Below are 56,615 nucleotides of genomic sequence, written 5' to 3'. Positions count from 1 at the left end.
GAGAAGTCGGGTTTCTCGACGATTTCGAAGAGAAGCGGAGAATCGGAACGCGGGCGAGCCATGGTGCGGCGAGGTTCGCATCGGCTCCGATTCTCCGCAAGTCCCCTCCGGGTCGGGCGGGGCACCGGACCAGGAGGGGGCTACCGTCTGCAAGCCCGGGGACAGGACAGGCCGGACGGGATTTTTCGCCTGCTGCGGCCGCTTCAAAGCGGCTGGCGCGAGACGCTTTGTCACAGCAGCATCAACTGCTCGGTTGCCTTGGCAGCGGGGACGAACTGGTCGGTCCTGAGCGAGCGCCGTTCGGCATTGAGGCCGAGCCGTTTGGCGGCGATCTCGAAACGCCGGCCGATCTGCCAGGCATAGGGGCCGGAGCCTTTCATGCGCTTGCCCCATTCCGAATCGTAGTCCTTGCCGTCGCGCATCGAACGGATCAGCGACATGACGTGGCGATAGCGGTCGGGATAGTGGCGCAGCAGCCAGTCCTTGAAGATCGGCGCGACCTCCAGCGGCAGGCGCAGAAGCACATAGCCGGCTTCACGCGCGCCCGCTGCCTGCGCCGAATCGAGGATGCGCTCCATTTCCGGGTCGGTCAGTCCGGGGATGATCGGGGCGACCATCACCGAGGCCGGAATGCCGGCGTCCGAAAGCTGTCTGATCGCCTCCAGCCGCTTGGTCGGCGTCGACGCGCGCGGCTCCATCGTTCTGGCCAGCATCCTGTCCAATGTCGTCACCGACAGCGCCACCTTGGCCAACCCGCGCTCGGCCATGCGCGACAGAATGTCGATATCGCGGGTCACCAGCGCCGATTTGGTGACGATGCCGACCGGATGGCCGCGCGCCTCCAGCACTTCGAGGATCTCGCGCATGATCCGGTATTGCTTCTCTATCGGCTGATAGGGATCGGTGTTGGTGCCTATGGCGATGGTGCGCGGCTGGTAATTATCCCTGGACAATTCCTTGTCGAGCAACCGCGCCGCATCCGGCTTGGCAAACAGCTTCGATTCGAAATCCAGCCCCGGCGACAGGCCCATGAAGCTGTGCGTCGGCCGCGCGAAACAATAGACGCAGCCATGTTCGCAGCCGCGATAGGGATTGATCGAGCGGTCGAAGGAGATATCGGGCGATTCGTTGCGGGTGATGATGGTGCGCGGCTTCTCGACCTGTACCTCGGTCTTGAAGGGCGGCAGCTCCTCCAGCGAATTCCAGCCGTCATCGAACACATGCCGGCTGACCGGCTCGAAACGGCCGGACGGATTGATGCCCGCCGACCTGCCGCGATTGCGGTCCGGACGGACGCGCATGCCGCTCTGCTCGATCATCGCATTCGCCATCTCGGCCCTGCCAGCGCCGAAGGCGGCAATGTCGGCACGCACGATCTGTTCCATTTTGGCCCTTTCCCAGGGACTGTCCGCCCGCTGTCGAATCGCTCTGCTCATGAATGTATTCCTATCGCATCAATGAGAACAAAGCAAGAACTTTCTCGCGGCGCGCCGCAAAAACTGGCGCTGCCCAGCGCTTTCCGCTATTCGGCTAAACATGCTCAGCGTCCTGATCGAAACCCTGAATGACGAGGAGGGCCTTGCCCGCACGCTCGCCTCGCTGATCGGCGGCGCGGTCGAGGGCGTAGTGCGCGACGTTCTCGTCTGCGACACCGGCTCGACCGATCAGACGCACCGCGTCGCCGAACATGCCGGCTGCCACTATGTCAGCGGCGGCATCGCTGCGGGCATCAGGCAGGCCAAGGGCGACTGGCTGCTCTTGCTGGAGCCGGGCGCGCGGCTGGGGGAGGGCTGGATCGACGAGGTCGTCGCCCATACCGCCAGACAAACCATGGCGGCGCGATTTTCGCGGGCACGCGGCAGCCGCGCGCCCTTCCTGTCACGCGTCTTTGCCGGAAATCGCGCTCTCGCCGAAGGCTTGGTGATCAGCAAGCGTCAGGCCGCCGCGCTGTCCAAGAGCGCCCGCAGCGCCGAAGCGATCGCCCGCGGCCTGGCGACAAGAAGGCTCCACGCCGAGATCTGGGTGGCGCCGCGGAAGTGACGGCTTACCATCCCGGCCTAGGGAATGCCGCCCAAGCAAATTTTCTGGCGGGTCGTCGCTTATTGTGCATTGCACAAAATCTGGCCGGGGGTTACCATTCCCTGCGAAACGGGCGAATGGGTTTGGGGTGTGCCGGAGCGGTGACGACGATTGTCGTCGATGCTGTTCCCTCGACATTTGAGGACCCCGATGACCCTTTCAAGCCCTGACAAGTCCGGCGCTGCAAGCCTCGAGGCGATCGCACGCAACGGCGGTACGCTGCGCCGCATCGCCGCCCGCATCCCGACCTATCTTTCCGACCTTCGCGAGAATCCGGCATGGCTGCCTATGTTCATGCTGGCGCGCACCATGCCGGCACGGCGCCTGCACTGGCGCGGCGCAAAGCCCGTTCCGCCGGCGCGCAATGTCGGTGAAACGATGTTCGCCGGCGTCGACCGCGATGCCGTCGTCCGCGCGCTGCGCACGGAAGGGCTCTATTCGGGCCTGATTCTGCCGGCCGCCATCCATGAGGAGATCGCCCGCTTCGCCGAGCGCACGCCATGCTTCGGCAATTTCGACCGCCGGCTTGAATTCCTGCCCGAAAAACACGCCGATGCCGAAAAGCATTTCGGCCGCCCGCTGCTCAGCGGTCACTATTTCGAACGGGTCCTCGACTGCAACGCTGCGGTCGCCGTGCAGCGCGATCCGTTGCTTCTCGATATCGCAGCGCACTATCTCGGCAGCCAGGCCAAGCTGATCACCACCCGCATCTGGTGGAGCTTTCCGACCGGTGGCGTCTCGGACGCCGACAAGAACATGGCCTCGCTCGGCAAATACCATTTCGACCTCGATGACTGGCGCATGCTGAAGTTTTTCTTCTACCTGGTGCCGGTCGACAACGACACCGGGCCACATGTCTATGTCCGCGGCTCCCACAACCGGCGCATCCTGAAGCACCAGCTGACGCTGCTGGTCGGCCATTCGGCGGAAGAGGTGCTGGGCGTGTACGGCGAGCAGAGCCCGGTCACGCTGACCGGGCCGGCCGGCCTCGGCTTTGTCGAGGACCCGTTCGGCTTCCATATGGGCACCGTGCCGACGCGCACGCCGCGGCTGATGATGGAGGTCGGCTTCGGCGTGTCGCCGCCCTCGCGCCGCCGTTTTCACGGCGAGCCGGTCATTCGCTAAACCGAGGTCGCTTGGCTGACACCTTGGCTCGCCTCAGCCGCGCCGCAAATGCTCGTCCAGCCGCGGCATGATCTCGACGAAGTTGCAGGGCATGTGCCGATAGTCGAGTTGCGGCTTCAAGATGCCGTCCCAGGCGTCCTTGCAGGCGCCGGGCGAGCCCGGCAGCACGAAGACGAAGGTGGCGTTGACGACGCCGCCGGTTGCCCGGCTCTGGATCGTCGAAGTGCCGATCTTGTCGTAGGAGATGCGGTGGAACACTTCGGAAAAGCCGTCCATGCGCTTTTCGAAGATCGGCTCCAGCGCTTCCGGCGTCACGTCGCGGCCGGTGAAGCCGGTGCCGCCGGTGGTGATGACGACATCAATCGCTTCGTCCCTTGACCAACCCAGGACCTTGTCGCGGATCTTGTCGCGGTCGTCGGTGACGATGTCGCGGGCGGCGAGGATGTGGCCGGCCTCGGCAATACGGTCGGCCAGCGTCTGCCCGGATTTGTCGTCGGCGAGGCTGCGCGTATCGGAAACGGTCAGTACCGCGATGCGCACGGGAACGAAGGGGCGGCTCTCGTCAATCCTGGCCATGGGCCTCAGCCTCCGATGTCATGCTTCGCGTCGCTGCGACAAACCAGTCTGGATGGCGGCCGCGGATATCGACGGCCGCGCGCTTGGCCACATTGCCGGTCTCGAACAGCCCGAAGCAGGTGGCGCCGGAACCCGACATCCTGGCAAAACCGGCTCCGGCCTTGTTAAGCACAGAAAGCGCCTTGCCGATGGCGGGCCGAATTGCACGCGCCGCAGGTTCGAGATCGTTGCGGGTGATCTCCAGCCAGTTGCGGATACTGTGGAAGTCGAGGCTGTGCGGCAGCGGCGGCAGCCCCGCATTGTCGCGGCGGCCAAGCGCCTCGAACACGTCGGCCGTCGAGACGGCAGTGCCGGGATTGACGAGCACCAGACCCAGCGCCGGGAAATCCGGCACGAGTGTCAGCTCGTCGCCGACGCCGCGGGCTATCAGCGGCTTGGCAGCGAGGCACATCGGCACGTCGGCGCCGAGCGACAGGCCGATCCGCGCCAGTTCGGCATCGCCGACGTCAAGTCCCCAGGTCTGGACTAGGGCGCGAAGCACAGCCGCCGCGTCGCTCGATCCGCCTCCGACACCGGACGCGACCGGCAGGTTCTTTTCGAGCCGGATGGCGACAGCCGGCGCGTGTTGGGAACCGGCCTCGCGACGCAGTGCGTCGCGCGCTCTCACCACCAGATTATTGTCGTCGACCGGCACCGCGGAGGCGTATTTGCCGGACACGGAAAACCCATCGCCATCGGCAAGTTCTGTCTCGATGCGGTCGCCGAAGCGCGTGAACACAGCCAGGCTTTCGATCATGTGATAACCGTCGGCGCGCCGGCCGGTGACGTGCAGCGCGAGATTTATCTTGGCGTGCGCATGCAATGCCCGGATGCTGGCCTCGGCGTTCATGGGCTCGGCCGCGAGGGGGACGACGGTCAATCCTTGGCCAGACGGTATTCGCCGGTCTTCGGATCCTTGACCAGTGTTCCCATGGTGCCGTTGGCCGTCTGCTTTTCGGCCCGACGTACCTTGGCGGTCACCCGCTCGGCTTCCCTGATGAAGGAGCGGTAGCCGAAATAGGCGGCAATGCCGACGACGGCGAAGAAAATGATCTGCGGCATGTCAAACTCCTCCCTCGCAAGGCCGGCAAGGCCGCCGGTCGGGTCGGTTGATGATTTATGCTAGACGCTTTCACCGGCTTTTCAAAGCCCGAAGCGCGCCCACAGCGCGCGCTCTTCCGCCGCATCGATGACGCCGCTTGCCGCGGCGGCAGCGATGTCGGGCGCCGAAAAGCTCGAGCCGAACAGGCCGAAGCGGCCGAACAGGCCGCGCGGCGCGGTGATCAGCTTGAGCTGGGTTTTCGGCCCGAAACGGCTCTTCAGCACGCTGCGCATGTCGCCGAGCGCATCGACCAGCCCGAGTTCAAGCCCCTTCTTGGCCGTCCAGAACAGGCCAGTGAACAGGTCGGGATCGTCCTTGAGCTTGCTGCCGCGCCTGTCCTTGACGAGGTCGATGAAGGTCTCGTGGACCTCCAGTTGCAGCGCCTTCAGGCGCTCGACGTCTTCCTTCCTTTCCGGTTTGAACGGATCGAGCACCGCCTTGTTCTGGCCGGCGGTGTGGACGCGGCGTTCGACGCCGATCTTCTTCAACAGCTCGGGAAAGCCGAACGAGGCCGACACCACGCCGATCGAGCCGACGATGGAGGACGGGTCGGCAAAGATCTCGTCGCCCGCGACCGCAATCATGTAGCCGCCTGATGCCGCCACGTCCTCGACGAAAACCAGGACCTTCTTGTTCTTCTCGCTTGCCAAGTCGCGGATGCGCCTGAAGATCAGCCGCGACTGCACCGGCGAGCCGCCTGGCGAGTTGATCGAGATAGCGACCGCCGGCGCGTCGAAGGAAAACAGCTTTTCGAGAAGACCGGCGGTGGAAGCGAGCGACAGGCTCGGCCGGAACTGGCCGCCGCCGGGCATGATCGTGCCGTGCAGCCGGATGACCGGAATGGTGACGACGGCGGAGCGCCAGGATTTCGGCAGCAGGCGGTTGAAAAGGCGTTTCACGAGGGGGCGGTCTCCGGTCGATTTGCTTGAGGCATGTAGGAATTCGCCGGCCAACGGCAATGCCGTCACCCCGGCAATCAGAATGGATCAGTCTCCGAACAGCGACGCCAGCCCGTTATTGATCAGCTCTGCCCGCTCCGAAGGGCCATTGCCTGAGTAGGCATGCAGCATCAGCGGTGGCTGGATCGACAGTTTGCCGCGTGCGCCGAGTGCTGCCCGGACGACGATGCGGATCGCTGCCGCCTCGGGGCGAGGATGGACGGCCAGCATCTCGGCGTCGCCGAAGCGGCCGGCAACCGCATCGAGGATGGCGCCGAGCTGTTCCGGCCGGGCGATGACGGCCAGCCCGCCGCCCGGCCTGACCACCGCGGCCGCGCTACGGATCCAGCTGTCGAACAATCCATCCTCCGAGACATGCGCGGCCTTTCTCAGCGGATCGGGCGTCGCGCGATCCTCGGCGGCATTGAACGGCGGGTTCATGATGACGAAATCGAAGTTGTTGTCCTCGAGGCCGGCGGCCGTTCGCGCCCGGCCCGACAGCGCGACATCGGCGACGAGCACCGAGGCGCGGTCACTGAGATGCGCATTGCCGGGATGGGCAAGCGTGGTGGTGGCGAAGGCCGCCATTTCCGGGGAACGCTCGACAAGCACGGCCGCGGCAGCGGGGCAGCGCGACAGCACCGCCAGGCCGGCGGCACCGGCACCCGCGCCAAAGTCGGCCAGCCGCCCGGCAAAGGAGGACGGCACGGCAGCCGCCAGCATCATCGCATCCATGCCGGCGCGGTGGCCGGCCTTTCTCGGCTGCACCAGCCAGAAGCGACCGCGATGGAAGGCATCGACCGTGTGAGCCGGCATGTCCGGGACAAGGGCAGCGGGCGACGCGGACATTATTTTTGGCGGATCTCGTTGGCGATGCCGGCATCCGTCAGGATGCGCCGCGCCGCATCGGCCTTGTCGGCGTCCACCATGACACGGCGGGGCAGGATGCCGATCGAGCCGTCGAGCACGCTCATGTTCTGGTCGGCGACGAAACAGCCGATACCGGCATCGCGCATCAGCGATTCGACAAACGAAATGATGACGGCGTCGTTGGTGCGGATGAGCTCTATCATCGGATGAAACTCGCAGTTTGCAGCGTTGATGTAAACGTAGGCGTGATCATGTACCAGAGCCGGCGCGCCAATTCGCCTCTTGCCGCACCGGTGGGTGACACCCTAGAGTCTGTCCAGGGACCATGTTGCCGTCGTGCATATCGAGGTTGGGAGTTTTGCCGTGGGTGTCGTTCTCAACATTGAAAACGGGAAGCGCGAAGCCGCCTCGATAAAGGACCTCATCGACCTGACCGCGGCCGACATGGGGCGCGTCAACAAATTGATCCTCTCGAAGGCCGGCTCCGATGTCGAAATGATTCCGGAGATTGCCAACCATCTGATCTCATCCGGCGGCAAACGGCTGCGGCCGATGCTGACGCTCGCCGCCGCCCAGATGTTCGGCTATTCCGGCGACGGCCATGTCAAGCTCGCCACATCGGTCGAATTCATGCACACCGCGACACTTCTCCACGACGACGTTGTCGACGAAAGCGGCATGCGGCGCGGCAAGAAGACGGCGCGCATGATCTGGGGCAACCAGGCCAGTGTTCTGGTCGGCGATTTCCTGCTCGGCCAGGCCTTTCGCATGATGGTCGATGTCGCCTCGCTGGAAGCGCTCGACATCCTGTCGAGTGCGGCCTCGGTGATCGCCGAAGGCGAGGTGATGCAGCTTGCCTCCGCCAAGAACCTCGAAACCACCGAGGACGAGCACTTCGCCGTGATCAAGGCCAAGACCGCGGCGCTGTTCTCAGCTGCCGCCGAGGTCGGCCCGGTCATCGCCCAGGCGACGCGCAACGATCGCGCAGCACTCCGCTCCTATGGCATGAATCTCGGCCTTGCTTTCCAGCTGATCGACGACGCGCTGGATTATGGCGGCACCAGCAAGGATCTCGGCAAGAATGTCGGCGACGATTTCCGCGAAGGCAAGGTAACGCTGCCGGTGATCCTCGCCTATCGGCGCGGCACCAAGGCCGAGCGCAGCTTCTGGAAACGCGCCATCGAGGACAATGCCGCCGACGATGCCGGGCTGGAAAAGGCAATCGGCCTGATGCTCCGCCACGGGGCGATTGCCGACACCATCGGGCGCGCCCGCCATTTCGGCGAAATCGCCCGTGACGCGCTGGCGCCGCTCGAAGCGACGCCGCAGAAGTCTGCACTGATCGACGTCATCGATTTCTGCATCAGCCGGGTGAATTGACAGCCATCGGCGCCGCGACGCCGGGGAGGGGCCGTTCTCATCGCGCCTTTGCCGGAAGCACCATTGCTGCGAGCAGGCTGACGACGATGCCCGCCGCCGCGAACCAGAAGGCGACGCGGATGCCGTCGGCGACGGCGATTTTCAAGGCGTCGCCTGATAATTCGCCGATTTGGCTGTTCGCAATCGCGATCAGCACGGCCATGCCGATGGCGTTGCCGACATTGAGTGTCGTCGAAGCCATGCCCGAGGCGACGCCTTGCTGATCGTTGGCAACGCCGGAAGCGGCGGCAATCCACATTGCGGTCCAGACGATGCCTTGTCCGACGCCGGAGACGATCAGGCCGGGTACGAGGGACAGATAGCTGCTCTCCGCGGTTGCGCCTGATACCATCAATGCAGTGCCGACCGCGCCGACGACCATGCCGCCGACCAGCGTGCTGCGCGTGGAAAAGCGCGTCGCCAGACGCTCGCCGGCTTGCGTGCCGGCGGCGATGGCGACCGACGGCACGAGAAAGGCGAGGCCCGTCTGCAAGGCAGTGAAACCGTGCACGTTCTGCAGCAGCACGGTGAGGAAGTAGGGCAGCGCTCCGAAAGTCGCCATGTAGAGGAAGGTTATCGTCATGCCGGCGACGAGGCTGCGGTTGTAAAACAGGCGCAGCGGCATCAGCGGATCGGCGCTCTTCGCCTCGATCATCGTGAAGGCGATCAGGAAGAATGCCGGCAGTGCTGCGCTGACGATAATTGCGGTCGATCCCCAGCCATACTCAGGCCCCTGAACCAGAGTGAAGACAAGCAGCGTCGCCCCGGCGGTGACGGTCAATGCGCCCGGCAGATCGAAGCTACGGTGCTCGTGCCGCTTGCGATCGCGCGGGATGATGGCGAAAGCCGCGATGATGGCGATCCCGGCCAGCAGCACGTTGACGTAGAAGACCGACGGCCAGCCGAAGGCGCTGGTCAGAAACCCGCCGGCAAGCGAACCGAGCGTCAGGCCGCTGGCACCCGCGCCGCCCCAGACGGCGAGCGCCCGGTTGCGTTCCGGTCCTTCGGCGAACAGACGGTTGATCAGCGACAGCGTCGCCGGAAACAGGAATGCGGCGCCGATGCCTTGCACGGCGCGGGCCGCGATGATGATTTCCGGCCCCCGTGCGAGGCCACCGACAAGCGACGAAAGCGCGTAGAGCCAGAGTGCGAAGATGAAGACGCGGCGCTGGCCGATCAGGTCGGCGGCCCGGCCGCCGAACAGCAGGAAGCCGCCGGTAAAGACCGTGTAGGCGCTCACCACCCATTGCAGGGTCTGACCGGAAAATCCGAGGCCGGCGCCGATCTCCGGCAGCGCCACGAAGACGATGTTGAGGTCGAGCGAGATGATGAGCTGCGCGAAGGCGAGCAGCGCCAGCGTTGCGCCGCGCCTCACACCGGTTGTCCCTTGCGTTGCGATTGCCCCGAGCGGCGCGCCTTGATCCAGTGAACTCATGTCGGGCTCCTGTTGACAATTATTTAATGATCGACAAATAATTGGGATTTGTAATCCGAAGTCAAGCGGATTATTTGTTGATCGATAAAAATTGGAGGTCGCAATGACGGGAAGGCCAAGGGAGTTCGACCGCGACCAGGCGCTGGAGAAAGCCCGGGACGCTTTCTGGAGACGTGGCTACGAGGGCACCTCGATGGCCGATCTCGTTTCGGCGCTTGGCCTCGCATCGGCGCGCATCTATGCCGCCTTCGGCTCGAAGGAGGATCTGTTTCGCGAAGCCGTGGGACTTTACGAGGCCAATGAGGGCGGCTTTGCCACGCGTGCGCTGCACGAAGAACCAAACGTCCGGCGCGTCATCGAGCGCATGCTTCGCGACGCCGTCGAAATCTATACGCGGCCGGGGCAGCCGCAGGGCTGCATGGTGGTGACGGCCGCCACCAATTGCGCCGTCGAAAACGACGCCGTGCAGCAATGGCTGGCGGAGCACCGGCTGGCGCGTACCGCATCGATCATCGAGCGGTTGAAGCAAGCGGTGCGCGAAGGCGAATTGAAGCCGGGTACCGACGCCGAGACGTTGGGTGATTATTACGCCACGCTGATGCACGGCCTTTCGGTGCAGGCACGCGACGGCGTGCCGAAAAAGCGGCTGCACGATCTTGTCACCGTCGCCATGCAGGCGCTCGACGCAAGCCTTTCGCAAACGTCCTGAGTTCCGGGGCCGTTACGTCTGGCCCTCACTTGCCGGATTTCTCGGCGGCTTTCCTGGGAGTGACCGCCGCCGTCGGCGGCTCGGGCGGTTCGGCAGAGACAGCTTTCGGCGGTTCCGGCTCCGTTGCCGGGGCTTCGGGGCCGGCCTTGCTGAGCGCAACCGAGATACCGAACACCTTCCATTGCCGCTCGACCGGCGCAAAAAGAAGCTCGAAATTGACCTGCATCGGCACTGAGGGAAAGAAACCGGCCATATGCAGCATGCCGTTCGGCTCGATCTGCGGCAGCAGCGTCAGCTGCGGCTCCAGCACCGCGACGCCGCCGAGGTCGATGCCGTCATTGCGGTGGCCGGCGAAGATCTCAGCAAGCTTGGCGGCATTGTTGGCCTGGAAGCCCGGCGCGCCGAGGTCGCGCAGGACCGTATAGTTGCCGGTCCTGTTGGCCTGGTCGAGCGCCAGCAGCGAAGTACGCACCAGGATCAGCACGCCGTTGCGGTCGATATTGGCCGGCTTCGGCACTTGCGGCTTGGCCGATTTCTGGGTTTTTGACGTTTGCGCCAAAGCAGGCGGGACAAGCTGCGGAACGGCCGTCGTCAGCATCAAGGCTGCCAGCAACATTCTGCCCCCCGGCCGCACCGATTCCGGCAGCATCGAGCTCATGCCGGCTGCATCAGTTCAGTGTCCACGATGCGCCGACGCTGACGCCGACATCGCCGCGGTTTGTCGAGGCCGACACGGCGGCGTTGAGGCGGAAATCCAGGCTTGGGTTATAGCCGAGGCCGAGCGCCAGGCCCGATTGACCTTTGAAGTGGCCAAAGCCGCCGGCCAGCGACAATTTGCCTGGCCTGTCGTCGTAACGCAGGCCCGCCGTCGCCAGGGCAAGCGCCGTTCCGGCCCGGGCTTCCGAGCGGTTTTCGCTGACCTGCTCGCCAAGATCCTGCAACCCGCCCTCCAGCGCCCCGACGCGGCCGTCGAGCAGGGCGATGTTCGCCTCGTTGATCGTGGTGCGGCTGTCGAGGCTGAAGATTTGCGCGGTGTGCAGGTTGAGCGTGTTGGTGTTGTCGGTGATGCGCGTCTCATGGTCGGCGAGCTGCGCCGTATGGTTGCCGACCGTCGTATTGAGGGTGTTGATCTGGTTGGTATTGTTGGTGATGCGCGTCTCGTGATCGGCGAGCTGCGTCGTGTGCCCGCTGACCGTGGTGTTGAGCGAAGCGATCTGGGTGGTGTGGGCCGCCACGTCGTCCGCCAGCCCTTCGATCTCGTCGATGTTGACGGAAGCCGTCGCCAAATTGCCTGCCGCGTCGGATGTCACCAGATATTTCGTGCCGCCCTGGGCATTCTTGCTCTCAAAGCTGTTGATTCCCGCCAGAGTATAGGTGTTGACTTCCCAGCCGATGGCGACCTGACCGGCGCGGGTCGCCTTCACATTGGCCCCGATGGCGATGGAGTTGTTGAAATCGGCGTGTGCTCCCCAGCCGAGAGCTACGCTGTCGGATCCTGCCGCTTGAGAACCATTGCCGACTGCCGTGGCGATGTCCCCCGGAGCAAGGGCGACAAATCCGCATGCCATGCCTGTGGGTGACGCGCCGGCGAAGCCGCCGCCACCCCCGACCTCTTCGCATACAAAAGCAGAGGCTGGTGATGGTATCGAGCCCAGAGTCAGCCCTGCGAAAAGCGCTCCGCCTGACAAGTATCTCTTCCAAGAATGCGTCGTCAGGTGCCGCCCCTCCGGCCCGTCCGCTCTCAAAGAAAAATTACTCTTCCTGCGACCTGTCATTGCAGACCCCCTTCTTCGACGCCGCCATGCGGGCGGTATACCCAATCCTTGTTCGTCACGGCGGAGCTTTGAACGTCGCGATCAGCGCTCAAGATGGTGCGGCGGCAAGCTCCAAGATTTGCATATCATGCATGAAGACCGCGGCAGCCTGACAAGTCGGCAAATGCCTACAAGCCAGGGAAAAGACTCAGCTTTGCAGAGCTAACGACACCTGCTGTTGTCATCGTGCAACACCGGAGCTGACCGCTGCCGACCTCACGGGAACGGCCGCGCTTTTCAGCAGTGCCATCAGCTGGCTTTGACGGTTGGTTCCGGTTTTTCGGAAGATTCGATCAAGATAGATGCGAGCCGATTTGACGGCGATGCCGATTTCTACCGCGGCCTGCTGTACGGAACGGCCGGCGGCAAGCTCGATTGCGAGCCGGGCTTCTGCCGGCGTCAGGTCGAACAGGCCGGAAAGGATATTGGGCGATGGGACGGTCGTACTGATGCTGACCGCAGTCGCGGCGACGAGAATGTCGGCGCCCGAAAAAATGTCATACGCGGCGCGGCGCAATGGCAAAAGATGGACGATCAGCGCGGGCCGTCCCTTCGTGCCCGGAACAGGGATAGATCGCACGACGCGATTATCCTGGTTGTGCGCGATGGCTTGCTGGAAAAGTGTGTTTGCCGGTTCGTCGGCGAGCGCCATGCCGCCATGGGCCAAGGCGACGAACACGTCCGCCATGTCTTCCATAAGGCCGTTGGCCGTCAGCACGCGGCCCGATCCGCTCATGACTGCCGCCGGCAGCCCGATCTCGCTTAGAACTGACACGGCGGTCCTGGCCCGCTCCAGGCCGAGGCGCCCGGCGACAAGACCGGCCCGCGCAAAATGCGGCCTCAGTCCGTTCAGCAGGTCGATCGCGATCTGATCATGCTTCTCGCCCTTTAGCCAGCGCGGGAAGGCGAGCAGGACAAGCTCTCCGCTGGGCATGGGAATCGGCGCGAAGGCAGGCGATGTGACGCCGAATCTTCTTGCTGAGGCATCCACCGGATCGCGCTCGATCTCTTCGCCGGTCATGAGATCGTCCATCCGCACAAAACTTGCAGGCTGAGTGCTGAAGACGCGCTGTACGGACTGGGACAGATTCCAGTTGCCCTCGGCCATGATCGCGTCGAGCATCGGCTGGAGATGAGCATTGCCAAGCGCGCGAAGCGGTGAATGATCGCTGACCACGAAAATCGCACCGCCCGCCGAGCGAGTGAGCGCGCTGATCGCCTCCAGCGTCTGCGGCCATAGCTCGGCCGCGAACGCGGCTTCGTAGATCCGATCTACGATGGTGAAGGCTTCTTCATTGTGCGGCAGTTCCGGCATCGGCGCCCCCATGGCTGGCGAAGCAAGAATTGAGGACACATCTTGCCACGCATAATTGTGTCGCGGAAGCTTTCAGCCCCGGCTTTACGGATCGCTTACGGGCGTCCCCAACGGCGCTGCGCAGGGCAATACAGAAGGGCGCCTTGCGATCGAGCGTCGCGGTTGAGGCTCTTTCGGCATGGTTTATGAATTGCTTGACCCGATTGTGAATTCGGGCCGGGTTGAAGCGTGACCCCAAAAAGGCCATGCTTTACCTGTAAAGATCGAGTCTACGGCGATCCCGCTGACGCGGAGATGGCGTTTGGCTGAAAGGGATATGATGCGGCAAGGATATGCGCGCTGGCTGACGGGGCTGGCAATCGCGACGGGCATGGCGATCTCGGCTTTGCCGGCGCATGCCAGACAGACCGCCGAGCCGGTCAGGATCACATCCTTCTCGGGAGCCTATCTCGCCGCGCGGATCGCCGAAGGCGATAACGACCTCGACAGCGCCATTTCCTATTACAAGCAGGCGCTTGCGTTCGATCCGAACGATACTGGACTGCAGCAGAGCCTGATGCTGTCGCTGATCGCGCAGGGTCGCTTCGACGAGTCCCTGGTCTATGCCGACAAGCTCAAGGCGGTTCCCGACGTCGAGCGCTTCTCGCGCCTGGCGCTGGCCATCGATTCCTTCCACAAGAAGGATTTCTCCAAGGCCGAATACTGGCTCAAGCTGTCGCTCGAATCCGATCTCGACCGGCTGATCTCCGGCGTCATGACCGGCTGGGCCAAGCAAGGTGAGGGCGACGCCGGCGAGGCCATGGCTTCTATCGACAAGCTGCAGGGCCCCGACTGGTTCAGCCCGTTCAAGTCGTTCCACCGTGCCTTGATTGCCGACGTCTCGGGCCTGCCCGACAGGGCGGATGCGCTCTACACCGCCACCCTGCAAGACACGGCCGCTGGCGGTGCGGCCCCCGAAACCTGGATGCGCAACGCGCAGGCCTACGCCTCTTTCCTCGCCCGCAAAGGCGACAAGGCCAAGGCGCTGTCGGTGCTCGACAAGGCCGAGGCGTTTGCGCCCGGCAAGGTCGAGATTGCAGCGCTTCGCGACAAGATCAACAAGGGCGAAAAGATCGAACCATTCGTTGCCGGTCCCTCGGACGGCGCCTCGGAGATCCTGCTCGATCTCGCCACCGCGCTCAACCGCGGCGGCGGCGAGCCGTTCGTGCGGCTCTATCTGCGATATGCCCTGGCGCTGCGGCCCGGCAACGACGCGGCGCTCGTTCAGCTTGCCGCCGTTGCCGAGCAGTTGAAAGACGGCGAGGGCGCCATCGCGCTCTATCGCCGCATTCCCGCCGGCTCGCCGCTGAAGGAGCTTTCGGACCTGCAGCTTGGCCTCAATCTTGCCGATCTTGACCGCAATGACGAGGCGATCGCTCACCTCAAGGCCATCGTCGATGCGCATCCAGACGACATGCGCGCCTATCTGGCGCTCGGCGGCGTCTATTCCGCGAAGGAGGATTTCCGCTCCGCCGCCAATCTTTACGACAAGGCAGTCGAGGTGCTGAAGACGCCGACCGCCGCCAACTGGAACATTTTCTACCAGCGCGGCATCGCCTATGAGCGGCTGAAGGAATGGCCGAAGGCCGAGCCGAATTTCCGCAAGGCGCTGGAGCTCTACCCCGACCAGCCGCAGGTCCTGAACTATCTCGGCTATTCCTGGGTCGACAAGAACATGAACCTCAAGGAAGGCCTCGCGATGATCCAGAAGGCCGTCGACCTGAGGCCGAGCGACGGCTACATCGTCGACTCGCTGGGCTGGGCCTATTACCGCCTTGGCCAGTTCGACGACGCGGTGCGCGAAATGGAACGCGCCGTTTCGTTGAAGCCGGAGGATCCGGTGCTCAACGATCACCTCGGCGACGCCTACTGGCGCGTCGGCCGCAAGCTGGAAGCCACCTTCCAGTGGAACCAGGCCCGCGACCTGAAGCCGGACCCGGATGTGCTGTCCGCCTTGCAGCAAAAGCTGATGAAGGGCCTGCCGCCGATCGAATCCAACACGGCGCAGGAAACCCCCAAGGTGAAGCCCGAGCCGGCGCCCGCCCCGAAGGGGTGACCCCTTTGCCTTGACGGTCGCGGAGCGGCACTCTACGAGGTGCCGCATCCCGCCGGAGGCCGCCGTGACCATTGATATCCCTGCCCACATGCATCCCAGCCGCTCGTTCCAGGGGCTGATCCTGACTTTGCATAATTACTGGGCGGACTATGGCTGCGTCGTCCTCCAGCCTTACGACATGGAAGTCGGCGCCGGCACATTCCATCCGGCCACGACATTGCGCGCGCTCGGCCCAAAACGCTGGAACGCGGCCTATGTCCAGCCGTCGCGCCGCCCCAAGGACGGCCGCTATGGCGAGAACCCGAACCGGCTGCAGCACTATTACCAATACCAGGTGATCCTGAAGCCCAATCCGCCCAATCTGCAGGAGCTTTACCTCGGCTCGCTGGCCGCGATCGGCATCGATCCGCTGCTGCACGACATCCGCTTCGTCGAGGACGACTGGGAAAGCCCGACGCTGGGCGCCTGGGGGCTGGGCTGGGAGTGCTGGTGCGACGGCATGGAGGTGTCGCAGTTCACCTATTTCCAGCAGGTCTGCGGCATCGAATGCGCACCGGTAGCGGGCGAGCTCACTTACGGGCTGGAGCGGCTGGCCATGTATGTGCAGGGCGTCGACAATGTCTACGACCTCAATTTCAACGGCCGCGAAGGCGCCGACAAGGTGACCTACGGCGACGTCTTCCTGCAGGCCGAGCAGGAATATTCGCGCCACAATTTCGAATTCGCCAACACCGCGATGCTGCTGCGTCATTTCGAAGACGCCGAAGCCGAGTGCAAGGCGCTGCTACAAGCCGGCGCGCCGGCGTCGAACGACAATGTGGCGATGCACAGGATGGTCTTCCCAGCCTACGACCAGTGCATCAAGGCCAGCCACGTCTTCAACCTGCTCGACGCACGCGGCGTCATTTCCGTCACCGAGCGCCAGAGTTACATCTTGCGGGTGCGCAATCTGGCCAAGGCCTGCGGCGAGGCGTTTCTGCTGACCCAGGCGGGCGGAATGGCGGCTTAAAGCGCGTCGCGTTCGACCGGCCTCATGCGACGCGCTTTAGATTCTCATTTTCATGCATGTCGTTATCGCAAAACCGCTGCACACTTTTGCGCGACATGCACATTAGCTCCAGGCGATTTCGACAGGAGCGCTGATTGGCAACGTGCCTCGGCCGCTGGAACCGGCCATTGTCCGCAGCGCTTGCCTGACGCCGGGCATCGAGAACGTGCCATGCACCTGTGCTGTAAAACAGGCGCTGAGCGCGAGGATCTGCAGGAATGTCGATGCCGTTTTCATGGTCGTCCAGCCAATAGCTCTCTGCCTGAGCGTTGGTCGCTTCAGCGCTGCGTTCGGTTCATGGAAATCTTTGATCCAAGGACGGGCGGACCGGTGCGTGTCCGACAGGCGGCTGAATTTTTTCGGAAATCGCCGTTGGACGCCTGATCGTGCTGGCCCGATCTTGCTGGGAAGGGTGACAGCAGCCGACCGAGTTGCTATGCCCCGCTTACCTCCGCCTCGATGGGGGAGGACGCCGCGAAGCGGCGGCTGTTTTTGTCGCGTGAGCTCTTTCAATGCCTGACCTGCTTCTAGAACTTCGTTCCGAGGAAATCCCCGCGCGCATGCAGCGCAAGGCGGCCGGCGACCTGAAGAAGCTTTTGACCGACGGTCTGGTCGAGGCCGGGCTAACCTATGAGGCGGCGCGCGAATATTGGACGCCGCGCCGGTTGGCGCTCGACATCCGCGGCCTGACCGCGCGCTCGAAAGACATCAGCGAGGAGATCAAGGGCCCCTCGACCAAGGCGCCCGAGCAGGCGGTGCAAGGTTTTCTACGCAAGGCCGGCCTTGCCTCGATTGCCGACGCGCATGTTCATTCCGATCCGAAGAAGGGCGACTTCTACGTCGCCCATATTGCCAGGCCGGGCAGGCCGGCGGAGCAGATCATCGCCGAGCTGGTGCCGGGCATCATCCGCAACTTCCCCTGGCCGAAATCGATGCGCTGGGGGCCGGCTTCGGCCAAGCCCGGTTCGTTGCGCTGGGTGCGGCCGCTGCAATCGATCCTGTGCACCTTCGGCCCCGAAACCGCGGAGCCGGTGGTGGTCGAGTTCGAGATCGACGGCATCCGTTCAGGCAATGTCACCTACGGCCACCGTTTCCATGCGCCGGGCGCCATCACGGTGCGCCGCTTCGATGATTATGTCGCCAAGCTTGAGGCGGCCAAGGTCGTGCTCGATGCCGACCGGCGCAAGGAGATCATTCTTGCCGATGCCAGGAACCTCGCCTTCGCCAGCGGGCTCGACCTCGTCGAGGACGAGGGGTTGCTGGAGGAAGTGTCGGGCCTGGTCGAATGGCCTGTCGTGCTGATGGGCGAATTCGAGCAGGATTTTCTGACCATTCCGGCCGAGGTGATCAGGCTCACCATCCGCGCCAACCAGAAGTGTTTCGTGACGATGCGCCAAATCTCCCCCTCAAGGGGGGAGATCAGCCAGTCGCCGCTCTCCAACCGCTTTATCCTGACCGCCAACATCGAGGCCAAGGACGGCGGCAAGGAGATCGCCCACGGCAACGGCAAGGTGGTGCGCGCGCGCCTGTCCGACGCGCTCTATTTCTGGAAGACCGACCAGGGCGACCTGCCGGATCTCGACCAGTTGCAGGCATCGGCGGAAAAGTTCGGGCTCGATCTGAACAAACCGCTCGACCAGCGCATGGCCCGCCTCGACCATCTCGGCGTCACCTTCCACGCCAAGCTCGGCACGCAGGGCGAGCGGGTGGAGCGCATCAAGCGGCTGGCGGAAGAACTGGCGCCGGTCGTGGCGAGTTCAATCTCCCCCCTTGAGGGGGAGATGGCCGGCAGGCCAGAGGGGGTCGCTTCGGCTGGCGCGACGCGATCTGGCCTTTCGAAGAAAGAGGAAGTCGGCGCTCCACGCGAGCCGACCCCCTCTGTCGCCTTCGGCGACATCTCCCCCTCAAGGGGGGAGATTACCGCGCTGGCGCGTCGCGCTGCCGTTCTGGCCAAGGCCGATCTCACCACCGAAGTCGTCGGCGAATTCCCCGAGTTGCAGGGTCTCATGGGCCGCAAATACGCACTGCTGCAAGGCGAGCATCCCTCCGTCGCCGCCGCGATTGAGGAACACTACAAGCCGCAGGGACCGTCCGATCGCGTACCGACCGATCCGGTTTCGATCGCCGTCGCGCTGGCCGACAAGCTTGATACGCTGGTCGGGTTCTGGGCCATTGATGAAAAGCCGACGGGATCGAAGGACCCCTATGCGCTGCGGAGAGCGGCGCTGGGCGTGATCAGGATTTTGGTCGAGAATGGGATTCAGTACCGACTTTTGCGGTTACCTGTCTACGAGGTCATGGAGCCTACCTATCAACCACGTGCCTCCGTTCTCGATGATCTTACTTCCGATGATTTTTACCGAATTGATTTCGACAATATGATCGACTCAATCGAGGAAGATCAGGTCGACCAAGTCGATCGCGACTTGCTGGAAAAAACAGTCAGATTCGCGCGCCGGAAATTTGATCTTGAGAAGTTCGAAGATTCAAAATCTGAAGAAGATGGTTCGCGGTATCACGTTGAGATCAAAGGTCCGGTTTTCGATTTTGCCAACCCTCACCGCGACCTCCTCGCCTTCTTCCACGATCGCCTAAAGGTCTATCTCCGCGACCAGGGCGCGCGGCATGATCTGATCGACGCGGTGCTGGCGGCAGGTTCGCGCCCAATCTCCCCCCTAGAGGGGGAGATGTCGGCGAAGCCGACAGAGGGGGGCGCTGTCCCGCCAGCCTCTCATTCTGTCGCGCCCCCCTCTGCCCTGCCGGGCATCTCCCCCGCAAGGGGGGAGATTGGCCTATCGCAAAACGACGACCTCCTGCAGATCGTCCGCCGTGTCGAGGCGCTCGGCTCCTTCCTCGACACCGAGGACGGCAAAAACCTGCTTGCCGGCACCAAGCGCGCGGCCAACATTGTGGCTGCCGAAGAGAAGAAGGGGACGGCGATCGCAAGCAGCGTTGAGCCGGCTCTGTTCCGGGAGAACGCCGAAAAAACCTTGTTTGCGGCGGTCAATCAGGCCGAGAGGCAAGCCGGCGAAGCAATTGAAAACGAAGACTTTTCCGCCGCCATGCTGGCGCTTAGCGTGTTGCGCGAGCCAGTTGATTCATTCTTTGAGAAAGTCCTGGTAAACGATGAGGACCAGGCGGTGCGCGCCAATCGCCTGGCATTGCTCGCCCGCATCCGCGCGGCGACGGACCGGGTCGCCGATTTCTCGAAAATAGCCGGCTGACATCCGCGAAAAAATCATCGCTTGTGCTTCAGGCCCTATTTGGGCTGGTCGGGAGCTGCTAGCGGCGCAGGCTGCGGCGCGGCCGGCTCAGGGGTTTTGCTGGCGACCTTTGGATCGGCCTTGCTGTTCGCGGCGGGCGCGGCAGCGGTGGCCGGCGCGGCTTTGGGCGCGGGCGTTGCAAAGGCATCGCCGACGATACCGCCGCGAATGATCATCGGGCTTCCGTTGAAGCCATGACTCGGCTGGCTCGGGATTGCCGCGACCTTTTCATCGGTGACGTTTTCATTAATGTCAGGCAACGGCGCGCCGAGCGCGACGATCGACGGTGTTTTCGCCCGTTCGAGCGCGCCGACACTTACCACCGACGGCGTTGCAGTCGTCTGCCCGACAAAAACCAGCGATGAAGCCTGCGCCGTGCCGGCCATAACCCCCAGGCCAAGCGCACCAACGATACGCATCGAAAACATGATAGGTCCCCTTGTCCAAGAAGACGGCACCCTAGCCGAGGGCAATTGATGCCGGCTTGCGAGGAAGCATAGCATTTTAGCGATTTGCGATTCGCCAACGCCTGGGCTTGCCCGCCCGGCGTCGCCGTATTAGGCACCCGCATCCGTGAGGTGACGACAGTGGCTGAAATTCGTGCCGTCGACGAGGCGATGGAAAGGGCGTTGGCGCTGCTCGAGAGCGGCGATGTCGTCGCCATCCCGACCGAGACCGTCTATGGGCTGGCCGGCGACGCGACCAACGGCGTTGCCGTGGCTCGTATCTTCGAAGCCAAGGGCCGACCTCGCTTCAACCCGCTGATCGCCCATATTGCCGATCCGGCGATGGCCGAGCGCATCGCGCTGTTCGATCCGCTGTCGGAAAGATTGGCGCAGGCATTCTGGCCGGGGCCGCTGACACTCGTGCTGCCGCAACGGCCCGGCAACGGCATTCATCCGCTGGTCACCGCAGGGCTGGACACCATCGCGCTGCGCATGCCGAAAGGCTTTGGCGGCGAGCTGATCGCCAGGTTCGGTCGCGCGCTGGCGGCGCCCAGCGCCAATTCCTCAGGCAGGATCAGCGCCACGACGGCGGAAGCCGTGGCCGCCGACCTCGGCCCCAGGATCAAGCTGGTGGTCGATGGCGGCGCGACGCCGGTCGGGCTGGAATCGACCATCCTCAAGGTCGAAACTGGAAAGCTGCGGCTGTTGCGGCCGGGCGGTATTGCCGCCGGAGAGATCGAAGCGGTCGCTGGGATGAAGTTGCTGCGCGGCGCTTCGGGCATCGAGGCGCCCGGCATGCTCGCCTCGCACTATGCACCAGGTGCGGCGGTGCGGCTCAATGCTGCGGAGGTCACACCGGGCGAAGCCTTGCTGGCCTTCGGCCGCAGCCGTGCCGAAGGCTGGCGCGATGCAGCCGCACTGCGCAATTTGTCGGAGACCGGCGACCTGCGCGAGGCAGCGAGCAATCTCTTCGCCCATCTGCAGAATCTCGATCGCAGCGGCGCCAGAACCATCGCCGTCGAGCCGATCCCGTTCGACGGCTTGGGCGAGGCGATCAACGACAGGCTTTCGCGCGCCGCCGCCCCGCGTGACAAGATCGCCCCTCGTGACAAGATGGATTGGGCACCATAGTTTCCACCCATGAACGACATTTCCCCCGACCTCGACCCCGCCGTCGTCGCGCGCTTTGCGGCAATCGTCGGCGACAAATATGCGCTGCGTGATCAGCAGGACATCGCACCGTACCTCGCCGAGCGGCGCGGACTTTGGCACGGCAGGACGGCGCTGGTGCTGAGGCCGGGGACCGTCGAGGAGGTCAGCCGCATCATGCGGCTGGCGACCGAAACCGGCACGCCCATCGTGCCGCAAAGCGGCAACACCGGGCTGGTCGGTGCCCAGGTGCCCGACGCATCCGGCCGCGAGATCGTGCTGTCGCTGTCGCGGCTGAACCGCATCCGCGAAATCGATACGCTGTCCAACACGGTGACGGTCGAAACCGGCGTCATCCTGCAGACGCTGCAGGAAGCGGCCGATGCCGCCGACCGGCTGTTTCCGCTGTCGCTTGCCGCGCAAGGTTCCTGCCAGATCGGCGGCAATCTCTCCTCCAACGCCGGCGGCACCGGCGTGCTTGCCTACGGCAATGCGCGCGAGCTGTGCCTCGGCGTCGAAGTGGTGCTGCCGACCGGCGAAGTGTTCGACGACCTGCGCAAGCTGAAAAAGGACAATACCGGTTACGATTTGAAGAACCTGTTCGTCGGCGCGGAAGGCACGCTCGGCATCATCACCGCCGCCGTGCTCAAGCTTTTCCCCAAGCCCAAGGGGCGCGAGGTGGCGTTTGCCGGCCTGTTATCGCCGGAGGCGGCACTGTCGCTGTTCAGCCTGGCGATGGATCGTGCCGGGGCAGCGCTCACCGCCTTCGAGCTGATCGGCCAGAGGCCCTACGACTTCACGCTTGCCCACGCGCAAGGCGTGGTGCGGCCGCTGGCCGGCGATTGGCCGTGGTATGTGCTGATGCAGATCTCGTCGGGCCGTTCGGCCGACGATGCCAGGGCCCTGATCGAGGAGGTGCTGGAGGCAGGCCTCGAGCAAGGGATCGTCGGCGATGCGGTGATCGCGGCAAGCATGGCCCAGGGCGACGCGTTCTGGAATTTCCGCGAGGTGCTGCCCGAGGCGCAGAAACCGGAAGGTGCCTCGATCAAGCACGACATCTCGGTGCCGGTGGCGTCAATTCCGCCCTTCATCGAAAAGGCCGCCGGCGCCGTGCAGTCGGTCAGTCCCGGCGCACGGGTAGTCTGCTTCGGCCACATGGGCGACGGCAATCTGCACTACAACATCTCCCGGCCGGTCGACGGCGATGACGAGGCGTTTCTCGGCCTTTACCACGTCATGAACAAGGCCGTGCACGACGTCGTGCGCTCGTTTCATGGCTCCATCTCAGCCGAGCACGGCATCGGCCAGTTGAAGCGGGACGAATTGATCGCGACGGCACCGCCGATGACGATCGAGCTGATGCGCAGGGTGAAAGCCGCGTTCGACCCGGCCGGCATCATGAATCCCGGTAAGGTTATCTGATCCTTTCGCCGGCCTGCGCCGGTTCGCAATCCGATAACCATCCGCCCCGGATCAGCAAAATTTAACCGACTTTCTTAAGCGCGAGGATAAGAAGCTCGCGCTAATGTTTCTCCACAACGAGGCTGGGAAAACCGGCCCGGAGAACCGGAAACACCGGCTCTCAGGAGAAACAGGAAAGGCACGACATGAACACTGGACTGAAGCCAGTCTGGGCCGGGCGCAATATGCGCCTTGATCCATTCCGCCTGCCGCAGGTGGTGAGCTACGCGACGCGTGACGACTATGGCGACGTTACCTTCACCATCGACCAGCGCGGCGCGGTTATCCGCCGCACGCTGGAGATGAGCGGCGTGCCGGCGATCATCGCTCTGCCCGCCAACGCGTTTCGCGGCGTCGCCGCCCGCGCCATGGAGGATCCGGATGGCAATGTCACAGTGACGCTCGAGCTTCTGCACAACGACCCGATGCTGTCGGTGCCGCTGCTGGTCGCCGACGATCTCGACGATGTCGCCGCCGACTGGCGCGCCTGGGCCGACGCCTACCGCCTGCCGATGCTGCTGATCGAGGCCGACGGCATTGCCCGCACGCTGGAAGAATCGCTTGGCGCCGCCATCAAAGCGCTGCCGGCGCAGGACCGCCGCAAGGGTCGCGTCTCGACCATGCGCCGCCCGCGCTTCCTCGCCCGCCGCCGCGCCGGCGATCTCGGCCTCAGGCTGGTCATCGGCGGCGAGGAGCTTATTTCGCGGGAGTAGCTAAACCAACGGCTTCAGCGCCACCCAGGCCGCGCCGCCGATCAGGCCGAGGAAGATCAGCCAGCCGACCTGGTTGTTCGATCTGAACAGCCTCAGGCACTGGTCCGGATCGTCGATGTCGAGCACGGCGATCTGCCGCGCCATATGCGCGCCGGCGGCGATCAGCCCGGCGAGCGCCGGCACCGGTGCCTGCGCCGAGGCAAAGGCAATGGCGAAGCAGACCAGCGCTCCGCCATAAAGCCCGGCCAGCCAGGCTTTGGTGTTATCGCCGAACAGGCGCGCCGTCGAGCGCACGCCGACGATGGCGTCGTCTTCCTTGTCCTGATGCGCATAGATCGTGTCGTAGCCGATCACCCACAGAATCGAGCCGATGTAGAGCATGATTGCCGGCCCATCGAGATCGCCGAACTCGACCGCCCATCCCATCAGCGCTCCCCAGGAAAAGGCAAGGCCGAGAACCAGTTGCGGCCAATTGGTATATCGCTTCATGAACGGATAGATGGCGACGATGACCAGCGAGCCGATGCCGAGCGAGATGGCAAAGCTGTTGAACTGCAAAAGCACGGCGAGGCCGACCAGTGCCTGCAGGACAACAAACATCCAGGCCTGTCGGCGCGTGACCTTGCCGGCCGGCAGCGGCCGCGAGCGCGTGCGTTCCACCTGGTTGTCGATGTCCTCGTCGACCAGGTCGTTGTAGGTGCAGCCGGCGCCACGCATGGCGAACGCACCGAGAAAAAACAGCAGCAGGTACCACGGCGACGGCAGCAGCGAGAGCAGCGGATCCGTCGGACGCGGATAGGCGCTCGCGGCAAGTGCAGCCGACCACCAGCATGGCCACAGCAGCAATTGCCAGCCGATCGGCCGGTCCCACCGGGCAAGCTGCGCATAGGGCCACAACCCCCGCGGCAGCGCGCGATAAACCCAGTGGCCGCTCGGCGCATCGGCGACGCGGCCTTGGGCCGCTTTCGACTGGACGGTTTCCATTTTGCTGAAGTGGCAGCAGAGGCGAATGCCGTCAAGCGTCAAGCAGCCCCGCACGCTCGCCACGCGCAATCGGCGCTTCGGCAGCCAAATGTCTTGACCCGTCGGGCGCGGCGCAATAGCGCAGTCCTGGTCTTGGAATGACGAGGAATCTGGGCATGCGTGTTTTACTGATCGGCTCCGGCGGACGAGAACATGCGCTGGCCTGGAAGATGGCGGCGTCACCGCTGCTGACCAAACTCTATGCGGTGCCTGGCAATCCGGGGATCGGCCGCGAAGCCGAACTGGTGAGGCTCGATATTGCGGATCACAAGGCGGTGGCCCGGTTTTGCCGCGAGAATGAAATAGACCTCGTCGTGGTCGGGCCGGAAGGGCCGCTGGTCGCCGGCATTGCCGACGACCTGTGCGCCGAGGGCATCCGCGTCTTCGGCCCGTCAAAGGCGGCGGCACGGCTGGAAGGATCAAAGGGTTTCACGAAAGACCTCTGCGCCAAATACGGCGTCCCGACCGCCGCCTATGGCCGCTTCGGCGATCTGGCTTCGGCCAGGGCGTATGTCGAGAAGACGGGTGCGCCGATCGTCATCAAGGCCGACGGCCTAGCTGCCGGCAAGGGCGTCACCGTCGCCATGACGCTTGACGAGGCGCGGACCGCGCTCGACGCCTGTTTTGATGGCTCCTTCGGCCAAGCCGGCACGGAAGTGGTGGTAGAGGAGTTTCTCGTCGGTGAAGAAGCAAGTTTCTTCTGCCTGTGCGACGGCACCACCGCGCTGCCCTTCGGCACGGCGCAGGACCATAAGCGCCTCAGTGACGGCGACACCGGCCCGAACACCGGCGGCATGGGCGCCTATTCGCCCGCGCCGGTGATGACGCCGGAGATGATCGACCGAACCATGCGCGAGATCGTCGAGCCGACCATGCGCGGCATGGCTGAAACAGGCGCTCCGTTTTCCGGCGTGCTGTTCGCCGGGCTGATGATTACTGACAAGGGGCCGAAGCTGATCGAATACAACACCCGTTTCGGCGACCCGGAATGCCAGGTGCTGATGATGCGGCTGAAGGACGATCTGCTCGTCCTGCTCAACGCCGCCGCTGACGGCCAACTGGCGCACACCTCGGTGCGCTGGCGCGACGACGCGGCGCTCACCGTGGTGATGGCGGCCAGGGGTTATCCCGGAGCGCCGGAAAAGGGCTCGGTCATCCGCGGCGTCGAGGCGGCGGCGGGCGAGGGCGTCGAGATATTTCATGCCGGCACCGCGATAAACGGCGGCGCACTCGTCGCCAATGGCGGTCGCGTGCTCAACATCACGGCGACCGGCCGCACCGTCGGCGAGGCGCAGAAGAGGGCTTACGCCGCGCTCGACAGGATCGACTGGCCGCAAGGCTTTTGCCGCCGCGACATTGGCTGGCTGGCACTGGCGCGCGAGCAGTCGAACTGACGCTTCAGGCGGCCTCCGGCTTCAGTGCAGGCCGCTGTAGAATTCGGTCGAGACGGTGCTGACCGCACCGGCGGCGGAGACAATTCCAGGGTCCGATGCCGCACGCTTTTCGTTTCGCATCCAGGCAACATATTCGGCAATCCCGCGGGGAAGGCTCGGCGCCGTCTTGGCCGTAGGCATTTGAAAACCGCTGCTGAATTTGGCCAAGCGCGTTCTAAATACCGCGACCAGTTGCTCGAGGCTCGGGGGTGCTGCCACGGTGGCGTAGGTCATGGCAGCGCCGGCGAGCCCCGCCTCGCGTGAGAGCGGCACCGGTATCAAGGCGAGATAATCCGGCTGCACGTCGATCAGGCCGCCGAATGGCCACTGCGCGCGCAATTCCGTCGCGTTCATCGGCGCGACGCTGACGTCGATATCGTTGGGTGTGCCCGCGACCCGGTAGGGACAGCGGAATCGGCCGCAATTTGCTCGCGCCGAAAACTGCCAGAGCGCATAGCCCTGCCAGTTGCCCATCGGAAAATGCAGGCCGATGTCTGGCTTGTAGCGCGCATACCACAGCGGCAGCCGGGACAGGAGCGGGTATTTATACTTGTTGTCGGCGATATGCCGGGCTGTCGTGCCGTTGGTGTAGAGCACCGGAAAGCGGCCAACCCGACGATGCACATGGCGCACGAATTCCTCGGCATCCTCGAGCGACATCCATTGGGTGGGATCATCGTCCTCGATATCGAGGGCAAGCAGGTCATCCGGCCCGGGTTTCACGAAATTGATGAAATTATTGGCCTGTCCCACGGGGTTGCCGGGGCGGGCGAGATGATAGGCACCCCATTTCAGGCCCAGTGCCTTGGCCACCACCTTGCGCGTCTGGAACAGTTCCTGTGCCATCGCATGGCGTTTCCAGAGCGTCTTGCACAGCCGCAGCTCGGTCTCGTCGCCGAAACAGAAATAGGGTGGCGGCATTCCGTCCGATGCCTTGTTGATGAAGCCGACAAGACGCTTGTCGGCGGCTAGCCGGGTCCAGTCGATGGAATTGTATTCGTAGGCGTCGACGACCAGCGCCCGGTCCGCATCCTTCCAAGGTTCGGCGAAATCCGAGGCCTTTGCCGGCGTCAGCGCCAGGGTCATCGCGGCCGCGACAAGGAGGAGCGCTGAGCGGACAAGGGGGCGCGCCGACGTTTTCAAGCAGCAGATCCTTGCTGGCCAAAGTCAAATCCTGAACCGCCATGGTTAAGGAAATGCTCTCGATCGCGGCCCGGGGATGCCACGGCTCGGACAGCTTCTCCGTCGATGGTTTTGATGGTCGTCAATGTCGAGAGCGGGTTTGAAACGGGTCGGGCGCCGGCACTTGCGACAGCGTTCCCGCCGTCTCGCGCTTACGGTGATGGGCGAGCGAGCATTGCGGCGAGCACAATATGCCGCGATCAGACCAATAGGCTGCTCCGTTCTCCATCTTACCTTCGTGGTAGCAAAAACCGGCCGCCCGGTAGGGCAGGCCGCATTCGATGCAGCGATAGGCGTCAGGTCTGGCGAGCACGGGCGGTCCGATCCGGTGTTCCTGATTCCGCCGGTCGAACTTATCCCGGCTTTTGCCGAATTTAGCCTGCGTCGCAGGAATTGGCAAAATCCGCGTGACAAAGTTTGACGTTTACGTAAAAAGAAGATCGCCTGGGAAGCCGAAAGCAGATGATTTTGCCTCGGCACGGGTCTTAAATAGACCCTTCCGGACTGAGGGCGGCCGGACGGAGGAGGAGCGAGCGCCATGTATCGGGCACCGGTCGAGGAAATCGCCTTCACCCTGAAGCATGTCGCCGGCTTGAAGCCGACGCTCGATGCCGGCACCTTTGGCGAACTCGGCGAGGACCTCGTCGACGCCATTCTGGCCGAGGCCGGCCGCTTCGCCAGCGAGGAGGTCGCACCGCTCTACACGATCGGCGACCGGCACGGCGCGGTACTCGACGGCGCTGCCGTCACTACCCCGCCCGGCTGGAAGGAACTTTATCGCCGCTGGATCGGCGGTGGCTGGAATGCGCTGTCGGCGCCGGAAGCGTATGGCGGCCAGGCGCTGCCGGCCATGCTCGGCGTCGCCGCGCTTGAAATGTGGAACTCCGCCTCGATGGCGTTCGGCATCGCCCCGACGCTGACCATGGGCGCGGTCGAAGCACTCGACAAGCATGGTTCGCAGGCACTCAAGGCCAGATATCTGGAAAAGCTGGTCTCCGGCGAATGGATGGGCACCATGAACCTGACCGAGCCGCAGGCAGGCTCGGACCTGAATGCCTTGCGAACCCGCGCCGAACCGGCCGGCGACGGCACCTACCGGATCTTCGGGCAAAAGATATTCATCACCTATGGCGAGCACGATTTCACCGACAACATCATCCATCTGGTGCTGGCGCGGCTGCCGGACGCACCGCCCGGCACGCGCGGCCTGTCTTTGTTCCTGGTACCGAAATTCCTCGTCGGCGACGATGGCGCGCTGGGCGCACGAAACGACGTCTTCTGCTCCGGGCTGGAGCACAAACTGGGCATCCACGCTTCGCCGACCTGCACGATGATCTATGGCGAGGGCTTCGAAGGCAGCAGGCCCGGCGCGATCGGCTGGCTGGTCGGCGAGGAGAACAAGGGCCTCGCCTGCATGTTCACCATGATGAACAATGCGCGCCTTGCCGTCGGCATGCAGGGTGTCGCGGTCGCCGAGGCAGCGACGCAGAAGGCGCTCGCCTATGCAAACGACCGCCGGCAAGGCAAGGCGGCGAGCTATCGCGGTGCCGGCATGGTGCCGATCGTGCATCACCCTGACATCCAGCGCAGTCTTCTGACCATGAAGGCGCTGACCCAGATTGCCCGCGCCATCTGCTATTCCTGCGCCCACGCCATCGATCTCGCGTCGCGGAGCGAGGATGCAAAGCACTGGCAGGAGCGCGCCAATCTCTTGACGCCGCTGGCCAAGGCGTTTTCCACCGATGTTGGCGTCGAGGTCGCCTCGCTTGGGCTGCAGGTGCATGGCGGCGTGGGGTTCATCGAGGAGACAGGGGCTGCAGCGCTTTATCGCGACGCGCGCATTGCACCCATTTACGAAGGCACCAATGGCATCCAGGCGATCGATCTGGTGACGCGCAAGCTGCCGCTCGGCGGCGGTCGGCATGTGCATGGCTACATCGCCGAGCTCAAGGCCGTCGCCGATGCGGTGCAAGCGTCGAACCTTGAAGGCTTTGGCCGCACCGCCGATCGCCTCGACCAGGCGCTTGATGACCTGTCACAGGCGAGCCGTTCCCTGCAAGACCTGCAGGCCGAAGGCCGTCCGGACGAGGCGTTGGCCGGCGCCACACCTTATCTCAGGCTGATCTCGCTTGCCGCCGGCGGCGCCTATCTGGCGCGCGGCGCGCTTGCCGACCAAAGCCGAATCGCGCTGTGTCGGTTCTTCGCCGAAAACCTGCTTGGCGAAGTGGGCGCGCTCAAGGAGCGCGTCATCGGCGGCGCCGACAGTCTTGCCGTTGCCGGCAAAGCGCTGATTTCAGCCTGACGTTCGCACGCGCCGAAATTCACAAAGGCCCGAAATTCACAAAGGACCAATCCGTGACAGACCACATCCTCGTCGAACGCCAGGGTGCCATCCAGATCATCCGCATGAACCGTCCGGACAAGAAGAACGCCCTGACCCGCGCCATGTACGCGACGATGTCGGCGGCTCTTGCCGGCGGCGACGCCGATCCGGCAATCCGCGTCCATGTCTTTCTCGGCGTGCCCGGTGCCTTCTCGTCCGGTAACGACCTTGCCGATTTCATGGTCGTCGCCTCGGGCGGCGAAAGCGGCACCGAAGTCTGGCATTTCCTGATGGCGCTGGCCAAAGCGGAGAAGCCGATGGTTTCCGGCGTCGACGGCATTGCGGTCGGTATCGGCACCACGCTCAACCTGCATTGCGACCTGACCTTCGCCACGCCGCGCACAATGTTCCGGACGCCCTTCGTCGATCTCGGCCTTGTGCCGGAGGCAGGATCGAGCCTGCTCGCACCGCAGATACTTGGCCGGCAAGGCGCCTTCGCGCTGCTTGGCCTCGGCGAGGGCTTTTCGGCCGAGCGCGCCAAGGCCGCCGGGCTGATCTACGAGGTGGTCGAGGAAGAGGCACTCGAAGCATCGGTATTGGCGGCGGCGGGCCAGGTCGCTGCCAAACCGCCGCAAGCGCTAAGGATCGCGCGCGACCTGATGCGCGGCTCGCGCGACGACCTTGTCGAGCGCATCGGCAAGGAAAGCCAGCATTTCCGCGAGCGGCTCAAATCCGAGGAGGCCCGCGCTGCCTTGACGGCCTTCATGGCCAGGAAAAAGGCCTAGACCATCTGGCCTTGTCTCGCATCGTGGACCCGCCGGCAGCGACCGGCGGGCGGTTTCGCCACGCTCTCTTTGTCACATCGCCATTTTTTTACATTCGGCCTGGGCCTTTGCCGAAGACGTGTCGATCATGAATGTCTTGCCTTTGGCGTCGGTCATCAACATCATGCAATGCTTGATCGGTTTCGCCATTTTCATCATTTCGGCGCTCATCTTCGCGTCTGGCATCATGGTGCCCATATGCCCATCGGGCATGATCGCCATGACCTCCCCACCCTTCATCATCGTCATTGTCCCCATCGCCTCCTCCGCAAAGGCTTGCGAAGCGAAAAAGCCGGCAAGACCGGCTATCGTGACCAACCTGAGTGAATGCATTGCTTCCTCCTGAATTTGCGCCAGCGGCGCGTTGAGCCCTTTCCTGGTTCGTTGCGGCACGCTGGAACGTTTCACGCACACGAGATCGTGATCGTGGGATTGGAAACGCCAGGTCTCTATAGCCCGGCATGGGTCGCGCAGGAGCCTGATCTCCTGTGTCTCGATGCGACTTACATGGTCTGCGGCCAGCGCTGCGCGGCGTGCATGACGGTGAGGATTTCGACAGTTTCGCCGTCGATGCGACAAGGGACGATATACGGCACATCGACCAAGACGAGTTCCCGTGTCCCCTTGATGCGCCCGATGCGCCCCATCGCCGGCTGTTCGGTGAGATGTTCCGCCGCCGTTACGATACGCGCAATGATCCTCGCGGCCGCCTCGGGATTGTCTTTCTCAACATGCGTGCCGATTTCATCAAGCCGCCGCAACGCCCGCTTGGTCCAGCGGATTCGCTTATGGCTCATGCCTGGCGGGTGGATTTAACGTATTTTCTAACGACAGCCTCTACGTCGCTGGCACCCGCAAAATCGCCTTGCGAGGCTTCAGCCAATCCTGCCTCTATCTCGGCGAGTTGCCATTCCTCACGGGCTACAAAATCCTCAATGGCCTTCGCAGCCACGTAGGAGCGCGAGCGGTCGAGCTTCTCGGCAAGCCGGTCTAGCCGGTCTGCAGTTTCGTCACGAACGCGCACGGTAAAAGCCGTCATGGCCACATTCCTCTGGTTCACTATGATTATTAGTGAACCAAAGTGGTTCGTCAAGGATTGCCGCATCGTCCTCTACGGATAAAGTCTCACCTTGTCCCAGCCGCCCTCGGCGTTGCGCGAAAAGACGACACGGTCGTGCAGCCGGAACGGACGGTCGTGCCAGAACTCGATGGTCTGCGGCACGATGCGGAAGCCCGACCAGTGTTTTGGCCGCGGGATGTCGCCGATCGCGTGGCGCGCCGTATATTCGGCGACCGCCTTTTCCAGCGCGAAGCGGCTTTCCAGCGGCCGCGACTGCTTGGACGCCCAGGCGCCAATGCGGCTGCCGCGCGGACGGGTCGCATAATAGGCATCGGCTTCGGCGTCGGTGACGATCTCCACCGGGCCGCGCGCCCGCACCTGCCGGCGCAGCGATTTCCAGTGGAAGCACATCGCCGCTTTCATGCTGCCCAGGATCTCACGGCCCTTGGCGCTCTCGAAATTCGTGTAGAAGACGAAGCCACCTTCATCGAACCCCTTGAGCAGCACCATGCGCACATTCGGCATGCCCTCGGCATCGACCGTCGCCAGCGCCACGCTGTTGGGGTCGTTGATCTCGCTCTTCGTCGCGTCGTCGAGCCACGCCGCAAAAAGCCGGAACGGCTCCGCTGCCTCGGTAAAGTCACCGCTTGTTAACCCGGTTTCGCTCATAGTTTTCCCAAATTTATCGCCGGCTGGGGAGATTGCCGATTGTCGCGTATCGCGCAAGCTTTTGACAGTGGGCAATGGAGCGTTATCGCTTCGGCCAGTGCCAAAGCCATGATCGTGACAATCATCCTGCCGCTTGCCGCCTGTGGCGGGGGCGGCTTCAGCCTGGAGCAGACGGAGGTCGACCGCTCGATACTGACCTCGAGCACGCCGGCCTCGGTCACGCCGCTCGATCAGGACCGCGCCTCCGACCAGGCCACGATCCGCAACGCCGTGTCCTCCGCCGACGTTGAGCAACTGGCCGGGCAGGCCGTTCCCTGGGCGAATGCCGACACCGGCTCGCGCGGCTCCATCACCGAGCTCGCGGAATTCAGGGCTAACGGCGAGACATGCCGTCGCTTCACCGCTTCACGCGAGAGCTTCGACGGCGTCGCGCTGTTCAAAGGCGAAGTATGCCTGGCCGGCGGCAGCGCCTGGCGAATGCAGGATTTCAAGGCGCTCTGATTTTCCGCCGGAGACATAGTGGTAAGCCACTGGAATTTCTTCCTATGCAAGCGCATATAGGAGGCGATCATGGAACCACTCCTTCTCCAGGGCAGTAAGCATGCGCGACCCCTATGAGGTGCTGGGCGTTGCCAAGAACGCATCGGCCAAGGACATAAAATCGGCGTACCGGAAGCTCGCCAAGAAGTATCATCCGGACCAGAATCCGGATCCCAAGGCAAAGGAGCGTTTTGCCGCCGCCAACCAGGCTTACGAGATCGTCGGCGACGAGAAGAACCGGGCGGCTTTCGATCGCGGTGAGATCGACGCCGAAGGCAAACCGCGGTTCCAGGGTTTCGAAAGTGCGGCCGGCGGCGCCGATCCTTTCTCCGGTTTCCGCCGGCAGCAAGGGCCGGGCAGCGCGCATTTCGAATTCCGCACCGGCCGTCCCGGCGGTGATCCGTTCGACGGCAACAGCGACATCTTCAGCCAGATCTTCGGCGATGCTTTCAGCCAGCAGCGCGGAGCCGGCATGGGCGCCGGCCGCCGGATGCCGACCGCAGCCGACCTCAACGTCACGCTGGACGTCACCATCGAGGAGGCCGCAACCGCCCAGAAGGTGACGGCGATGTTCCCCGACGGCCGCAAGGTGGCGGTCAAGTTGCCGGCCTATGTCGAGGACGGTCAGACCATCCGGTTGAAAGGCCAGGGTGAGCAAGGACCGGGGCAGCCGGGCGATGCACTGGTCAAGATACGCTTCCGCCGGCACCCGCGCTACCGCGTCGAGGGCCGCGACCTGCATGTCGACCTGCCGGTGGAACTGGCCGATGCGGTGCATGGCGCCAAAGTGGCGGTCGAAACCCCGACCGGCAGGATTGCGGTCAATGTTCCCCCTTGGTCGAGCTCGGACAAGGTTCTGCGGCTGAAGGGCAGGGGCCTGCCGGAAAAGGCCGGCGGTCACGGCGATCTCTACGCGCATGTGCGACTGATGCTGCCGGAAGGCGGCGACGCCGAGCTCGAGGCGCTGATGCGTCGGCGAAAGGGCTGACAGTCGAAAAGGCTGGCGCTAATACCGTGTGGGAAAAGCGGGCTTGCGGACGCTTCTGCTATACACCGAACGTCTTGATTGGGCCAGGAGCGTTGTCGCCGAACTACTGCTCAGACGTCGCGTTTGGGCCGCTTCCTGCCTGTCCGGTTTCGGCGGTAGCATTCGAAAAGCGGACACACTCGTTGTACTGGCGCGACAGCTAAAATGCCGTTTGCCGCACCACGGCAAGGATGCCGAGGCCTCTCGGATATCGATGTGATGAATCCTTTCGCGTTCGTGTCGACAGGATTTAATGATCTCGGCCAGCGGTGACAACGACAAGCATTGCGTTGCGCTCGGATACCGCTACTTTCCCCCGGGAACTTGGCCTGGGTACAACCGTGAAAACATCAAAAATCACCGCCGTCGATTCTTCGACGATCTTGGAGGTAGGGCCACGGTGGGGAACTCCCGTCGCCAGTTATGTGGCCGAGCCGATGCGCCCGACGTCCGCCCTCTAGACCGAGGACAGCCCCGAGACGCAGACACGGAAGGCCGGTACCCAACCCGCGGATGAGAGTCTGATCAACCGTCGTCTCTGAGCTCCACCCAGCCCTGTGCAGCTTCAGCCGATCCGACTGCATGGCAAACCTGCCAAGCAGGCGAGCCTTCCTTCCTTCAACCTTGACAGGAAACATGAGAGACTAGTCGTTCAGCTTTCCGCCACGGTGTCCCATCGTCATCTTGGATGCGTACATCGTCGGTGAACGCTTGCCTGGAAGGTTCGCCTCGAGGACGATCTGTTCGACAAAGCCCTGGTTCATTTCGAATTCCACGCATTCGTCAAGCTTATCGACAATCCAGAGCATATATTTCTCTGGGCCATGCTTATCATGTTTATTAAATTTCTTATCATATCCGCAATCGTCGAGAGGTATCATTTGAGGGAGAACTGGAAGAAGCATGATCTTCGGTTTTGGAAGATCAAAGCAATGTCCCTCATATGAATACCCGACAATAACTCCAGATGACAGTACCTTTCCGCTCTTATATGCTTCATCGAATGACACCACTGTAGAAATCACGATGAATCCGATATTTCGCACGGCTAAGGAAATCTGAGTCGCGTAGCCAAACTCATCGGGGAATCCGCTGATTCTTCGATTTGCAATCAAGTTAAGAAATTGTTCATTTGTAACTTTTGAATCACTCAATTGCTGCAGAAATTGGTCATTTTGACTTACATCATCCGATTGTGATCGAACTGATATTGCAAAGTCTGCGCTCTCAAGGTTTTTTGGATGATTGGGGTAAACAAGATCACCGCCGCCCGGGGCGATACCGTAAAGCCTGACCTGTGTTGCGTTGTAAGCGCCTGATGGAAACGTCAGTGTCGGTCGGTGATAGTCGTCGCTCATTTTCCTCGCTCCTTTTTGTTGCAATCGATCGGTTCATAGAATCTCTCGCCATCTGAAGTTTTCTTCAAACTTTTCCGCAAGCGCGGGCGCCACCCGGTCGCTGACATCGACCAGCGTGGCAGCGGCATTCTCGAAGGTCAGGTCATCTGCATCGAGGCGCGGCCATGCCTGAGCAAGTGCGAGGGCCACTTCGTCCCTTGCTCTGATCAGCATGCTCTTGAACATGAAGGGCCGAGCGCGAAAGGCGCGGGACGTGAAATCTGAGATGCGCTGCATGTCGGACTGGTCGACATCCTTGATATCGATCCCCAGCAGCCGCTCGTCGGCCAACCCCTCGTGCACCAGTGTCGCGTGGTAGACGTCGACGATCGTGTCGAACACAGCTCCCGTGAACGGCCGTGACCTGTCATGGATTTCCGCCGTCACCTCCGACATGCGGCGTGCGTTGCTGGCGAGGCGGATCTGCCTATCGCCAGTCAGTTCGGCAATCCGGTTCAATTCATTGAGAACAAGCAGGTTGCCATCGCAGTGCCGCAGCAGCCGGTCCATGCCGCTGTCGAAAGTCAGGAAGGACAAGAGCGAGACCAGATCCGAGCTGGCTTCGTGGAACGGTCCGAAATCGCCTTGAGTCAGGCCGCCGGCTGGTGTCCCGAACAGCGAAAACAAGATTGCGTGGCCGACCTCATGTGCGATCACATCGAAGTTGAGCGCATAGGGATAGTTGCGTCCGTCGATGCCGCGCTCTCGGCCGAGTTCCAGATAGCCATAGCCCGATTGCGCATTCTCCCAGTCGACGAAGGGGATGATTTCGAGCCGCTCGTACGTCTCGGCGAAATACCAGACAATCGGTTTGCCGAGGTAGCTTTCCCAGATGTCCAGCACGCGGCCGACCGAGGCGAAAGCGTGCGCAGAAAGGAACTGCCGCGAGGTCAGGGAAAGCTGATCGAAATGGCCGTTAAAGCCAGCCTCTGCAGGCGGAAAGATTTCGCCGACAAACGGTGGCAGATAAGGGTAGTCGTAAGGCTCCTTGTCGAGGAGCGGATCGCGAACGTAGATGCGGTGATCTTCCGGGCCGGAGCGGATCAGATCGGGTGGAGTAGAAATCCAAATTGTTTCGGGTGTTCCGTAACCCGAAAGGTGAGGCACCTGCGGGTAGACCAGGAACCGCGTTCCCAGCAACGGATCTTGCGCAACGACACGATCGACCGCGTCCAATTGCTTGGCCCCCTCTGACGCCACCACGCTATCACGGCGCTTACGTTACGTAAACCGTCGGCCGCCAAGAGGTCAGGGCCTATAGCGCCAGCCCCGCATCATCGATATCCTTGGAGAAGGCCGAGGTTAGCTGTAATTCCGGCATGGGGTGTGCTTTTTCAAATGCTTGCTCCCGCAAAAGTTCGAGTGCCCGCAGGGCATCTTGCTTTTTTTGCTGGACGAAAGCCGCGCCGAGCTCCCTGCACAATTTCTCGACGTCGTAGTTGCCGTGGTGCGCATCCCGGACCATCCGTCCCAGGGTGCGCTCGCGAAAGTTGACGGCCTGTGCCGCACCCTCGAGCCTCGCCTGCTGTTCGGGTGAAATCACGCCGCGCCGGCAAGCAGCGCGAAGGGTCCGGCGCAGGTCAATCAGCGCATGCGTCAATTGAGCGAAATTCACCTCGGCCGGTCCATGCAATACCGCTACTGCGTCGTCGGGTGCAAAGGCGAAGCGGCGATACCATCGGTAGATCAGCCCGACGCCTTGCATATGAGGGAACAGCTCGGCTGCTCGAAGGGCACCCATGCTGGCCGCGCCGACGACATGAATGCCGCGGCTGAGGGCCCACAGGATTTCCTTGTGCCGAACCGCCGGCTCGGCCTGAAAACCGCCGTCTATGACAAGGATCGCACTCGGGTCGAAATGCTGCACGGCCGAAACGATCGAGCCTTGCACGGCCGGGGGAAGGCATACCGCATCGACGACCTTCAACGCGTCGGCATGGGACACGGTAGGGCCGGTGAAGACGAGTTTCGGGCGCATAGTCTTTACCCCTGCAAGAGCGGCTGCAAGGCAGGGATGACGATCCTGACAACCGACAGGGCGTCGAGTGGTTGCGTTCCCACCCGGATTAGGTGAACCGCATCGAACCCTCTCTCTTCGAGAATTGCCAAAAGGACCGACAGCCCGTCCGACGCCGTGTTGAACTTCTGCTCGGCGAGCGCGCGGAAATCCACGCTGCGCGGGCCATCGCGGAGGAGCCGGCGATGCGCTGCGATCATCTGCCGATCGGGGTATTTCGGATAGAACGCACGCGTCAGGTCATCGCGCGCGCCCGAGATCGCCGCCAGACGGGCCTGGGCCGCTTCGTAGATGGCGTGCGCCGCCGCGCTGGCGGGACTGAAACCGGCAGCCGAACCATCAGCCGGATGATCCAAAAGGACCGTTTCCGTCGGTTCGTCTTCCAGCAGATGGCACCACACCACCGGTATGCCCAACGGCGACAAGGCTTGCCAAAGGCCGACCAGCACGTTCTTGGCCGCCAAAGTTTCCAGGAGATCGCGGAGCGACGGATCATCGATCGTCTCGGGATCGATGCGTTGACGGTGGAAAAACCCGTGGGTCCGGTATGCCGTGGCGATCGCGTCGCGTTCGATACATTCAAGAATGCCATGAACGATGGCATCCGGCTCCTCGAAGCCTGCGGCCAAACCGCTCGTTGATGCCGCGAAAATGCCATCATGGGGCAGTGGCGGCAACACATAGGCGGTGTGCACGAGCTCGAACGGGACCAGGTCGCGGCTGCAGGTAAGAAGATTGTCGGCGGCTACCCACGCCGTCTCCCTGCCGCGCCATCCGGGCGCGGTGCCCCCCTGGAGATGCCTTTCGAAACGATCGGGCGGGATGCCCAATTGATCGGCGCAGCCGACGACCGTGTCGAAATTCGCCACCTGCTCTGCAAAGAAGCTCTCTGCCGATTCCAGCATGGCCGATATCGCGGCTTGCGCCAGGGTGGCGCCCTTGCCTTGCGCGACCGCGTTGGAGAGCGAGAAAGGTCTTGTCACCTGCACGACCGGGATGCCGATCTGGTCGAGCCCTGTAATGTCGGCGATCCGCGTGATGCCCAGGCCTTCGCGCATCTTCATCAGCCTCGCCAGCGCCTCGTCGGGCGGCGGACCCAGGCGTTCATATCGCTCCAGCATCGCGGATGCTCTTGCAGGGCTAGTGCCGAACGGCCGATTCGGGATTGACGATCAGCGCGGCGCCCGGCTCGAGAGCGGATTTCGCACGTTCGACCCGATCGCGATAGCGCGACGACAGTTCAGGTGACAGGCCTGATGATTGAAGGGTCTCGTATGTACTGACGAGGAAAGGCACAGCGCTTTGCTCCGCGGCTATGGCGATGCTCTTTTCGAGCGCAGCGATTACGTCCGCCTCCGCATCGCCCTGAAGAAGAAGTAGCTCCGCCCTTCGCCGATAGAGCTCTGCCAGCCAGAAGCGGCTGCCGCCGGCCTCGGCCTGGGCCACGGCCGAGCCCAGCAGCGCGAGCGCCTCATCGACCTCGGCAGTTCGTGTCAAAAGCTCTGCCAGCATGCCGCTATAGACCGGTTCGTCCTCAGGCGTCTGGAACTCGCCATGGAGGCCAAGGCCTTGCCGCATTTTTTCCCTGCCGCTCTCGACCTGGCCGGCGTTGCCGTCGCACCAGCCTTCGAAGATTTGCGCTGCGGCGGCGAGGGCGGGCATATAATGGCGCTCCGTCAAGTGGCGCAGATCCGCTATCACGCTTCGCAGCATCGAAAAATCGCGGCGATAGCAATGCAACATCGCCTCGTTGAGGTAGGCATGCGCGATGCTGCCGGCATGTCCGGTTTGCTGCGCCCAGCTCCTAGCTTCCGACATCGAATGGATCGCGCTTGCCGGCTTTCCGACGAACCACAGTGACAAGGCGCGGTGGGCGAGCCCGCAGACCCTCGCGTCATGCCCGCCGAACAACGCAGCATTGGCTTTGCCCTGGCCGTGCTCATAGAGCGACAGTCCGGCGTCGACGGCCGCGATGCAGCGGTCGTGGCGGCCAAGATTGAAGTCGATTGCCCACACGCAATGCCTGGCCTGGAGTTGCACTTCGGCATCCTCGACATCCCTGAGATCGCTGAGCACGACTTCCGCGCGCTCGCCGTCCATGACGGTATCCGTGAACCACCAGCCCCAGTAGATCGGGAACCACTTGGCCCGCTCGGCCACCGGCCGGCGCCGGGCGATCACCACGCCGTCCTCGTACAATTTGCGGGCGGGCGCCGAGTTCGGACCTTCGACAGCGGTCAGGATGGGACCGAGCACGATCATTGCCGATAGCCGCAGCGCGTCTCGCGTGTCGGCTGCCGCAACGCGCTCGCAGAGCGCCAATGCATGCTCGAGTATCTGCCTCGCTTCCGCCATTGCCGAGCGGGACGAGCTTTCCGTGCCTGCGATCACGAACTGAGCGATCGCGTCCTCCAGAAGGCCTGCGCGCTCGGCGTGCTCGGCAACTTCGGCGGTGCCCAGCCACCCGGCCAGGTTTCGGTTGCGGCTCACCGCGGCAAACAGGCGGCGATGCAAGGCTTGCCGTCTCTTGCGCAGCGTTGCGTTGTAGATCGTCTCCTGAATAAGCGCATGGCGCACGCCATAGACTGGAACGCCGGAAGGCCGCACGCGGATCAGGAACCCGGCCTCGCTCAGCGAGTCCAGCGCGTTTGCGATGATTTCGTCGTCGAGCTCCGGCAACAGAGCGCGCAGCAATTCCTGATTGAAACGATTGCCCGCAACGGCCGCGGCGCGCGCAACTTCGCGTGCCGGCCCCAGCGTTTCGAGCCTGGCCTCGATCACGCTTTCGAACACCGAGGCATGACTGCGCGTCGCGGTCCGCGCCAGCCGATCCGTTGCCGAGGCCGCGTTCTCGGTCATCCACTGGCAGATTTCTTCGATGAACAGCGGGACGCCTCCGGTCACGCGTTCCACCACGTCGAGCAATTCCGGGGAAGTTGACGGCTTGCCTTGCGGCCACATGGCCGCGATCGCCAGCCGGGTTTGCTCGCGGTTGAGCGGCTTTAGCGAGATATGCCTTGGATTCGATGCCGCCAGCCAGCTCCCGGATTCAGGGCGCGTGGTCGCGATGACAAGCGCCCGGAAGTGACGGGCCGACTGTGCAAGCTCAGCCAACAATTGTCTCGACGTCAGGTCGATCCAATGGATGTCCTCGACCACCAGGACGATCGGTCCGCTGGCGCACAGGGCTTCGAGCGAGTGGCGAACCGCCCAATTGGCTTTCGCGCGCATCGCCTCGGCGTCGATTTCCTTGAGCATCGGATCGGCTCCCGCAGCGCCGAGCAGGAACGAGAAGATGTCGATGATTTCGGGATCGCGGACGTCATGATCGCGGAATACTTCCGCCACGGCGGCAGCGCTTAGCTGTCCTTCGTTGCCGGCGAGATCGCCGCGTACGCTCTGGAGCAGCGGATGCAGCGCCGAGCGCAACCCGCCGGGCGTGCACTGGAAGAGCAGCAGTTTCGCGCGCTGGTGACGCGTGCGCCGGCGCACTTCGTGAAGAATGCGCGACTTGCCGATCCCGGCCTCGCCCTCGATCACCACCACGCCGCCGTTTCCTGCAACGGCACTGTCCCATGCTTCGGCGATCGTGGCGAGCTCGGCCTCGCGATCGACGAGCGGACTGCTCAGCCGCCCGAATGCGAAGAAGCGGTCGACCTCGCGCTTGTGACTCAGCGCGCGCCAGACCAGCTCCGGCTCGGCAAACCCCTTGATCGTATGGGTGCCCCTAAAGCTGAACACATGCGACCGTCGCGCCAGGTTGCGCGTCGCGTCCGAGACCACCACCGTATCCGGCTGCGCGATGGCCTGGAGCCGCGTGGCCATCGCGAAGGCAGGGCCGGTGACATTGTCACGACCGGTCTCGGCGTCACCCTTGTGGATCAGGGTCATCGATGTCGCGATTCCGACCCGGACATGCAAATCGGCGCGGCCTTGGTCCGAACCGACGCGCCTGCAGGCGTCGATGATTTCGAGCCCGGCCCGGATCGCCAGCGATGCCGCGTCCTTGGCGTCTATTTCGGCAGGAAACAAAGCAAGGCCGCCATCGCCGACCTCGACTTGGACGGCACCCGAGCACGACGCGACCGCCTGTCTCGCCGCCCGCTGGAAGGCTGATATCAGTTCCTCGAACTCTTCGATGTCGAGGATGGCAAGAAGGTCGGTCGATCCGACCAGGTCGTAGCAGAGCGCGGTCAGGATCCGGCGCTCATGCCGGGCTTCGGACGCATTGTTGCCGTTGCCGCCCAGAAAACCTGTCGACACCGACGCCGCGGGCGCCGCGACCGAACTCTTCTCCGACATGCTGCGATTTCCTCGCCGAGCGCAGTGACGGCAATATTAGCAAATTGCGATGCTGTTCACAAAACGCTTGATTGGTGGGCACGGCAGGAAAAAGCTGATGCTGGAATCATTATGGAGATATGCTCAGGGCGCAAACTCCCCGTGGCGTTGACACCAGCTGTGACCGCTTTTGGTGGCGGCCGGGATGACTTCGATGACCGAGATGAGGCGCAAAGCGGTCGCCAACGGCCAAACCATGAAGTCGGCTCGGGTCATGAGCGTGACTTCGGCCACTGGCCAACGAACTTCCGCCAAAGGGTCATCTTCCGCCGTGCCACACCAATACCAGTGTCGGATTTTTCCACTGGCCCACCAGTCCAAGGTCAAAGCGCTACAGCGTCCTTTGCGCGCCCAAAAGGACGCGCGGCTCTGTAGACCAGCGGCTTTGTCCCCCGAACTGTCCGCTTTGAACGCTTGAAGGGGCACTGTGGCTGTGCGATAGGCACTCCACAAAGCAGAGAACCTTGCGGAGAGCGCTGACATGGCGGGTGAACGGGGCCTTATGGCCGGCAAGCGCGGCCTTATCCTTGGCATCGCCAACAATCGCTCGATCGCTTACGGCATCGCCAAGGCCTGTGTCGATCACGGCGCCGAGATCGCGCTGACCTATCAGGGCGAGGCGTTCAAGAAACGTGTCGAGCCGCTTGCGGCGGAACTGGGCGCGCATGTCGCGGGCCATTGCGATGTGACCGACCCGGCCAGCCTCGATGCGGTGTTCGCCGATATCGCCAGCCATTGGGGCAAGCTCGATTTCCTCGTCCACGCTATCGCCTTTTCCGACAAGGACGAGCTGACCGGCCGCTATGTCGAGACGACGCGCGATAATTTCCTGCGCACCATGGATATTTCGGTCTATTCCTTCACGACCATTGCCAAACGTGCCGAGGCGCTGATGACCGACGGCGGCTCGCTGCTGACGCTGACCTATTACGGCGCGGAAAAGGTGATGCCGCACTACAACGTCATGGGTGTCGCCAAGGCGGCACTCGAAGCCAGCGTGCGCTATCTGGCCGTCGATCTCGGCGCCAAGAAGATCCGTGTCAACGCGATCTCCGCCGGCCCGATCAAGACGCTTGCCGCATCCGGCATCGGCGATTTCCGCTATATTCTGAAATGGAACGAATACAATTCGCCGTTGAAGGAGACGGTCACGCAGGAGGAGGTTGGCGATTCCGGCGTCTATTTCCTGTCCGACCTTTCGCGTGGCGTCACCGGCGAGATACATCATGTCGATTCCGGCTATCATGTCGTCGGCATGAAGGCGGTCGACGCGCCGGATATTTCGACGGTCAAGGACTGACGCCACCGCCTGACCTCCTCCGGAAGACCTGATGTACCCGCTCGTCTATATCGTGCGCCACGGCCAGACGGCGTGGAACGCCGAGGCCCGGCTGCAGGGGCAGGCCGATACCGACCTCGACGAGCTTGGCCGCGAGCAGGCTAGCCGCAACGGGCGCAGGCTGGCCGAACTCATCGACAAGCCCGAAGATTTCGACTTTGTCGCCAGCCCGATGCGGCGCACGCGTGAGACGATGGAGCGCCTGCGCGCGGCGATGAAGCTCGATCCGCACGCCTATCGTACCGAGCCGCTGCTCGTGGAATTGAGCTTTGGCGACTGGCAGGGTTTCACCTTTGCCGAACTCGAGGCGAATAATCCTGGTTCGACCAGGCGCCGCCGGCTCGACAAATGGAATTTCCAGCCGCCCGGCGAAGGCGCCGAAAGCTATCAGATGCTGCTCGAACGGGTGAAGCCGTGGTTCGAGGCGCTCGATCGCCAGACGGTCTGCGTGACCCATGGTGGCGTCATGCGCGTAATGTTCCGCTTGGTACTGGGGATGCCCGAACAAGATGCGGTCAGCATGGACGTGCCGCAGGACCGCGTGCTCAGACTGGACGGCCGGCGCCTGGAGTGGCTTTGAGCGGTCAAACTCTTAACGATCAGCCCCTTCTCAGGCATTGAAGGCAAGTCGGAACGATGCAAGGTGACCCGACCTCCAGATGGCGAGCCGCGAACAGCCGCTTTGCGCCGCATATCAGCCGCTCAGCATCCCCTCGCCATTGCCTGAAAGCGGACATCGTCGACAGCGAAGTTCCGTTCGAGGGTACGCAAGGAGCGGCACTCGGTCTCAACTAATCGGGCGACTGCTGCCAGTTGGATTGCCTTGGCCCGTTCCATTTGCCGCTGGCCGCCAGGCCCAGCAGAGTTTCACGGCATAGGCATCGACCGTCAGCGATTCAGCTGGCAAGTACATTCTGTCATTTTGCGGCATCAAGCTCGGCGGGAAAGAGCGAATATCCAGACCGCAGCTTGCCCCGACGTCACTCCCGTCTGCAGAGAGAAGCCTCCAGCTGTAAGCCTGGTAGCCCAACACCAGGTTCGTAAGGCGGAACACCTCAAGCGCGCCTCCGAACGACAGAATATCGAAGTCCGGTACCAGATAAAAAACTACATCTCGGGGTACGGTGTTTAAGTTGGCCACAGTTTCCCCTGGCATTTAAATCAGTTGGCCTTTTCCAAGCTCGACATAGATGCCGGAAGTGTCGCTGGCAGCATCCGGTGTCCGCTGCGGCGGTAACAGGACTGGCTCGTCGAACGATCGATGGGCTTCAGCCGGGACAGCCAACTTGGAGGACGCATGCTGGGTGGCTATTGGAGCATGTCGGCGAGTTCGAGCAGGTTCTTCGCTTTGTAGTCCCAGCCGTCCTGTGCCTTCTGGTTACCTACCTTGGATGGGTCTTCAGCATTGGCGCGAACGATGTAGGCGGTCTTCAATCCGCAACGACGGGCCGCTTCCAGGTCGTAGTCATGCGCCGCCACCAGCATGGCATTCTCCGGCTGGACCTCGAGCAACTCGCAGGCCCGCAGGTAGACCTGCGGCATGGGCTTGTAAGCCTGAGACATATCGGCGCCAACGATAAAATCCCACGGCAGATTATTGAATTTCGACACGTTCACCAGAAGCCGGGCGTGTCCATCGGACAGCGGAGCGATTATGAAACGCGACTTTAACCGAGAAAGACCTTCGCCCAGGTCCGGCCAGGGCTTCAGGCGGTGCCAAGACAGATTGAGGTCTTCAAGTTCCTCCGGTGGCAATGATGCGGAGGACAAGCCGAATTCCTCGAGGCTGGCAACGAGATTTTCTCTGTTTACCTGATCGAGGGAAACGAATGATCGCTCACCTGCCCGGATCGGGTCGACCGAAGCGTCGTAGCGTCCTACCCACGCGTCGGCAAAACGAGCAGGGTCTATGCGGCCAAGGTTGTGGCGTTTCAGAAACTCTCCGACCTCGGCCGTGATGCTGCCACGCCAGTCGACCATCGTTCCCAGGACGTCAAAGAACAGAACTTCAATATTACGCACGTTTTCTCCTTACGCCGTGAAGTCCAGGGCTAGCCGCGATATGAAGGGTCGTTTCTGTCCAATTGCCGCTTCAAGTAGTCGAAGTGCGCGAATGCCTGGTCATTGTAGGGAAGCCAGCCATCGGCTGTCTTCTGGGCGAGGTCGTCGGACATGACATTCAGAGGCTGGCCAGTTGAATATGCGAGCACAAGGATCTTGGCCGCGCGCTCTGCGAAATAGAGGTCTTCAAAAGCCTCGGCGACTGTTCGGCCCGTGACCGTGACACCATGGTTGCCCATGATGATGACGCTCTTGTTGCCGAAAGCAGCCGCCAAGCGTTGCCCTTCGGCGGCATCGTCAGCAATACCGCCGAAGCCGAGATCAAAGCCGAGCTTGCCAAAGAAACGGGCCGTGTTCTGGTCGACAGGCTTCATGTCAGGATCTTTCAGGCTGGCTAGCGCCGTCGTATACGGCGGATGGCAATGCAGCATAACCCTGACTTCCGGGCGCGCGCCGTGCACGGAACCGTGGATCGTCCACGCTGAAGGATCTGGAGCGTCAGGCCGAGTCATCACCTCGCTGTCGCCAGCGTTAAGAACCAAGAGATCGCTCGCCCGAATCTCCCCGAAGTGCCGCCAGCGTGGGTTCATGAGAAATTTCTTCCCGTCAGCGGAAAGTGCGGCACTGAAATGATTTCCCACCGATTCATGCCAATCGAACTGAGCTGCCAGACGAAAGGCTGCAGCAAGATCGACCCGGAGCGACTGTGTTTCTTCCGCAGTCAGTTCGGAGGGATGGGGATGGGCGTTCATGAACTCGCTCTGGTTAAGATGTGCTTATATTGTAACTGTGGATCGGCCCTCGCTAGTTGCGATAATTGCGTTATTTGATTAGGTCTGGAAGATCTGAAAGTCTAATCTGACATAAGCAAGGGATTATGATATTGCGTCGACATCTCCCTCCTCTCCGGCTTCTGACAGCCTTTGAAACCGTGGTTCGTGCCGGCGGTGTCCAGAGCGCGGCGGCGGAGTTGAATGTCACGCAGCCCGCCGTCAGCCAAGCGCTTCGGAATCTCGAGGACTACATCGGCACGAAGCTGCTTGATCGACGGATGCGTCCTTCTGCGTTGACAGACGCAGGCCAGGTTCTGCTTCACGCAGTTTCGGACGGAATGGACCGGATCGAGAGCGCAATCGGAAAAATTAGAGCACTAGAGCGAAGCGAGCAGAACGTCGTTACGATCGCTTGCACCGTCTGCACTGGCACATATTGGCTAATGCCACGTTTGGCGACGTTCTACGCTCGACACCCCGACATTATTGTCCGGGTTGTACCAACATCCGGCAGCCCGCAGTTTACGCCCGAAGCCGACCTGGTGATTCGCTATGGGGCGGGCGACTGGCTTGATGGCAAATGCGAACCGCTGTTCGATGAGCGCTTGATCCCAGTCTGTAGCCCGAAGGCCGTTGAACGGCTCGGCTCTGGCAATTTCGGGCAAGCTACCCTCCTCCACGTTAATGCCGACGAGGAATTTTCGCCCGGCTGGGACGAATATTTCGACGCGGTCGGTCTACCGCATGACCGGGAAGGAGATCTCTCATTTGACAACCACGTTCAGGCAACTCAGGCTGCGCTAGCAGGGATGGGAGTGATGCTCGGATGGATTGCGAACACCGGTGACCTTGTCCGGGAAGAGCGGTTGGTGATCTTCCGTAATCAGTCCATCATCCCCGGTGGCGCCTACTACTTAATGAGCCCGTTGCAGAGCCCGAGCAAGCCCGCGTCCGAACTATTGGCGTCTCACCTGCGGACTTGCGTGGCCGCCTCGTAAATACGGTCATGAGCTGAATGGCTGCTTCGCCAACTAGATGCTCGAAAGATGCCAGTCCGCTCCCGGCTCATTTCAGCCGTTCAGTGACAAGCTTTCCCATGCCGTTCAGGGCGCTATGTGCTCGTTTCCACCCGCCGGCTTCGGGATGGATCGGCCGGAAAGACTCTACTCGGTCGATCCGGTGTCCGGCAGTTCCATATCGGTGACGACATTCTCGCCATTCGTCACGTCATAGGCGAGGACGATGTCCATGCCTGGCTTCAGCGCATCGAGGTCGGTTTCGGCGTTCAGCTTGTAGGACTTGCCGTCGTCCAGCGTCAGCGTCAGTGCATCCTTGTCGACCTTCTTGATCAGGCCTTCGGTCTGGCCGGCGAAGGCGGCGGTGGAGATCAACAGCGTGGCGGCAACAGCGCCAATCAGGATACGCATCATCGTCCTCTTTAATCATTGCCGGTACAGCGGCTAGGTCCAACGGAACGGAACTGAGCAGAAACCAATCGAATGTGTCAAAACTAAATCCGCCGGATCACAGTTTGACCACTGTGGAAAACGCCAATAGAAGGCAGGCGACAGCGCCGCGCGTCCTCCTAGACGCGCAAGGAACGCTGTAGCACTTTTGATTTTGTGCATGATCCTTTCCGAAAATCGCTCCGATTTTCGGGGTTATGCGCTAGGCCGGCTCCGACGCCGGCAGGGCTGGTTCCATGTCGCACAACACGTTCGGCCATCTTTTCCGCGTCACCACCTGGGGCGAAAGCCACGGGCCAGCGCTGGGCTGCGTCGTCGACGGCTGTCCGCCAGGCATCCGCTTCACTCGCGACGAGATCCAGGCCGAACTCGACAAGCGCCGCCCCGGCCAGTCACGTTTTGTGACGCAACGTCGCGAACCGGATGAGGTGAAGGTCCTGTCCGGCTTCATCCTCGATGAGGACGGCGAGACGATGATCACCACCGGCACGCCGGTGTCGATGCTGATCGAGAATGTCGACCAGCGCTCCAAGGATTATGGCGACATCGCCCGCCAGTTCCGGCCGGGCCATGCCGATTACACTTACGAGGTCAAATACGGCCTGCGCGACTACCGCGGCGGCGGCCGCTCCTCGGCGCGTGAGACGGCGGCGCGGGTGGCGGCCGGAGCGCTTGCCCGCAAGGTCGTGCCCGGCATGGTGGTGCGCGGCGCGCTGGTGTCGATGGGCGATAAATCGATCGATCGCGCCAATTGGAACTGGAATTTCGTCGGCGACGCCGAAAACCCGTTCTTCACGCCTGATCCGGCGTCCGTCGCCGTCTTCACCAAATATCTGGACGGCATCCGCAAGGCGGGCTCCTCGGTCGGTGCGGTCATCGAGATCGTCGCCGACGGCGTTCCGGCGGGGCTTGGCGCGCCGATCTATGCCAAGCTCGACCAGGACATCGCCGCCGGCCTGATGTCGATCAACGCCGTCAAGGGTGTCGAGATCGGCAACGGTTTCGAGGCCGCCCGCATCACCGGCGAGGAGAATGCCGATGAGATGCGCATGGGCAATGACGGCAAGCCGGTCTTCCTGTCCAACAATGCCGGCGGCATCCTCGGCGGCATCTCGACCGGCCAGGCGATCGTCGCGCGTTTCGCCGTCAAGCCGACCTCGTCGATCCTGACGCCGCGAAAGTCGATCGACAAGGACGGTAACGACGTCGAGATTATGACCAAGGGCCGGCACGATCCATGCGTCGGCATCCGCGCCGTACCGATCGGCGAGGCGATGGTTGCCTGCGCCATTGCCGATCATTATCTGCGTCATCGGGGACAAACGGGAAGGGAGTTGGGAGTAGGGGAGTAGCGAGCAGGTTACGCAGCTCCCACGACAGCATTTTTCCTTTTCTCTACTCCCGTACTGCCCTACTCCCCTATTCCCTGCGAGCGAAGCGAGCACTTATGCCTTACGACCAGAAGAAGATCGTCGAAGCCCTGCGCGCCTTCGAGCGCGGCGAGATCGTCGTCGTTATGGACGATGACGGCCGCGAGAACGAGGGCGACCTGATCGTAGCCGCCGTCCATTGCACGCCGGAAAAGATGGCGTTCATCGTTCGCAACACGTCGGGTATCGTCTGCACGCCGATGCCGCGCGAGGAAGCCAAGCGGCTCAACCTGTCGCCGATGGTCGCCGACAATGATTCGGCCCACACCACCGCCTTCACCGTCAGCGTCGATTTTAAGCACGGCACCACGACGGGCATTTCAGCGGACGACCGCACACTGACGGTGCGCAATCTCGCCAACGGCAATGTCGGCGCGTCCGATTTCGTCCGGCCCGGTCACATCTTTCCGCTGATCGCACGCGAAGGCGGCGTGCTGATGCGTTCGGGCCATACCGAGGCCGCTGTCGACCTCTGCAAGCTCGCCGGCCTGCCGCCGGTCGGCGTCATTTCCGAGCTGGTCAACGATGACGGCACCGTCATGCGTGGCCCGCAGGTGCAGGCCTTCGCCGAAAAGCACGGGTTGAAGCAGATCTCGGTTGCCGACCTCATCGCCTACCGGCAGCGCAAGGAAACGCTGGTCGAGCGTGTCGCCTGTTCCGACATTGAGACGACAGGCGGCAAGGCACAGGTCTTCACCTACACGCTGCCCTGGGATTCGATGCATCATGTAGCGATCGTCTTCGGCGACATCCGCGACGGCGAGGAGGTGCCGGTGCGCCTTCATTCCGAGGACGTGGTCAGCGACGTGTTCGGCACCAGCCACAGACTGGACGCCATCATGAAGACGATGGGCGAGCGTAAGCGCGGCGTCATCGTCTATCTGCGCGAAGGCTCGGTCGGCGTCGCCCATCAGGAGCGCAAGCGCCCGGCTGCCGGCGACCGCGAGGATCACGAAGAGGCTCGCCGCCGCGAAAACGAATGGCGCGAGATCGGCCTCGGCGCGCAAATCCTCAAGGATCTCGGCATTTCCTCGATAAATCTGATCGCCTCGCGCGAGCGCCATTATGTCGGCCTCGAAGGTTTTGGCATCCACATCGCCAAGACCGAGATTCTTTAGGCCATTCTCACGGTGCTGGTATGCGTCCGGCCCCCGCTCGGGGCCGGACGCACCGGAAACTATTCCGCAGCGACCGCGGCTGCGTCGCATGCAGCCATGTCGCAGTCCGGCGCGGCAAGGCTGCGCTGGCCGGCGAGCACGATGGCTAGCGCGATGCTGCCCGATGCCACCGAGACCCAGAACCCGTTCTGCGCGCCGAAAGCGTCCACCACCCAGCCGGCGGCGAAGGAGCCGAGCGCCATGCCGATGCCGATGCCGGTCATCACCCAGGTGACGCCCTCGGTCAGCACCGCCTCCGGCACGCGCCGCTCGATCAGCCCGAATGCCGTGATGAAGGTCGGCGAGATTGCCACGCCGCTGACAAAGACGGCCAGTGCCAGCAGCGGCACGGTGTCGGCGACGAGCAGCGGCAGCGTGGTGAGCGCAATGATGGCGACTGCGATGGCAAGCTGAATCTGCAGCGGCACTTTCAGGTTCAGGGCGCCGATGACGATGCCGACGACGAACGATCCGAGCGCGTAGACGCCGATGACGAAGCTGGCGGCGCCCGGCTGGCCAAGCTCCTTGGTGATCGCCACGGTGCTCACCTCCGTGGTGGCGAAGGTCGCGCCGATGAAGATCAGGGCCAAGGTGATGATCTGGACCGGCCGCAGGCGGATTGCCGAGCCGCCCGAACCGTGTTCCACCGGTCGCGCTCGCGGTTCGGTCGAGCGCTGCAGGATGAAGGCCGTCGAACCGAAGGCCAGGAACAATGTGCTCGCGAGCACTCCCGCTTCCGGGAAAAGCGCGACACTCAGTCCGACCGACAGCGATGCGCCGGCGATGTAGACCAGTTCGTCCGCCGCCGACTCGAAGGCGAACGCCGTGTTCAACTCGGGGCGGTTGCGAAAAATCTCGGTCCAGCGTGCGCGCACCATTGCCGGGATGCTGGGCATCACGGCGGCGAGCAGCGCCGAGACGAATAGCGTCCATATCGGCCAATGCTGATTGGCCGCTGCAATCAGGATCGCGAAAGCGAGCGTGGAAATCATGGTGGTCGGCACCACAACCCGCGTCTGGCCGAGGCGGTCCACCAGTCGCGATACCTGCGGGGCGACGAAAGCGTTCGCCAGCGCATATGTCGCGGAAACGGCACCGGCCAGCCAGTATTCGCCATCGGTCTGCGACAGCATTGCGACGATCCCGATCGGAGCCATGGCCATCGGCAGCCGGGCAACGAAGCCGGCGGCAGCAAAGCCCTTGGCGCCCGGCGCGCGAAAGATCTGGGAATAGGGATTTTGCATGGTCTGGCTCCTCGACAACGGCCGGTTCGGCGATTACATACGTAGCGTATGAGTTTAAATAGATCATACGCGGCGTATGTCAATTGGCATACGAAGCGTATGTTAATAGGGCCAGAGCATGCACAGACCGCGCAAGGAGATGATTGCCGAAACCCGCGCAAAGCTGATCGGGGCGGCGCGCCAGGCCTTCGGCATGCTCGGCTATGCCGAAGCCTCGATGGATGACTTCACGGCATCGGCCGGGCTGACGCGCGGTGCGCTCTATCATCACTTCGGCGACAAGAAGGGCCTGCTCCAGGCGGTTATCGCCGAGATCGACGCCGAAATGGCAGCCCGGCTGAAGGTCGTTTCGGCCAAGCCGGACAATCTCTGGCAGGGCTTTGTCGACGAATGCACCGCCTATATCGAGATGGCGCTGGAGCCGGAGATCCAGCGTATCGTGCTTCGCGACGGGCCGGCGGTGCTCGGCGATCCATCGCAATGGCCAAGCCAGAGCACATGCATCCGCTCGATGACAGAGAGCCTGCAAAGACTGAGCGACGAGGGGACAATTCTCGCCGTCGATCCCGAGGCCGCGGCAAGGCTGGTCAGCGGCGCCTCGCTGCATGCGGCGCAGTGGATCGCAAATTCGAACGATCCCGAAGCGACGTCGAAGAAGGCAGTGAAGGCGTTCAAGGTTCTTTTGGAAGGGCTGCTCAATCGCACCGGCAGGCTGCATCAACCTGATCGACCGTCAGCGATGCAGCCCGAGGTTGACCGATCACCGGCCTGAGGTCATCTTTTCGCCACTCCCAGGCGGCTCGCGGTGGGCTCAGCCGACGCCGGTTGCCTAAACCCTGTTGAACATCGCGTCACCAGCGCGCGAAAACATGGCCAAACCGGGAAGGCGCGCCTATATCGGGGCATGGTCACGAGACTTTACACCCATCCGATTTTCCTCGAGCACATAACACCGCCCGGTCATCCGGAGCGGCCGGACCGTGTGCGCGCCATAGAGCGTGTGCTTGACGACGAGGCCTTCGCGGCGCTCGATCGCGTCCAGGCGCCTGAAGGCGACGAGGCAACCATCCTCTACGCGCATCCGCCCGAATTCGTCGAACGTGTCCGCGCAGCGATACCGGACACCGGCATCGCCCGTATCGACGCCGATACCACCGCCAGCCCGAAGAGCTGGCAGGCGGCCGTGACCGCGATCGGCGCTGCCAACGCCGCGGTCGACGACGTCTTCACCGGCCGTGCCGAGAACGTCTTCGTCGCCGCTCGGCCGCCCGGCCATCATGCCGAAAAGACCACCTCCATGGGTTTTTGCCTGTTCAACACCGCGGCGATCGCGGCACGCTACGCGCAGAAGAACCATGGCGCCGGCCGCGTTGCCGTCGTCGACTGGGATGTGCACCACGGCAACGGCACGCAGGACATCTTCTGGGACGATCCGTCGGTGCTCTATTGCTCGACACACCAGATGCCGCTTTACCCGGGAACCGGGGCTGCGAGCGAAACCGGCGCCGGCAACATCGTCAACGCGCCGCTGGCGCCGCAGAGCGGCAGCGATGTTTTCCGTGACGCCTTTCTGTCACGCATCCTGCCGGCGCTCGACAATTTTGCGCCCGATCTCATCATCATCTCCGCCGGCTTCGACGCCCACCACCGCGATCCGCTGGCCGAGATCAACCTGACCGAGGATGATTTCGACTGGGCGACCGGCCAGTTGCTCGAACGAGCCGGGCGCCATAGCCGCAACCGGCTCGTCAGCGTTCTCGAGGGCGGCTACGATCTGCAGGGATTGGCATTTTCGGTCGCCGCCCATGTCGGGCGGCTGATGAAGGGATAAATGATGGCTGGTGAGACCAACGAGGACGTCAAGGCGATGAGCTTCGAGCAGGCGCTCGAGGCGCTGGAACGGATCGTCGACGATCTGGAGCGCGGCGACGTGCCGCTCGACCAGTCGATCCGCATTTACGAGCGCGGCGAGGCGCTGAAGGCGCATTGCGACCGGCTGCTGAAAGCGGCCGAGGACAAGGTCGAGAAAATCAGGCTGTCGCGTGACGGCAAGCCGGTGGGGACAGAGCCGCTGGATGCGGACTGAGGCGCGGCCTCGAACGACGATTGTGCTTACCGGCTTTGGACATCATCACGATTGAGGGTAAAACTCATCCCGTTTGAAACGGCTCCAGGACGAGAGGAGATTGCGAACGATGTGCAGAAACATCAAAACCCTGTTCAATTTCGATCCGCCGGCAACCAATGACGAGGTCCGCGATGCTGCACTTCAGTTTGTCCGCAAGCTGAGCGGAACGACACGGCCGTCGAAACAGAACCAGCATGCGTTCGACCATGCCGTCGAGGCCATTGCCGCCTCGGCGCGTGAATTGCTCGACAGCCTCGAGACGACGCAGCATCCGCGCAATCGCGAAGAGGTGGCGGCCAAGGCGAAGGCCAAATCTGCACTTCGCTTCGCCTGAGGGGACCGCGTGAGCTTCTTTCCCGGAAACGATCCGCAGATGGGCGATGCCTTCGCCAGCGATCAGATCGAACTGATGGTCATTCCGAATGCCAAGGACATCGGCGGATTTCAGGTTCGCCGCGCCTTGCCGACGGCCAGGCGCCGGCTGGTCGGACCCTTCATCTTCTTCGACCGCATGGGTCCAGCCGTTCTGCGGGCCGGCCAGGCGCTCGACGTGCGCCCGCATCCGCATATCGGTCTGTCGACGGTGACTTACCTGTTCGACGGCAAGATCAGGCACCGCGATTCGCTCGGCACCGAGATGGTGATCCAGCCCGGCGACGTGAATTTAATGACCGCCGGCCGCGGCATCGTCCATTCGGAGCGCACGCCGGAAGAACTGCGCGGCTTGCCGATGTCGGTTTCCGGCCTGCAGACATGGCTGGCGCTGCCGGACGGCAAGGAAGAGGTAGCGCCGGTCTTCGAAAACACCGCGGCCCTGCGCCTGCCCGAAATCGATGCAGAGGGTGTCAGCGGCCGTATCGTCATCGGTGCATTGTCCGGGCTGCGCTCCCCGGTCGCCACCGCTTCGGACACGCTATATGCCGATCTCAGGCTGGCGCCGGGTGCCAGCGTGAAGATCCCGGCCGATGCCGAGGAGCGCGCCATCTATACGCTGGAAGGCGAGGTTTCGATATCCGGTGACCGCTTCCCGGCCGAGCGGCTGCTGGTTTTCCGGCCCGGCGATGAGATCGTTGTTTCATCGGATCGCGGCGCCCATTTCATGCTGTTTGGCGGCGCTTCCCTCGGTTCGAAACGTTATATCTGGTGGAATTTCGTATCGTCCTCAAAGGAACGCATCGAGCAGGCGAAAGAAGAATGGAAGACGGGCCGCTTCGATATCGTTCCTGGAGACGAGCAAGAGTTCATCCCGCTGCCCGAAAGCTGATGCGCGTTACCGCCACATTTACATTCGCCGGCCAGCGGCATATTTCACGATGAACAGAAAATCTGACCAGGCTCGCAAACAGTGAACGCAAAGCCCGATACGCCGCTTCTCGACAAGGTCCGCGTCCCAGCCGATTTGCGCACGCTTGCCGAAGGCGACCTGCCGCAGCTGGCGTCAGAGCTTCGCGCCGAACTGATCGACGTCGTTTCCCACACCGGCGGCCATCTCGGCGCCGGCCTCGGCGTGGTCGAACTGACTGTCGCGCTGCACTACGTCTTCAACACGCCGGACGACCGGCTGATCTGGGACGTCGGCCACCAGGCCTATCCGCACAAGATCCTGACCGGCCGCCGCGACCGCATCCGCACGCTGCGGCAGGAGGGCGGCCTGTCCGGCTTCACGCGTCGCGTCGAGAGCGAATACGATCCGTTCGGCGCAGCCCACTCCTCAACCTCGATTTCAGCCGGCCTCGGCATGGCGATGGCGCGCGATCTGTCCGATGGCCGCAACAATGTCATTGCCGTCATCGGCGACGGCGCCATGTCGGCCGGCATGGCCTACGAGGCGATGAACAATGCCGGCGCACTCGATGCCCGGCTGATCGTCATCTTGAACGACAACGACATGTCGATCGCTCCGCCGACCGGTGCGATGAGCGCCTATCTGGCGCGGCTCGCCTCAGGCAAGACCTATCTTGGGTTGCGCGATTTCGGCAAGAAGCTGACGTCCTATCTCGGCGAGCGCGCGGATCGCGCCATCAAGCGCGCGGTCGAGCACGCGCGCGGTTACGTCACCGGCGGCACGCTGTTCGAGGAGATGGGTTTCTACCACATCGGTCCGATCGACGGTCACAACCTCGAGCACCTGATCCCGGTGCTGAAGAACGTCCGCGACAATGCCGACGGCCCGGTGCTGATCCATGTCGTGACCCAGAAGGGCAAGGGCTACGCCCCGGCCGAGGCGGCGGCCGACAAATATCATGGCGTCAACAAATTCGACGTCATCACCGGCGCTCAGGCCAAGGCGCCCGCCAATGCGCCGAGCTATACGAAGGTGTTTGCCGAAAGTCTGATCCAGGAGGCCCGAGAGGACGACCGCATCGTCGCCATCACCGCCGCCATGCCGAACGGCACCGGGCTTGACCTGTTCGGCGAAGCGTTTCCGGCGAGGACCTTCGATGTCGGCATTGCCGAGCAGCATGCGGTGACCTTCGCCGCCGGCCTTGCCACGGAAGGCTTCAAGCCTTTCGCCGCGATCTACTCGACCTTTCTCCAGCGCGCCTACGACCAGGTCGTTCACGACGTGGCGATCCAGAAATTGCCGGTGCGCTTTCCGATCGACCGCGCCGGCTTCGTCGGCGCCGATGGTGCCACCCATTGCGGCGCCTTCGACACGACGTTCCTGGCGACGCTGCCCGGTTTCGTCGTCATGGCCGCGGCCGATGAGGCCGAGCTGCGCCACATGGTACGCACCGCTGCAAGCTTCGATGACGGCCCGATCGCCTTCCGCTACCCGCGCGGCAACGGCGTTGGCGTCGAGATGCCGCAACGCGGCTCGGTATTGGAGATCGGCAAGGGCCGGATCGTCAGGGAAGGCACCAAGGTTGCGCTGCTTTCCTTCGGCACCAGGCTGCAGGATTGCCTTGCCGCGGCCGAGGAGCTTGGCGCGGCCGGGCTTTCGACCACGGTCGCCGATGCCCGTTTTGCCAAGCCGCTGGACGAGGACCTGATCCGGCGGCTGGCCCGTTCGCACGAGATCCTGGTCACGGTGGAAGAGGGCGCGGTCGGCGGCTTCGCCAGCCATGTGCTGCAGTTCCTGGCCCATGAAGGGCTGCTGGAGAGCGGCTTGAAGGTGCGCCCACTCGTGCTGCCCGACGCGTTCGTCGACCATGCCAAGCCGGAAAAGATGTATGCCGATGCCGGGCTGGACAGCGCCGGCATCGTGCGCACAGTGTTCGTGGCGTTGGGGCATACCGCACAGGCCCAGCGCGCCTAGTTTTAGACGCATTTCCCGCGACGCCGAAGCGATTCAACTTGGCTGCAAGATGCCGGTCTGAATCAAAATCTCAACTGCTTGAATCAAATTGCCGGCGAACAGTCGTAACGTGCTGTTTACGCTGCTGTTTCCGGCCGCGCACGCAGGTGTCCGGCGACAGCAGCGACGGTCTGCGCCGGCCGTCGAACGGCGGGTTTCGCGGAAGATATTCTAAAGCATGATCCCGAAGAGACTCTAGAAACTAGAGTCTTTCACGTTTTGACGGAAGCGTAGCCGGCGTTTGCGAAGTAGTTGTTGCATTCGGTTGCCTCGATCGTTTCAACGAG

Annotated in this window: 57 protein-coding genes (1 of these 57 running past the window's edge); 26 read left to right on the top strand and 31 right to left on the bottom strand. The window is 63.0% G+C overall.

Features of this window, described 5'->3' with window-relative positions:
* Both rnhB and NKH83_RS23775 read right to left on the bottom strand, forming a co-directional pair.
* Positions 1-62: the beginning of a ribonuclease HII gene (gene rnhB, locus NKH83_RS23780; RefSeq protein WP_352807827.1), read on the bottom strand. 634 nt of this gene lie to the left of the window's left edge; 62 of the gene's 696 nt are visible here — the first part of the coding sequence; its start codon is at positions 60-62; its stop codon lies beyond the left edge, outside the window.
* A gap of 168 nt (positions 63-230) precedes the next feature.
* The gene (locus tag NKH83_RS23775; RefSeq protein ID WP_254818651.1) at positions 231-1,385 is read right to left on the bottom strand and encodes a PA0069 family radical SAM protein; all 1,155 of its coding nucleotides are present in this window, start codon (positions 1,383-1,385) and stop codon (positions 231-233) included.
* A gap of 151 nt (positions 1,386-1,536) precedes the next feature.
* Between NKH83_RS23775 and NKH83_RS23770 the strand changes: the two genes are divergently transcribed.
* Positions 1,537-2,040 (top strand): glycosyltransferase, encoded by a 504-nt coding sequence (locus tag NKH83_RS23770; protein ID WP_023716858.1) that lies wholly within the window; start codon positions 1,537-1,539, stop codon positions 2,038-2,040.
* A gap of 189 nt (positions 2,041-2,229) precedes the next feature.
* Positions 2,230-3,204, top strand: coding sequence for a phytanoyl-CoA dioxygenase family protein (locus NKH83_RS23765; RefSeq protein ID WP_352807826.1), 975 nt, complete (start codon positions 2,230-2,232; stop codon positions 3,202-3,204).
* Positions 3,205-3,237: 33 nt separating this feature from the next.
* On the opposite strand, the gene moaB is transcribed toward NKH83_RS23765, so the two are convergent.
* From moaB to NKH83_RS23735, 6 genes are all read right to left on the bottom strand, one after another.
* Positions 3,238-3,780 carry a molybdenum cofactor biosynthesis protein B gene (gene moaB / locus NKH83_RS23760; protein WP_352807825.1) on the bottom strand — a complete coding sequence of 181 codons (543 nt, stop codon included), beginning with the start codon at positions 3,778-3,780 and terminating at the stop codon, positions 3,238-3,240.
* Positions 3,767-4,669 (bottom strand): 4-(cytidine 5'-diphospho)-2-C-methyl-D-erythritol kinase, encoded by a 903-nt coding sequence (locus NKH83_RS23755; protein WP_352807824.1) that lies wholly within the window; start codon positions 4,667-4,669, stop codon positions 3,767-3,769. The genes moaB and NKH83_RS23755 overlap by 14 nt, the downstream gene beginning before the upstream one ends.
* Positions 4,670-4,695: 26 nt before the next feature.
* Positions 4,696-4,881, bottom strand: a complete 186-nt coding sequence (locus NKH83_RS23750; RefSeq protein WP_254818406.1) for a hypothetical protein — start codon at positions 4,879-4,881, stop codon at positions 4,696-4,698.
* A gap of 81 nt (positions 4,882-4,962) precedes the next feature.
* Entirely contained in the window at positions 4,963-5,820 is an 858-nt protein-coding gene (locus NKH83_RS23745; protein WP_352807823.1) for a S49 family peptidase, read from the bottom strand.
* 87 nt (positions 5,821-5,907) lie between these two features.
* A complete protein-coding gene (locus tag NKH83_RS23740; RefSeq protein ID WP_352807822.1) occupies positions 5,908-6,708 on the bottom strand; it encodes a tRNA1(Val) (adenine(37)-N6)-methyltransferase in 801 nt (266 codons plus the stop codon).
* Positions 6,708-6,932 carry a putative signal transducing protein gene (locus tag NKH83_RS23735; protein WP_023674082.1) on the bottom strand — a complete coding sequence of 75 codons (225 nt, stop codon included), beginning with the start codon at positions 6,930-6,932 and terminating at the stop codon, positions 6,708-6,710. The genes NKH83_RS23740 and NKH83_RS23735 overlap by 1 nt, the downstream gene beginning before the upstream one ends.
* Positions 6,933-7,092: 160 nt before the next feature.
* Between NKH83_RS23735 and NKH83_RS23730 the strand changes: the two genes are divergently transcribed.
* Positions 7,093-8,109, top strand: a complete 1,017-nt coding sequence (locus tag NKH83_RS23730) for a polyprenyl synthetase family protein (protein WP_352807821.1) — start codon at positions 7,093-7,095, stop codon at positions 8,107-8,109.
* A 37-nt stretch (positions 8,110-8,146) separates the two neighbouring features.
* On the opposite strand, the gene NKH83_RS23725 is transcribed toward NKH83_RS23730, so the two are convergent.
* On the bottom strand, positions 8,147-9,583 hold the full coding sequence (locus NKH83_RS23725) for an MFS transporter (protein WP_352807820.1): 1,437 nt from the start codon (positions 9,581-9,583) through the stop codon (positions 8,147-8,149).
* Between the two features lie 103 nt (positions 9,584-9,686).
* Between NKH83_RS23725 and NKH83_RS23720 the strand changes: the two genes are divergently transcribed.
* The gene (locus tag NKH83_RS23720; RefSeq protein WP_352807819.1) at positions 9,687-10,292 is read left to right on the top strand and encodes a TetR/AcrR family transcriptional regulator; all 606 of its coding nucleotides are present in this window, start codon (positions 9,687-9,689) and stop codon (positions 10,290-10,292) included.
* Between the two features lie 25 nt (positions 10,293-10,317).
* On the opposite strand, the gene NKH83_RS23715 is transcribed toward NKH83_RS23720, so the two are convergent.
* From NKH83_RS23715 to NKH83_RS23705, 3 genes are all read right to left on the bottom strand, one after another.
* The gene (locus tag NKH83_RS23715; RefSeq protein ID WP_352807818.1) at positions 10,318-10,908 is read right to left on the bottom strand and encodes a hypothetical protein; all 591 of its coding nucleotides are present in this window, start codon (positions 10,906-10,908) and stop codon (positions 10,318-10,320) included.
* Between the two features lie 52 nt (positions 10,909-10,960).
* Positions 10,961-11,860: a YadA-like family protein gene (locus tag NKH83_RS23710; protein ID WP_352807817.1), complete on the bottom strand. Its 900-nt coding sequence runs from the start codon at positions 11,858-11,860 to the stop codon at positions 10,961-10,963.
* Positions 11,861-12,287: 427 nt separating this feature from the next.
* On the bottom strand, positions 12,288-13,421 hold the full coding sequence (locus NKH83_RS23705; protein ID WP_352807816.1) for a helix-turn-helix transcriptional regulator: 1,134 nt from the start codon (positions 13,419-13,421) through the stop codon (positions 12,288-12,290).
* A 319-nt stretch (positions 13,422-13,740) separates the two neighbouring features.
* Between NKH83_RS23705 and NKH83_RS23700 the strand changes: the two genes are divergently transcribed.
* The gene (locus tag NKH83_RS23700; RefSeq protein WP_352801463.1) at positions 13,741-15,516 is read left to right on the top strand and encodes a tetratricopeptide repeat protein; all 1,776 of its coding nucleotides are present in this window, start codon (positions 13,741-13,743) and stop codon (positions 15,514-15,516) included.
* 88 nt (positions 15,517-15,604) lie between these two features.
* Positions 15,605-16,525, top strand: a complete 921-nt coding sequence (locus NKH83_RS23695) for a glycine--tRNA ligase subunit alpha (protein WP_352807864.1) — start codon at positions 15,605-15,607, stop codon at positions 16,523-16,525.
* 102 nt (positions 16,526-16,627) lie between these two features.
* On the opposite strand, the gene NKH83_RS23690 is transcribed toward NKH83_RS23695, so the two are convergent.
* On the bottom strand, positions 16,628-16,801 hold the full coding sequence (locus tag NKH83_RS23690) for a hypothetical protein (protein WP_352807815.1): 174 nt from the start codon (positions 16,799-16,801) through the stop codon (positions 16,628-16,630).
* Between the two features lie 275 nt (positions 16,802-17,076).
* Here NKH83_RS23690 and glyS point away from each other — a divergent pair, with 275 nt between their 5' ends.
* On the top strand, positions 17,077-19,788 hold the full coding sequence (gene glyS, locus NKH83_RS23685) for a glycine--tRNA ligase subunit beta (RefSeq protein WP_352807814.1): 2,712 nt from the start codon (positions 17,077-17,079) through the stop codon (positions 19,786-19,788).
* Between the two features lie 35 nt (positions 19,789-19,823).
* On the opposite strand, the gene NKH83_RS23680 is transcribed toward glyS, so the two are convergent.
* Entirely contained in the window at positions 19,824-20,213 is a 390-nt protein-coding gene (locus NKH83_RS23680) for a hypothetical protein (RefSeq protein ID WP_254818414.1), read from the bottom strand.
* Positions 20,214-20,414: 201 nt separating this feature from the next.
* On the opposite strand from NKH83_RS23680, the gene NKH83_RS23675 reads away from it, so the two are divergent.
* The 3 genes from NKH83_RS23675 (at position 20,415) to NKH83_RS23665 (ending at position 23,596) form a co-directional block, all read left to right on the top strand.
* A complete protein-coding gene (locus NKH83_RS23675; RefSeq protein ID WP_352807813.1) occupies positions 20,415-21,404 on the top strand; it encodes an L-threonylcarbamoyladenylate synthase in 990 nt (329 codons plus the stop codon).
* Between the two features lie 9 nt (positions 21,405-21,413).
* Positions 21,414-22,844, top strand: coding sequence for an FAD-binding oxidoreductase (locus NKH83_RS23670; protein ID WP_352807812.1), 1,431 nt, complete (start codon positions 21,414-21,416; stop codon positions 22,842-22,844).
* A 185-nt stretch (positions 22,845-23,029) separates the two neighbouring features.
* A complete protein-coding gene (locus tag NKH83_RS23665; protein ID WP_023674094.1) occupies positions 23,030-23,596 on the top strand; it encodes a DUF6101 family protein in 567 nt (188 codons plus the stop codon).
* On the opposite strand, the gene ubiA is transcribed toward NKH83_RS23665, so the two are convergent.
* A complete protein-coding gene (gene ubiA / locus NKH83_RS23660; protein ID WP_352807811.1) occupies positions 23,597-24,580 on the bottom strand; it encodes a 4-hydroxybenzoate octaprenyltransferase in 984 nt (327 codons plus the stop codon). It abuts the gene before it with no gap.
* Positions 24,581-24,735: 155 nt separating this feature from the next.
* On the opposite strand from ubiA, the gene purD reads away from it, so the two are divergent.
* Positions 24,736-26,013: a phosphoribosylamine--glycine ligase gene (gene purD / locus NKH83_RS23655; protein ID WP_352807810.1), complete on the top strand. Its 1,278-nt coding sequence runs from the start codon at positions 24,736-24,738 to the stop codon at positions 26,011-26,013.
* Positions 26,014-26,034: 21 nt separating this feature from the next.
* Here the strand turns inward: purD and NKH83_RS23650 are convergent, their stop codons facing one another.
* Entirely contained in the window at positions 26,035-27,195 is a 1,161-nt protein-coding gene (locus NKH83_RS23650; RefSeq protein WP_502895611.1) for a glycoside hydrolase family 25 protein, read from the bottom strand.
* A gap of 121 nt (positions 27,196-27,316) precedes the next feature.
* Positions 27,317-27,547, bottom strand: coding sequence for a hypothetical protein (locus tag NKH83_RS23645; protein ID WP_254818419.1), 231 nt, complete (start codon positions 27,545-27,547; stop codon positions 27,317-27,319).
* Positions 27,548-27,772: 225 nt separating this feature from the next.
* Between NKH83_RS23645 and NKH83_RS23640 the strand changes: the two genes are divergently transcribed.
* Positions 27,773-29,536, top strand: coding sequence for an acyl-CoA dehydrogenase family protein (locus NKH83_RS23640; RefSeq protein WP_352807809.1), 1,764 nt, complete (start codon positions 27,773-27,775; stop codon positions 29,534-29,536).
* A 53-nt stretch (positions 29,537-29,589) separates the two neighbouring features.
* Positions 29,590-30,342 (top strand): crotonase/enoyl-CoA hydratase family protein, encoded by a 753-nt coding sequence (locus tag NKH83_RS23635; RefSeq protein ID WP_352807808.1) that lies wholly within the window; start codon positions 29,590-29,592, stop codon positions 30,340-30,342.
* Positions 30,343-30,414: 72 nt separating this feature from the next.
* Here NKH83_RS23635 and NKH83_RS23630 read toward each other — a convergent pair whose 3' ends face one another.
* From NKH83_RS23630 to pdxH, 4 genes are all read right to left on the bottom strand, one after another.
* The gene (locus tag NKH83_RS23630) at positions 30,415-30,630 is read right to left on the bottom strand and encodes a hypothetical protein (protein ID WP_352476647.1); all 216 of its coding nucleotides are present in this window, start codon (positions 30,628-30,630) and stop codon (positions 30,415-30,417) included.
* Between the two features lie 254 nt (positions 30,631-30,884).
* Positions 30,885-31,178 carry a type II toxin-antitoxin system RelE/ParE family toxin gene (locus NKH83_RS23625; protein ID WP_254818423.1) on the bottom strand — a complete coding sequence of 98 codons (294 nt, stop codon included), beginning with the start codon at positions 31,176-31,178 and terminating at the stop codon, positions 30,885-30,887.
* The gene (locus NKH83_RS23620) at positions 31,175-31,420 is read right to left on the bottom strand and encodes a CopG family ribbon-helix-helix protein (protein ID WP_352645874.1); all 246 of its coding nucleotides are present in this window, start codon (positions 31,418-31,420) and stop codon (positions 31,175-31,177) included. Before NKH83_RS23620 ends, NKH83_RS23625 begins: the two co-directional genes overlap by 4 nt.
* A gap of 72 nt (positions 31,421-31,492) precedes the next feature.
* Positions 31,493-32,110, bottom strand: a complete 618-nt coding sequence (gene pdxH / locus NKH83_RS23615; protein WP_292663882.1) for a pyridoxamine 5'-phosphate oxidase — start codon at positions 32,108-32,110, stop codon at positions 31,493-31,495.
* Positions 32,111-32,149: 39 nt separating this feature from the next.
* On the opposite strand from pdxH, the gene NKH83_RS23610 reads away from it, so the two are divergent.
* Both NKH83_RS23610 and NKH83_RS23605 read left to right on the top strand, forming a co-directional pair.
* The gene (locus NKH83_RS23610) at positions 32,150-32,611 is read left to right on the top strand and encodes an RT0821/Lpp0805 family surface protein (protein WP_352645878.1); all 462 of its coding nucleotides are present in this window, start codon (positions 32,150-32,152) and stop codon (positions 32,609-32,611) included.
* Positions 32,612-32,711: 100 nt separating this feature from the next.
* Positions 32,712-33,638, top strand: coding sequence for a DnaJ C-terminal domain-containing protein (locus tag NKH83_RS23605; RefSeq protein ID WP_352807807.1), 927 nt, complete (start codon positions 32,712-32,714; stop codon positions 33,636-33,638).
* Between the two features lie 683 nt (positions 33,639-34,321).
* Here the strand turns inward: NKH83_RS23605 and NKH83_RS23600 are convergent.
* The 5 genes from NKH83_RS23600 to NKH83_RS23580 all read right to left on the bottom strand — a co-directional run bounded on the left by NKH83_RS23600 (position 34,322) and on the right by NKH83_RS23580 (position 41,393).
* Positions 34,322-35,035 (bottom strand): hypothetical protein, encoded by a 714-nt coding sequence (locus NKH83_RS23600; RefSeq protein WP_352807806.1) that lies wholly within the window; start codon positions 35,033-35,035, stop codon positions 34,322-34,324.
* Between the two features lie 33 nt (positions 35,036-35,068).
* Positions 35,069-36,250, bottom strand: coding sequence for a gluzincin family metallopeptidase (locus NKH83_RS23595; protein WP_352807805.1), 1,182 nt, complete (start codon positions 36,248-36,250; stop codon positions 35,069-35,071).
* A gap of 79 nt (positions 36,251-36,329) precedes the next feature.
* The gene (locus NKH83_RS23590) at positions 36,330-37,052 is read right to left on the bottom strand and encodes a TfuA-like protein (RefSeq protein WP_352807804.1); all 723 of its coding nucleotides are present in this window, start codon (positions 37,050-37,052) and stop codon (positions 36,330-36,332) included.
* 5 nt (positions 37,053-37,057) lie between these two features.
* Positions 37,058-38,212, bottom strand: coding sequence for a YcaO-like family protein (locus tag NKH83_RS23585; RefSeq protein ID WP_352807803.1), 1,155 nt, complete (start codon positions 38,210-38,212; stop codon positions 37,058-37,060).
* 19 nt (positions 38,213-38,231) lie between these two features.
* Positions 38,232-41,393: an AAA family ATPase gene (locus NKH83_RS23580; RefSeq protein ID WP_352807802.1), complete on the bottom strand. Its 3,162-nt coding sequence runs from the start codon at positions 41,391-41,393 to the stop codon at positions 38,232-38,234.
* A 520-nt stretch (positions 41,394-41,913) separates the two neighbouring features.
* On the opposite strand from NKH83_RS23580, the gene fabI reads away from it, so the two are divergent.
* Together fabI and NKH83_RS23570 are read left to right on the top strand one after the other, a co-directional pair.
* Complete coding sequence (gene fabI / locus NKH83_RS23575) at positions 41,914-42,732, top strand: enoyl-ACP reductase FabI (protein ID WP_352807801.1); 819 nt, start codon at positions 41,914-41,916, stop codon at positions 42,730-42,732.
* A 31-nt stretch (positions 42,733-42,763) separates the two neighbouring features.
* Positions 42,764-43,351, top strand: coding sequence for a histidine phosphatase family protein (locus NKH83_RS23570; RefSeq protein ID WP_352807800.1), 588 nt, complete (start codon positions 42,764-42,766; stop codon positions 43,349-43,351).
* A gap of 207 nt (positions 43,352-43,558) precedes the next feature.
* Here the strand turns inward: NKH83_RS23570 and NKH83_RS23565 are convergent, their stop codons facing one another.
* From NKH83_RS23565 to NKH83_RS23555, 3 genes are all read right to left on the bottom strand, one after another.
* Complete coding sequence (locus NKH83_RS23565) at positions 43,559-43,912, bottom strand: hypothetical protein (RefSeq protein WP_352807799.1); 354 nt, start codon at positions 43,910-43,912, stop codon at positions 43,559-43,561.
* A gap of 167 nt (positions 43,913-44,079) precedes the next feature.
* Positions 44,080-44,793, bottom strand: a complete 714-nt coding sequence (locus NKH83_RS23560; RefSeq protein ID WP_352807798.1) for a haloacid dehalogenase type II — start codon at positions 44,791-44,793, stop codon at positions 44,080-44,082.
* 29 nt (positions 44,794-44,822) lie between these two features.
* Positions 44,823-45,584 carry a class II aldolase/adducin family protein gene (locus NKH83_RS23555; protein ID WP_352807797.1) on the bottom strand — a complete coding sequence of 254 codons (762 nt, stop codon included), beginning with the start codon at positions 45,582-45,584 and terminating at the stop codon, positions 44,823-44,825.
* 131 nt (positions 45,585-45,715) lie between these two features.
* On the opposite strand from NKH83_RS23555, the gene NKH83_RS23550 reads away from it, so the two are divergent.
* Positions 45,716-46,603, top strand: a complete 888-nt coding sequence (locus NKH83_RS23550) for a LysR substrate-binding domain-containing protein (RefSeq protein ID WP_352807482.1) — start codon at positions 45,716-45,718, stop codon at positions 46,601-46,603.
* Positions 46,604-46,768: 165 nt separating this feature from the next.
* Here the strand turns inward: NKH83_RS23550 and NKH83_RS23545 are convergent, their stop codons facing one another.
* Positions 46,769-47,032 (bottom strand): DUF1344 domain-containing protein, encoded by a 264-nt coding sequence (locus tag NKH83_RS23545; RefSeq protein WP_023716902.1) that lies wholly within the window; start codon positions 47,030-47,032, stop codon positions 46,769-46,771.
* A gap of 275 nt (positions 47,033-47,307) precedes the next feature.
* Here NKH83_RS23545 and aroC point away from each other — a divergent pair, with 275 nt between their 5' ends.
* A complete protein-coding gene (gene aroC, locus NKH83_RS23540; RefSeq protein ID WP_352807796.1) occupies positions 47,308-48,423 on the top strand; it encodes a chorismate synthase in 1,116 nt (371 codons plus the stop codon).
* Between the two features lie 95 nt (positions 48,424-48,518).
* Entirely contained in the window at positions 48,519-49,619 is a 1,101-nt protein-coding gene (gene ribB / locus NKH83_RS23535) for a 3,4-dihydroxy-2-butanone-4-phosphate synthase (RefSeq protein ID WP_352807795.1), read from the top strand.
* 59 nt (positions 49,620-49,678) lie between these two features.
* On the opposite strand, the gene NKH83_RS23530 is transcribed toward ribB, so the two are convergent.
* A complete protein-coding gene (locus NKH83_RS23530; RefSeq protein WP_352807793.1) occupies positions 49,679-50,902 on the bottom strand; it encodes an MFS transporter in 1,224 nt (407 codons plus the stop codon).
* Between the two features lie 118 nt (positions 50,903-51,020).
* Between NKH83_RS23530 and NKH83_RS23525 the strand changes: the two genes are divergently transcribed.
* From NKH83_RS23525 to dxs, 6 genes are all read left to right on the top strand, one after another.
* The gene (locus tag NKH83_RS23525; RefSeq protein ID WP_352807791.1) at positions 51,021-51,674 is read left to right on the top strand and encodes a TetR/AcrR family transcriptional regulator; all 654 of its coding nucleotides are present in this window, start codon (positions 51,021-51,023) and stop codon (positions 51,672-51,674) included.
* A gap of 132 nt (positions 51,675-51,806) precedes the next feature.
* Positions 51,807-52,733 (top strand): histone deacetylase family protein, encoded by a 927-nt coding sequence (locus tag NKH83_RS23520; RefSeq protein WP_352807789.1) that lies wholly within the window; start codon positions 51,807-51,809, stop codon positions 52,731-52,733.
* A gap of 3 nt (positions 52,734-52,736) precedes the next feature.
* The gene (locus NKH83_RS23515; RefSeq protein ID WP_031211056.1) at positions 52,737-52,988 is read left to right on the top strand and encodes an exodeoxyribonuclease VII small subunit; all 252 of its coding nucleotides are present in this window, start codon (positions 52,737-52,739) and stop codon (positions 52,986-52,988) included.
* Between the two features lie 109 nt (positions 52,989-53,097).
* Entirely contained in the window at positions 53,098-53,364 is a 267-nt protein-coding gene (locus NKH83_RS23510; protein ID WP_023716908.1) for a DUF2277 domain-containing protein, read from the top strand.
* Between the two features lie 9 nt (positions 53,365-53,373).
* Complete coding sequence (locus tag NKH83_RS23505; protein WP_352804326.1) at positions 53,374-54,294, top strand: pirin family protein; 921 nt, start codon at positions 53,374-53,376, stop codon at positions 54,292-54,294.
* A gap of 81 nt (positions 54,295-54,375) precedes the next feature.
* Entirely contained in the window at positions 54,376-56,289 is a 1,914-nt protein-coding gene (dxs, locus tag NKH83_RS23500; RefSeq protein ID WP_352807787.1) for a 1-deoxy-D-xylulose-5-phosphate synthase, read from the top strand.
* Positions 56,290-56,615 lie beyond the last annotated feature (326 nt).

This window comes from Mesorhizobium sp. M0909, from assembly GCF_040319515.1.
Lineage (GTDB): Bacteria > Pseudomonadota > Alphaproteobacteria > Rhizobiales > Rhizobiaceae > Mesorhizobium.
This window is presented reverse-complemented; position numbering and strand designations above follow the sequence as displayed.

Coding starts and splice junctions, on each gene's coding strand:
- NKH83_RS23640 (WP_352807809.1), top strand. CDS start 27,773: ATGTATCGGGCACCGGTCGAGGAAATCGCCTTCACCCTGAAGCATGTC.
- NKH83_RS23630 (WP_352476647.1), bottom strand. CDS start 30,630: ATGACGATGATGAAGGGTGGGGAGGTCATGGCGATCATGCCCGATGGG.
- NKH83_RS23520 (WP_352807789.1), top strand. CDS start 51,807: ATGGTCACGAGACTTTACACCCATCCGATTTTCCTCGAGCACATAACA.
- NKH83_RS23765 (WP_352807826.1), top strand. CDS start 2,230: ATGACCCTTTCAAGCCCTGACAAGTCCGGCGCTGCAAGCCTCGAGGCG.
- NKH83_RS23705 (WP_352807816.1), bottom strand. CDS start 13,421: ATGCCGGAACTGCCGCACAATGAAGAAGCCTTCACCATCGTAGATCGG.
- NKH83_RS23710 (WP_352807817.1), bottom strand. CDS start 11,860: ATGGCATGCGGATTTGTCGCCCTTGCTCCGGGGGACATCGCCACGGCA.
- NKH83_RS23580 (WP_352807802.1), bottom strand. CDS start 41,393: ATGTCGGAGAAGAGTTCGGTCGCGGCGCCCGCGGCGTCGGTGTCGACA.
- aroC (WP_352807796.1), top strand. CDS start 47,308: ATGTCGCACAACACGTTCGGCCATCTTTTCCGCGTCACCACCTGGGGC.
- NKH83_RS23775 (WP_254818651.1), bottom strand. CDS start 1,385: ATGGAACAGATCGTGCGTGCCGACATTGCCGCCTTCGGCGCTGGCAGG.
- NKH83_RS23740 (WP_352807822.1), bottom strand. CDS start 6,708: ATGTCCGCGTCGCCCGCTGCCCTTGTCCCGGACATGCCGGCTCACACG.
- NKH83_RS23735 (WP_023674082.1), bottom strand. CDS start 6,932: ATGATAGAGCTCATCCGCACCAACGACGCCGTCATCATTTCGTTTGTC.
- NKH83_RS23665 (WP_023674094.1), top strand. CDS start 23,030: ATGAACACTGGACTGAAGCCAGTCTGGGCCGGGCGCAATATGCGCCTT.
- NKH83_RS23700 (WP_352801463.1), top strand. CDS start 13,741: ATGCGGCAAGGATATGCGCGCTGGCTGACGGGGCTGGCAATCGCGACG.
- glyS (WP_352807814.1), top strand. CDS start 17,077: ATGCCTGACCTGCTTCTAGAACTTCGTTCCGAGGAAATCCCCGCGCGC.
- ribB (WP_352807795.1), top strand. CDS start 48,519: ATGCCTTACGACCAGAAGAAGATCGTCGAAGCCCTGCGCGCCTTCGAG.
- NKH83_RS23525 (WP_352807791.1), top strand. CDS start 51,021: ATGCACAGACCGCGCAAGGAGATGATTGCCGAAACCCGCGCAAAGCTG.
- moaB (WP_352807825.1), bottom strand. CDS start 3,780: ATGGCCAGGATTGACGAGAGCCGCCCCTTCGTTCCCGTGCGCATCGCG.
- pdxH (WP_292663882.1), bottom strand. CDS start 32,110: ATGAGCGAAACCGGGTTAACAAGCGGTGACTTTACCGAGGCAGCGGAG.
- NKH83_RS23510 (WP_023716908.1), top strand. CDS start 53,098: ATGTGCAGAAACATCAAAACCCTGTTCAATTTCGATCCGCCGGCAACC.
- ubiA (WP_352807811.1), bottom strand. CDS start 24,580: ATGGAAACCGTCCAGTCGAAAGCGGCCCAAGGCCGCGTCGCCGATGCG.
- NKH83_RS23530 (WP_352807793.1), bottom strand. CDS start 50,902: ATGCAAAATCCCTATTCCCAGATCTTTCGCGCGCCGGGCGCCAAGGGC.
- NKH83_RS23590 (WP_352807804.1), bottom strand. CDS start 37,052: ATGCGCCCGAAACTCGTCTTCACCGGCCCTACCGTGTCCCATGCCGAC.
- purD (WP_352807810.1), top strand. CDS start 24,736: ATGCGTGTTTTACTGATCGGCTCCGGCGGACGAGAACATGCGCTGGCC.
- NKH83_RS23770 (WP_023716858.1), top strand. CDS start 1,537: ATGCTCAGCGTCCTGATCGAAACCCTGAATGACGAGGAGGGCCTTGCC.
- NKH83_RS23695 (WP_352807864.1), top strand. CDS start 15,605: ATGCATCCCAGCCGCTCGTTCCAGGGGCTGATCCTGACTTTGCATAAT.
- NKH83_RS23625 (WP_254818423.1), bottom strand. CDS start 31,178: ATGAGCCATAAGCGAATCCGCTGGACCAAGCGGGCGTTGCGGCGGCTT.
- NKH83_RS23585 (WP_352807803.1), bottom strand. CDS start 38,212: ATGCTGGAGCGATATGAACGCCTGGGTCCGCCGCCCGACGAGGCGCTG.
- NKH83_RS23515 (WP_031211056.1), top strand. CDS start 52,737: ATGGCTGGTGAGACCAACGAGGACGTCAAGGCGATGAGCTTCGAGCAG.
- NKH83_RS23680 (WP_254818414.1), bottom strand. CDS start 20,213: ATGGCCGGCACGGCGCAGGCTTCATCGCTGGTTTTTGTCGGGCAGACG.
- NKH83_RS23605 (WP_352807807.1), top strand. CDS start 32,712: ATGCGCGACCCCTATGAGGTGCTGGGCGTTGCCAAGAACGCATCGGCC.
- NKH83_RS23715 (WP_352807818.1), bottom strand. CDS start 10,908: ATGTTGCTGGCAGCCTTGATGCTGACGACGGCCGTTCCGCAGCTTGTC.
- NKH83_RS23750 (WP_254818406.1), bottom strand. CDS start 4,881: ATGCCGCAGATCATTTTCTTCGCCGTCGTCGGCATTGCCGCCTATTTC.
- NKH83_RS23545 (WP_023716902.1), bottom strand. CDS start 47,032: ATGCGTATCCTGATTGGCGCTGTTGCCGCCACGCTGTTGATCTCCACC.
- NKH83_RS23670 (WP_352807812.1), top strand. CDS start 21,414: ATGAACGACATTTCCCCCGACCTCGACCCCGCCGTCGTCGCGCGCTTT.
- NKH83_RS23720 (WP_352807819.1), top strand. CDS start 9,687: ATGACGGGAAGGCCAAGGGAGTTCGACCGCGACCAGGCGCTGGAGAAA.
- NKH83_RS23570 (WP_352807800.1), top strand. CDS start 42,764: ATGTACCCGCTCGTCTATATCGTGCGCCACGGCCAGACGGCGTGGAAC.
- NKH83_RS23755 (WP_352807824.1), bottom strand. CDS start 4,669: ATGAACGCCGAGGCCAGCATCCGGGCATTGCATGCGCACGCCAAGATA.
- NKH83_RS23600 (WP_352807806.1), bottom strand. CDS start 35,035: ATGAGCGACGACTATCACCGACCGACACTGACGTTTCCATCAGGCGCT.
- fabI (WP_352807801.1), top strand. CDS start 41,914: ATGGCGGGTGAACGGGGCCTTATGGCCGGCAAGCGCGGCCTTATCCTT.
- NKH83_RS23620 (WP_352645874.1), bottom strand. CDS start 31,420: ATGACGGCTTTTACCGTGCGCGTTCGTGACGAAACTGCAGACCGGCTA.
- NKH83_RS23725 (WP_352807820.1), bottom strand. CDS start 9,583: ATGAGTTCACTGGATCAAGGCGCGCCGCTCGGGGCAATCGCAACGCAA.
- NKH83_RS23690 (WP_352807815.1), bottom strand. CDS start 16,801: ATGAAAACGGCATCGACATTCCTGCAGATCCTCGCGCTCAGCGCCTGT.
- NKH83_RS23555 (WP_352807797.1), bottom strand. CDS start 45,584: ATGAACGCCCATCCCCATCCCTCCGAACTGACTGCGGAAGAAACACAG.